Source organism: Streptomyces sp. NPDC104581 (assembly GCF_055583685.1).
On the sequence record NZ_JBVJNN010000036.1, the window covers coordinates 33,018 to 73,778 of the forward strand.

Consider the following 40,761-nt stretch of genomic DNA (forward strand, 5'->3'; position numbering starts at 1 on the left):
CACGGTTACTTTGCCCTCCGCCGAGACGGCCTACCCCTTCCGTCCCCCCCACCCCCACCCCCCCCCCCCCCCCCCCCCACCGGCATGTTCGTCAACCGCCGCGCGTCACTTCTTGCGGCCGCGCTTCTCCCGCACCCGCACCGAGATGTGGATCGGGGTGCCCTCGAAGCCGAACTCCTCACGGAGCCTGCGCTCCACGAACCGCCGGTAGCCCGCCTCGATGAAGCCGGACGCGAAGAGGACGAACCGGGGCGGCCGGGTGCCCGCCTGTGTACCGAACAGGATGCGCGGCTGCTTGCCGCCGCGGATCGGGTGCGGGTGCCCGGCGACGAGTTCGCCGAGGAAGGCGTTGAGCCTGCCGGTGGGCACGCGGGTCTCCCAGCCTTCGAGAGCCGTCTCGATCGCCGGGACCAGCCGCTCCATGTGGCGTCCGGTGCGCGCGGACACGTTGACGCGGGGCGCCCACGCGATCTGTCCCAGCTCGGTCTCGATCTCGCGTTCCAGGTAGTAGCGGCGCTCCTCGTCGAGGGTGTCCCACTTGTTGAACGCGACGACGAGGGCGCGGCCCGCGTCGACGGCCATCGTGATGATGCGCTGGTCCTGGACGCTGATGGACTCGCTGGTGTCGATCAGGACGACGGCGACCTCGGCCTTCTCCACGGCCGCCGCCGTGCGGAGCGAGGCGTAGTAGTCGGCGCCCTCCTGGAGGTGGACACGGCGCCGGATGCCGGCCGTGTCCACGAACTTCCAGACCTTGCCGCCGAGTTCGATCAGTTCGTCGACCGGGTCACGGGTGGTGCCCGCGATCTCGTTGACGACGACGCGCTCCTCGCCCGCGACCTTGTTCAGCAGCGACGACTTGCCGACGTTCGGGCGGCCGATCAGCGCGATCCGGCGCGGGCCGCCGACGGCCGTGCCGAAGGTCTGCTCCGGGGCCTCGGGGAGCGCCTCCAGGACGGCGTCGAGCATGTCGCCCGTACCGCGGCCGTGCAGCGAGGACACCGGGTGCGGTTCGCCGAGACCCAGCGACCACAGCGCCGTCGCGTCGGCCTCGCCGCTCTGGCCGTCGACCTTGTTGGCGCACAGCACGACGGGCTTGCCCGCGCGGCGCAGGAGTTTGACGACGGCCTCGTCGGTGTCGGTGGCGCCGACGGTGGAGTCCACGACGAACACGACCGCGTCGGCGGCCTCGATCGCGTACTCGGCCTGGGCGGCGACGGCCGCGTCGAGACCGAGGACGTCCTGCTCCCAGCCGCCGGTGTCGACGACCTTGAAGCGGCGTCCGGCCCATTCGGCCTCGTATGTCACGCGGTCGCGCGTGACGCCGGGCTTGTCCTGGACGACTGCCTCACGGCGGCCGATGATGCGGTTCACCAGGGTCGACTTGCCGACATTGGGGCGGCCGACGACCGCGAGGACGGGCAGCGGGCCGTGACCGGCCTCGTCGATCGCGCCCTCGATCTCCTCGGGATCGAAGCCCTCGTGGGTGGCGAGCTCCATGAACTCCGAGTACTCGGCGTCGCCGAGCTCTCCGTGCTCGTCGCCGGAGGAGGAGTCGATGTGGTCGTTCATGAAGTCCGTACCTCGTTCATCGTGATCGGTGCGCCGCGACTGCGCGACGCACTACTCAAAGTCCTGCCCGGCGCCCGGTGAGGCGCCTGGCGTTGTCCAGATGGGCGGTCAGCCGCTTCTGGATCCGCAGCGTGGCGTCGTCCATCGCCCGCCGCGTGCGCCTGCCGCCGCCCTCACCCGCCTCGAACGGGTCCCCGAAGACGACGTCGACACGGCTGCGCAGCGGTGGCAGCGCGGATATCAGCCGTCCGCGGCGTTCCGTGCTCCCCAGCACCGCGACCGGGACGATCGGCGCCCCGGTCCGTACGGCGAAGTACGCGAGCCCGGACCGCAGCGAGGCGAAGTCGCCCTCGCCCCTGCTGCCCTCGGGGAAGATCCCGAGGACGCCGCCGCACCGGAGCACCCCGAGCGCGTCGGTGACGGCGGCGCGGTCGGTGGTTTCACGGTCCACCTTCAGCTGTCCGATGGCCAGCAGGAAGGGATCGAGCGGACCGATGAAGGCTTCCTTCTTGATCAGGAAGTGGACGGGCCTGGGCGCGGTGCCCATGAGCATCGGCCCGTCGATGTTGTGCGAGTGGTTGACGGCGAGGATCACCGGACCGGCGGCGGGGACCCGCCAGGCGCCGAGCACCCGCGGCTTCCACAGGCCGTACATGAGGCCGATGCCGATGCCGCGGCCGACCGCCGCGCCCTTCGGGGAGGGTCCGTTCACCGGGCCGCCCGCTTCTCCTCGACAAGGGTGACGACGCACTCGATGACCTGCTGGAGCGTGAGGTCGGTGGTGTCCACCTCGACCGCGTCGGCCGCCTTGGCCAGCGGCGACGTCTTGCGGCCGGAGTCGATCGCGTCCCGCTTGATCAGCGCTTCCCTGGTGGCGGCGAGGTCCGTCGCCTCCTTGCCCTTCAGTTCGCCGCTGCGGCGCGCGGCGCGCGCCTCCGGCGAGGCGGTGAGGAAGACCTTCAGATCGGCGTCGGGCAGCACGGTCGTGCCGATGTCGCGGCCCTCGACGACGATGCCGTTGACGGCGCCGGCGGCGATGGAGCGCTGGAGTTCGGTGATGACGGCCCGCACCTCGGGGACGGCGCTGACCGCGCTGACCCTGCCCGTGACCTCCTGGGTGCGGATGGGGCCGGAGGCGTCCACGCCGTCGACGGTGATCGTCGGGTTCGACGCGTCGGTGCCGGAGACGATCACCGGCTTGTCGGCGGCCGTGGCGACGGCCGAGGGGTCCTCGGTGTCGACGCCGTTGCTGATCATCCACCAGGTGATCGCCCGGTACTGCGCGCCGGTGTCCAGGTAGCTCAGCCCGAGCTGGGTGGCCACGGACCGGGACGTGCTCGACTTGCCGGTGCCCGCGGGCCCGTCGATGGCGACGATCACGGCGGCCGGAGCGGTCCTGGCGGCGGTTGCAGCGGTTTCCACGGGGGCGGACACCTTCCTGGTTCACGGGGCGCGGAGTCGTACGCGAAGTGGTTCGCGGATGGGTCTCGTGACGTTCGGGGGGTCGCCTCCGGACGCCCAGACGTCAGTACGCCCCCGCACAAGGTTACCGAGTGCTGGGACCGCGCCTCACACCCCCGTGAAAGCCCGCCCGCGCACCCGCCGGAGGCGTGGCCCGGGCACCCCGGTCACCGCCCGGCCGTACCGCCGTCACCAGCGGATCGACCAGCCGCGATCGCGCAGTGCGGCGCTCAGGACGGGGGCCGACGGGGGATCCACCATCAGCTGCACCAGACCCGCCTCCTGCCCGGTCGCGTGCTCGATCCGCACGTCCTCGACGTTGACCCCGGCGCTCCCGGCGTCCGCGAAGATACGGGCCAGCTCGCCCGGCCGGTCGCTGATCAGGACGGCCACGGTCTCGTACGACGCCGGTGCCGCGCCGTGCTTGCCCGGCACCCGCACCCGGCCGGCGTTGCCGCGCCGCAGGACGTCCTCGATGCCCCGGGTGCCGTCGCGCCGCTCGGTCTCGTCGGCGGACTGGAGCGCCCGCAGCGCCTCGACGGTCTCGCCGAGGTCGGTGGCCACGCCCGCGAGGACGTCGGCGACCGGGCCCGGGTTCGCGGCGAGGATGTCGACCCACATGAGGGGGTCGGAGGCGGCGATGCGCGTCACGTCGCGGATGCCCTGGCCGCAGAGGCGTACGGCGGTCTCGTCGGCCTCCTCCAGTCGGGCGGCGACCATCGAGGAGATCAGCTGCGGTGTGTGGGAGACGAGGGCGACGGCCCGGTCGTGCGCGTCGGCGTCCATGACCACCGGCACCGCCCGGCAGAGCGCGACGAGTTCGAGGGCGAGGTTCAGCACCTCGGTGTCGGTGGCGGAGGTGGGGGTCAGCACCCAGGGGCGGCCCTCGAAGAGGTCGGCGGATGCCGCGAGGGGGCCCGAGCTCTCCTTGCCGGCCATCGGATGCGTACCGATGTACGTGCTCAGGTCGAGGCCCATCCCTTCCAGCTCGCGCCGGGGGCCGCCCTTGACGCTGGCGACGTCCAGGTAGCCGCGGGCGCTGTCCGCGCGCATCGCGGCGGCGACGGCCGTGGCGGTGTGGGCGGGCGGTACGGCGACGATGGCGAGGTCGACGGGGCCCTTCCGGGGCTCCTCGGTGCCGGCGCCGAGCGCCGCCGCCGTCCGCGCCCTGTCGGGGTCGTGGTCCACGAGGTGGACGGTGACTCCGCGGCCGGCGAGGGTCAGGGCGGCCGAGGTGCCGATCAGGCCGGTTCCGATGACGAGCGCGGTTCTCACTGGGCGATGTCCTTGCGGAGTGCGGCCGCGGCGCCGAGGTAGACGTGCGCGATCTCGGAACGGGACCGTTCGGACTCGATGTGGGCGAGTATGCGGACCACGCGGGGCATGGCGCCCGCTATGTCGAGCTCCTGCGCGCAGATCAGCGGGACGTCGGTGATGCCGATGCCGCGCGCGGCGGCGGCCGGGAAGTCGCTGTGCAGGTCGGGGGTGGCGGTGAACCAGATGCTGATCAGGTCGTCGGCGCCGAGGCCGTTGCGCTCCAGGATGGCGGAGAGCAGCAGGGCGACCTGCTCGTCCATGTGTCCCGGCTCGTCGCGCTCCAGCTGGACGGCCCCTCGGACAGCTCGTACCGGCACGTCGTACTCCTCGTCCCGCTCAGTGATCGTGTTCCGCTGCCAGGTTAGACAGATGATCGACGGTACGGACCGGACGACCGTTGCGCGAGACGGCCCGGAGCGGCGGGCGGGGTCCGGGGTCCCAGCCGATAACCGGATAGGGCCCGGGGCGGGGCTCCCCGTAATCTGCGTGCGTATGAGACCCGAGGACCTGGTACGTGACCACACCGTCTACGCGTGCGTCATGGGCTCCCGCGCCTTCGGGCTGGCGACCGAGGGCAGCGACACCGACCGCCGGGGCGTGTTCCTGGCTCCCACGCCGCTGTACTGGCGCTTCGACAAGCCCCCCACGCATGTCGACGGACCGGCCGACGAGCAGTTCTCCTGGGAGCTGGAGCGGTTCTGCCTGCTCGCGCTGCGCAGCAACCCCAACGTGCTCGAATGTCTGCACTCGCCGCTGGTCGAGCACGTGGACGACACGGGCCGTGAACTGCTCGCCCTGCGCGGCGCGTTCCTCTCCCGGCAGGCGCACGAGACGTTCGTCCGTTACGCGATCGGCCAGCGCAGGAAGCTGGAGGCGGACATCCGGCGGCACGGCGAGCCCCGCTGGAAGCACGCCATGCACCTGCTGCGGCTGCTCGGCTGCTGCCGCGACCTGCTGCGCACGGGCCGGCTGGTCATCGACGCGGGCGAGGAGCGGGAGCCGCTGCTGGCGGTCAAGCGCGGTGAGGTCCCGTGGCCCGAGGTGGAGCGGCGGATGAACCGTCTCGCTGCGGAGGCCGACGCCGCGCTCGCCGGCTCGGCGCTGCCCGCCGAGCCCGACCGGGCGCGGGTCGAGGACTTCGTGATCCGCGCGAGGCGGGCGTCAGCGCTGAAGGCGGGTGCGCACGACGAGGTCGTGGAGGGCTTCGTAACCGGCCGGTGAGTCCGGCAGCCGGGTCCGGTCCCTGGCGTCCGCCAGGACCTCGTGGAGCGCGTCCACGTCGCTCTGGAGCCGGGTCGGGACGAGGCCGGTCGCCGCGCCGTGCTCCGCCTCGGCCTTCGCCTCGATCAGCTCGGGCAGATAGCCGGGCGCGCTCACCTCGCCCAGCAGGGTGGGCAGATGGGCCTGCACCTCGCCGCTGCGCATCAGATGGATTCCGGTGAGCAGCGCGCGGAAGGTGTAGAGCAGCGGCTTGAGTTCGCCGGTCTTCTCGAACAGCCGCCACTGGGTGGCGGCGAATCCCCGGTAGTGGTGCGCGTGGTGGCCGGTCAGCACCCCCGGTGCCAGCGACAGCAGTTCCCGGTGCGCATCCGTCGAGTGGACGACCAGCGGCGAGTGGAGCTGTTCCAGGACGTAGCCGTTGCGCCGCATCATCATGCGGACGAACTTCCGCAGGTCATGGCTGACCAGGTCCATCTCCACACCGTCGCTGTCCCACATCCGCGACCGGGTCTCGTCCGGCTCGTGGAGTCCGATGAGTTCGGCCACCGGCAGCAGGTGCGCCCCGCGCAGGTCGACGTCCGAGTCGGTGGAGGGGAAGCCGTAGAGGTGGGCGCCGGAGACGGTGGCGAACAGCAGCGGATCCGTCTCGCCGGCGAGGGCCGGGGCGAGATCGGTCGCCGGCAGCCCCGCCCGCAGAAGACGCCGGGCGCGTGCGGCCGGGGATTCGTCGAGCGGGTCACCGAAGGGCGCGCCGTCCGCCAGGTGTTCGTTATCCATACGCATGGATCAAGCGTCCCAGAGTGCTCCGAGTTCCATCAGCTCCTCGCGGTACTCGATCCGGTCCGCCCACTCCCCGGGCCAGGCGCCCGCCCCGAGGTGGGCGCCGGCGAACGCGCCCGTCAGACAGGCGATCGAGTCGGAGTCGCCCTTGGTGCAGGCGGCCCGGCGCAGCGCCGTGACCGGCTCCTCGGGGAAGAGCAGGAAGCACAGCAGCCCGGTGGCGAACGCCTCCTCGGCGATCCAGCCGTCACCGGTGGCCAGGCACGGGTCGGTCTCGGGGGACGGTGAGCGCAGCGCCTGCCGGAGCCGTTCGAGCACGGCCAGGCAGTCGTCCCAGCCCCGCTCGATGAAGTGCTCGGGTGTCGGGTCCTGGCTGTGGGTCCACAGGTCGCCGAGCCACTCGTGGTGGTAGCGGGACCGGTTCTCGTAGGCGTACGAGCGCAGCAGGCCGACCAGGCCCAGCGGTTCGGTCCCCCGCGCCAGGAGGTGGACCGCGTGGGCCGTGAGGTCGGACGCGGCCAGCGCCGTCGGGTGGCCGTGGGTGAGCCCGGACTGCAACTGCGCGGCGCCGGAGCGCTGTGCGGCGCTGAGGCCGGGGGCGAGGCCGATCGGCGCGACCCGCATGTTGGCGCCGCAGCCCTTGGAGTCGATGCGGCTGGCGCGCTGCCAGGGCCGGTCGCTGTCGAGGAGCTGGCAGGCCGTCATGCAGGTGCGGCCGGGCGCCCGGTTGTTCTGCGGGTCGTGGAACCAGTTCACGAACTCCTCGCGTACCGGCCGGGCCAGACGCAGCGGCCCGAGGGACCCCCGGTCCATGGCCGTGCGCAGACCGCGGCCGAGCGCGAGTGTCATCTGCGTGTCGTCGCTGACGATCGCCGGTTCCATCAGCGGTATCCCGCGCCAGGGGCCGAACTTGGCGAGGATCGAGGGCACGTCGTTGAACTCGGTGGGGAAGCCGAGGGCGTCACCGAGCGCGAGCCCCGTCATGGCGCCCGTGGCGGCTCTCTTGTCGGCGGTCTTCGATGAGGTCATGAGGTGGGACGTCCTTCCGGTCGAAGCAGCGGCGGGTGGAGTGCGGTGGCGGTGCCCGCGCGGTAGAGGGCGGCCGGTTTGCCCCGGCCGCCGGTGCGGCGCGGCGGGCCCTCCACCGGTTCGACGAAGCCGGGTGAGGTCAGCACCTTGCGGCGGAAGTTGGGGCGGTCGAGCGCCACGCCCCAGACCGTCTCGTACACCTGCTGGAGCTCGCCGAGGGTGAACCGGGGCGGGCAGAACTCCGTGGCGAGGCAGGTGTATTCGAGCTTGGCGCCGATACGGCGCCGGCCGTCGGCCAGGATCCGGCCGTGGTCGAAGGCCAGCCCGCCGGGTTCACCGTCCTCGTACCGGGTCCAGCGGGCCCGGGCGGCGTCGCCCCCGCCGCGCGGTTCGGGCAGGTCGGGCACGAGCGCGGTGTACGCGACGGAGACGACCCGCATCCGGGGGTCGCGGTCCGGGTCGCTGTAGGTGCGCAGCTGCTCGGGCCGCAGTCCGGCGACGGTGTCCGGTGACAGGCCGGTCTCCTCGGCGAGTTCGCGCCTCGCCGCCTGCCCGGCGGACTCGCGGGGCCGTACGAAGCCCCCGGGCAGCGCCCAGTGGCCCAGATACGGTTCCTCGCCGCGTTCGACGAGCAGTACGTGCAGGCTGTTCTCGCGGACGGTGAAGACGGCGAGGTCGACGGTGACGGCGAAGGGCACGAAGTCGGTGGGATCGTAGTTCTCGGGGGCGCGGGGCGGCTGCTGCCGGTCCGGCCGTGAGCCGGGCTGTGGGGATGTCATCTGTTCTCCGGCAGGGGCGCGGCGAAGTGCCAGCCCTGGTCCAGCAGGGCGTCCACGGCGGCGACCGCGTCGGCGAGCCGCTTCTCGCGCGGCCCGTCGAGCGCGACGAACGGCCTTCCTGTGCGGGTCAGTTCGTCCCTGAACCGGCCCGTCATCCAGGGCCGCAGCTCCTCGCCGTCCCGCAGTCCGTCGTCCTCGAAGGCGACGCCCTCGTGGCCGGTGAGAAGCCAGAGATGGTGCGGGACGCGGTCGGCGACCTCCTCGACGAGCGGGTTGCGTCCGCCGACGTACCGCTCGTGCCAGACGGTGGTGGCGAAGGAGTCGGTGTCGCAGAACAGGACGGGTGAGCCGGCGCGGGCCGCCGCCTCCTCCCACTCGTTCTGCCGCTCGGCGATCAACGGGAAGTCGTCGGTGGTGAATTCGACGTCCTCCCACTGCGCACCGGGCCACCGGGCGCGCAGGGCGGTGAGTCTGCGTTCGCTGAACTCCCGTCCGTACTCGTCGACGCAGCGGGTTCGGGCCCATACACCGCCGCGCGCCCGGAAGTGCCCGGTGAGGGCCCGCGCCAGGGTCGTGGTGCCGGTGGACTCGGCGCCGAGCACCACGACGCGACGGGTGAGCGCGGCCCGCACGGGCGGGGCGAGGAACTCCCAGCAGCCCACCGGGTCCTTGCGGACGGCGGTCCCGGAGACGGGGTGGCGGGTGCGTTCCGGGTCGACGAGGACGGACTCGGCGCCGAAGCGGCGGGCGAGTTCCTCCCCGTACGGTTCGGAGGTGAAGACGGCGTCCACGGGCTCGGGGACGGCGCCCCGGAAGACCGCCATGTGCGCGTCCCAGATCGCCGGGTCGTGCAGATCCATGCGGGTGTCGTCGACGGCGCCGACGACCTCGACGTCCGGGTGGACCTCGCGCATCCAGGCGACGCGGTCGGCGAGCGGGACCGACTCGACGGAGGCGGCGCAGACGAGGACCGTGAGCCGCTCGCATCGCTCCCGCGCGGTCCGTACGAGGTGGTGGTGGCCGGCGTGGGGAGGGTAGAACTTGCCGAGGACCAGGCCGTGTCCGTATCCGGCGCCCCTGCCGTGTCCGTCGCCCGCTCCGGTGCCGCGCCCGTCTCCCGCGCTCATGCCGTGACCTCCACGGGGCCGGACGTGCGCCGCTCCAGATCGCGCGACCAGTTGCGCAGTCCGATGACGCACAGGGTCATGAAGCCGATGTAGAGGATCGACGTCAGATAGAGGTCCTTGTGCGCGTAGAGCGGGATGTAGACGACGTCGGCCGCGATCCAGAGCCACCAGGACTCCAGGCGCTTGCGGCACTGCCCGTAGGTCGCCATCAGCGACAGCGCGGTGGTGACGGCGTCCCAGAACGGCACCGTGGAGGAGGTCTGGTGGTCCAGGAGCAGCGTCAGGGCGAGGGTGCCCACCGCCCCCGCCGCGAGCAGCCAGCCCCACTCGGTGCGCGAGGTGCGCCGCACCGGGAGGTACGCGGAGCCTGGTCCACCCCCGTGGGTCCAGGTCCACCAGCCGTACGTGGCGAGGGCGATGAAGACAACCTGCAGCCCGGCGTCGGCGTAGAGGCCGGCCTGGGTGAACAGCAGGATGAAGAACAGGTTGTTGGCGATGCCGATCGGCCAGTTGGCGATGTGCTGCCGGGCGACGAGCCAGACGCAGAGCGCTCCGCTGCCGAAGCCGAGCACCTCGGTCCAGCTCACCGGGGTGTCGAGAACGGTCACGAGCGGCTGCTGCAACGCGTCGAGGATTTCCGCGAGACTCACGCCCGCCTCCTTAATGGTCACTATGACTATAAAGGTGAACGGGCGCGCGCCACAAGCGGAAAAGCCCGCGGCCTCGGGCCACGGGCTTTCGTCACTCGGTGCGGGTCGGGAGCGGCTACAGACCGACTTCCTTCATCAGCATGCCGACCTCCGTGTTGGTGAGACGGCGCAGCCAGCCGGACTTCTGGTCACCCAGCGGGATCGGGCCGAACGACGTCCGGACCAGCCGCTCGACGGGGAATCCCGCCTCGGAGAGCATGCGCCGCACGATGTGCTTGCGGCCCTCGTGGAGCGTGACCTCGACCAGGTAGTTCTTCCCGGTGTTCTCCACCACGCGGAAGTGGTCGGCGCGCGCGTAGCCGTCCTCCAGCGGGATGCCGTCCTTGAGGCGCTTGCCCAGCTCACGCGGCAACGGGCCCTGGACCGCGGCGAGATACGTCTTCTTCACGCCGTACCGGGGGTGCGTGAGACGGTGGGCCAGCTCACCGTGGTTGGTGAGCAGGATGATGCCCTCGGTCTCGGTGTCCAGCCGGCCCACGTGGAACAGCCGCGTCTCGCGGTTGGTGACGTAGTCGCCCAGGTTCTGCCTGCCGTCCGGGTCGCCCATCGTGGAGACCACACCGGCGGGCTTGTTCAGCGCGAAGAAGAGATACGACTGGGTGGCGACGGTCAGCCCGTCGACCTTGATCTCGTCGTGCTGCGGATCGACCCGCATGCCCTGCTCTACGACGATCTCGCCGTTGACCTCCACCCGGGCCTGCTCGATCAGCTCCTCGCAGGCCCGGCGTGATCCCATGCCGGCGCGCGCCAGCACCTTCTGGAGCCGCTCGCCCTCCTGCTCGGCGCCCGGGTTGGTCCTGGGGGTCCTGATCTCCGGCTTGTCCGCGTACCGGTCGCGGTTGCGCTGCTCGATCTTGGCGTCCAGCTCGCGCGGGCGGGCGGGCTTGCCCTGCGCCCGGCGCTTGGCCGCGGCGCTCGGGGCCTTCGGGCCGCCCTTGGCACCGCCGCGCGCCGATGCGCCACGGCCGCCGCCACCCTGGCCGCCGCCGGGACCACCGGGGCGCCCGACGTCGTAACGGCGCTCCTCGGGACGCGGGGTGCCCTCACGCTTCGGCTGCTTGTCGCCGCGCGCACCGCCGCCGCCACCGCTCCCCCGGCCCGCGCCGCTGCCGCCGCGACCGCCGCCGGCCCTCGACTGGGGCTTGCCGCCCGCGGCTCCCCGGCCGCCGCCGCTCCGGTTTCCGCTGCCGCTGCCGCTTCCGCTGTTCCTGCCGTTGCTTCGCATCAAATGTCCGTCTTGTCGTCTGCGTGAGTTTCCGGGGCGTACGGTGCGTCCGGATCGAACGACGGAACGCCTTCCAGGGTGTCGGCCTCGATCGCGTCCGCCTCCGGAAGGAAGGGCGCGAGTTCCGGAAGCTCGTCCAGACCGCGCAGGCCCATCCGCTCCAGGAAATAGTTCGTCGTCCTGTACAGGATCGCACCTGTTTCGGGTTCCGCTCCCGCCTCCTCCACCAGACCGCGCTGGAGGAGGGTCCGCATGACCCCGTCGCAGTTCACTCCGCGTACGGCCGAGACCCGGGACCGGCTGACCGGCTGGCGGTACGCGACGACCGCCAGGGTCTCCAGGGCGGCCTGGGTGAGCCGGGCCTGCTGGCCGTCGAGCACGAAGCCCTCCACGGCCGCCGCGTACTCGGGCCGCGAGTAGAAGCGCCAGCCGCCCGCGACGAGCCGCAGCTCGAATCCGCGCCGCTGGACGGTGTACTCGTCGGCCAGCTCGCGCAGCGCGTCGGCGACGGCACGGCGCGGCCGGTCCAGCACCTTGGCCAGGTGGTCCTCGGTCGCGGGCTCGTCGACGACCATGAGGACCGCCTCCAGGGCGGGCTTGATCTCGAGGTCGGCGACCGTACGGTCCTCGCTCACGCCTTCTCCTCGCTCGCGTCCTTCGGTGCCCCGGTGCCGGTCGGGCTGTCGGGCGGTCGGTCGAACTCGTCCGTCACCCGCGGCGACGCGTCGTCGTCCCCGCCCGTCCAGCGCACCATGAGCGGGCCCAGGGCCTCGTCCTGGTCCAGGGCGACGGCCTTCTCCCGGTAGAGCTCCAGCAGCGCCAGGAAGCGCGCCACCACGGTGAGCGTGTCCGGGGCGTCCTCGGCGAGTGTCAGGAAACTCACCTCGCCGGCCGCCCGCAGCAGCGCCACGACGATGCCCGCCTGTTCCTGGACGGAGACGAGCGGCGCGTGGATGTGGTCGACGTACACCTGCGGTCGGGGCTTGGGCTGCATGGCCTTGACCGCGAGCCGGGCGAACCCCTCGGCGCCGATGCTGATGACGACCTCGGGGAGCAGCGCGGCGTGGTGCGGCTCCAGGCCGACGGTACGGGGGTAGCGCCGGGACTCGGCGTCCAGGCGGGCGCTGAGGATGTCGGCGATGCGCTTGTACGCGCGGTACTGGAGCAGCCGGGCGAAGAGCAGGTCCCTGGCCTCCAGCAGCGCCAGGTCGCCCTCGTCCTCCACCTCGGCGGACGGCAGCAGGCGCGCGGCCTTGAGGTCGAGGAGCGTGGCGGCGACGACCAGGAACTCGGTGGTCTGGTCGAGGTCCCAGTCGGGGCCCATGGCGCGGATGTGCACCATGAACTCGTCGGTGACCTTGGAGAGGGCGACCTCGGTGACGTCCATCTTGTGCTTGGAGATGAGCTGGAGGAGCAGGTCGAAGGGCCCCTCGAAGTTGGCGAGCCGTACGGTGAACCGCCCGTCGTCGGACTCGGGTTCGGACTCGGGTTCGGTTTCCGCGTCGCGCCCGTCGTCGGCGCCGGGCGCGGACTCCGCCACGGCCACGGGCTCCGGCTCCGGTACGGGCTCGTCGTCCGGCCCGTCGTACGCGTTCGGCGCGGGTACGGGACCGGGCACCGGCTCGGGGCGGGGCTCCGGCTCAGCGGCGGGTGCCGGTACGGGCACCGGCACCGCCTCGCGTACGACCGCGGGCTCGGGCTCGGGCTCCGGCCCGGTTACGGGCTCCGGCGCCACCGGCCTCGCCGCCCCCGGCCCGCGTCCCAGCGCACGGCGGGACGAGCGGGCTGTGGAGTCGTCGGTCGGCGGCATGGCGGTCCAGGAGGCGGAAGGAGGGGGTTCGGTCCGCCGAGGCTACCTTCAGCGCCCGCGCAGGCGCCGGACGAGGATGCTCGCGTCGCCGCGCGACTCCAGGTCGGCGAGGACCACGGCGACCGCCTCGCGGACGATCCGCCCCCGGTCCACGGCGAGTCCGTGCTCGCCCCGCAGCACCAGGCGCGCGTGCTCCAGGTCCATCAGCTCCTCGGCGGAGACGTAGACCGTGATCTTCTCGTCGTGCCGTTCCCGGCCGCTGGGGCGGCGGTTGGCCCCGCGGCCCCCTCTGCGGCGCGGAGCGCCCTGGGGACCGCCCTGCTGGCCCACCGTGGGCGTCGTGCCCGCGCCGTCCTGCGCTCCCTGCGGCCGCCGCTGCTTCTCCTGCTCGGGGACGCGGCTGCGTGACGTCGCCGACGAGTCCGCGTCGGTCGCCGAGTGCTCCTGGGCCGGCGCCGGTGCCGGTGACGCCGGCTGCGCGGCCCCCGACTGGTCGGCGCCCTGGTCGCTCTCCCCTGCCGGTGCCGGGACCCGGGCTTCACCGTTCGCGGTACGCCGCCGGTCCCCCGGTGAGGAAGCCTGGAGCGCCATGCCCCCGGTCGTACGGAACAGCTCGTCGGCCCCGGGCAGACTCACTCGGCGTGACACCGGGCGAGCACCTCCCTGGCGAGCTGGCGATAGGCGGCGGCGCCGACGGAGTTGGAGGCGTAGGTGGTGATGGGCTCACCGGCGACCGTGGTCTCCGGGAAGCGCACGGTCCGGCCGATCACCGTGTGGTACACGTGGTCGTCGAACGCCTCGACGACCCGCGCCAGGACCTCGCGGCTGTGCACCGTGCGGGAGTCGTACATCGTGGCGAGGATGCCGTCGAGCTCCAGCTCCGGGTTCAGCCGCTCCTGGACCTTCTCGATGGTCTCGGTGAGCAGGGCCACGCCGCGCAGCGCGAAGAACTCGCACTCCAGCGGGACGATCACCTTGTGCGCGGCGGTCAGCGCGTTCACGGTCAGCAGACCGAGCGAGGGCTGACAGTCGATCACGATGTAGTCGTAGTCCTGCATCAGCGGCTTGAGCGCCCGCTGGAGCGTGGACTCCCGGGCGACCTCGCTCACCAGCTGCACCTCGGCGGCCGAGAGGTCGATGTTGCTCGGGAGCAGGTCCATGTTGGGCACGGCGGTCTTCAGGAGCACCTCGTCGGCCGACATGCCCCGCTCCATGAGCAGGTTGTAGACCGTGAGGTCGAGCTCCATCGGGTTGACGCCGAGACCGACGGACAGGGCGCCCTGCGGGTCGAAGTCGACGAGCAGCACGCGCCGGCCGTACTCCGCGAGCGCGGCGCCCAGGTTGATGGTCGACGTGGTCTTGCCGACGCCGCCCTTCTGGTTGCACATCGCGATGATCTTCGCGGGGCCGTGGTCGGTGACCGGGCCCGGGATGGGGAAGTACGGCAGGGGACGACCGGTCGGGCCGATTCGCTCACGGCGCTGGCGTGCGGCGTCGGGCGCGAGGGTGGCCGCGTACTCGGGGTCGGGCTCGTACTCTGCGTCGGGGTCGTAGAAGTGCCCCTGGGGCACCTCGTCGAAGTCGGCGAAGTGGGTGGACTCTCGGCCACTCTCGTTGCCGGCCATGGCGTTCACGTGTTGGCCGTCCATCGTCTGGTGGGCTGTCGTCATGTGCTGATGAGTGGTGAAGGTGCGGACAGCGACGGAGCCGACGGCCTCTAGCCCGGACGACGGGCTCTGGTGGCTCATCGCAGGCATTCCTGGTTGACCACCCCCGGGAGTAAATGTCGACTCATTCACAAGTCGTCTTACCTCCTTGGACGTGACCAGGAAACTTATCGATAGGTCAGCGTGGCACCATGCCGACGGTTGGCGACTCTATGGCGTGTCACCACTCCGCAGCAACACAATCCGCCGGACCCGGCCCGATGTGTCGGCAACCGAACACCCTTGTGTCAAGGGCGCACACCCCCCCGCCGACGCGATTCACACGGGTGCGAAAGGGTTAAAGGGTTACGTTCGAGGCGAGTTGAACGATGGCCGGGAAGTGGCGGGACACACAGCCGGCCGGACCTTGCCGAGCAAGATCCGGCCGGGGGCGCGAGGTTGACGGACGCCGTTGACGGGTCAGGCCAGAACGGTGGCCAGTTCGGTGTACGGAAGGCCGTGCGCCTCGGCCACGGAACCGTAAGTGACCTGCCCGTCATGGGTGTTGAGGCCCTTGGCGAGCGCCGGGTCACGGCGCAGCGCCTCGGTCCAGCCGAGGTTGGCCAGCGCCACGATGTAGGGAAGCGTGGCGTTGGTCAGCGCGTAGGTGGAGGTGTTGGGTACGGCGCCCGGCATGTTGGCCACGCAGTAGAACACCGAGTCGTGGATCCGGAAGATCGGCTCGGCGTGGGTGGTGGGGCGTGAATCCTCGAAGCAGCCACCCTGATCGATTGCAATGTCGACAAGTACACTTCCGGGCTTCATCTTGGCGACGAGCGCGTTCGTGACGAGCTTCGGCGCCTTCGCCCCGGGGATGAGAACGGCGCCGATGACGAGATCGGCCTCGACGACCGCGCGCTCCAGTTCGTACGCGTTGGAGACGATGGTCTGCACCTTCGTGCCGAAGATCTTGTCGGCCTCGCGCAGCTTGTCGATGTCCCGGTCGAGCAGCGTCACGTGGAAGCCCATGCCGACCGCGATCTGGGTCGCGTTCCAGCCGGAGACACCGCCGCCGATGACGACGGCGCGGCCCGGAGCCGTACCCGGGACACCGCCGGGCAGCACACCTCGGCCGCCGACCGAGCGCATCAGGTGGTACGCGCCGACCTGCGGGGCCAGCCGCCCGGCCACCTCGGACATCGGGGCGAGCAGCGGCAGCCGCCGGTTCGCGGTCTCGACGGTCTCGTACGCGATGGCGGTGGTGCGGGACTTCAGGAGAGCGTCGGTGCACTCGCGGGAGGCGGCGAGATGCAGATACGTGAAGAGGGTCTGGTCCTTGCGGAGGCGGTGGTACTCCTCGGCGATGGGCTCCTTGACCTTCAGCACGAGGTCGGCCGCGGCCCAGACCTCGTCGGCGGTGGGCAGGATCCGGGCGCCGGCCGCGGTGAACTCGGCGTCGGCGATCGAGGAGCCGGCGCCGGCGTCCCGCTCGATGACGACCTGGTGACCGTGGCGCACCAGCTCGTGCACTCCGGCCGGGGTGATGGCCACCCGGAACTCGTTGTTCTTGACCTCGCGAGGGATGCCGACGAGCACGATGATCACGGTCCTTGGCTCAGGGGTTTTCGGGCAATGCCCTACAAACCCATACGCCGAGGGGCGCATCGGAAGGCATCGCTGACTTACGACAGAGCCAGTCTAATTAAGGACTTCCCGCTGTCTAGCCTTGCAAAGCATCAATCTTCTGCCGAGGTGCCACGGATTTCGTAGGCTGAGGCGGTGGTGGCGAGCAGTCGTTCGGAGGCCCTGCGATGCAGCCGGGCCGCCGTCGGGTCGCCCAGGCGCTCCAGCGTGTCAGCGAGCCCGAGCTCCAACTCGGCCTGGAGACGGGTGTCACCGGCCAACCGGGCCCACTCCACGGCCTCCTGACAGGTGTGCAGCGAATCCTCGGGGCGGCCCGCGTACTCCTGGACCCTGGCCGCCTCGCTGAGCGCGCGGGCCTGGCCGCTGTGGTCCTGGAGCCTGCGGAATCCCGCGGCGGCGGCCCGCCAGTTGCGCAGCGACTCCGTGTAGCGGCCCGCGCAGCTGTGGACGGTGCCGAGCCGTCCGTACAGCCGGGCCTCGTCGGCCCGCTCGTCGCGGCTGAGCCGCTGGGCGAGGGCGCGGCCGTACCAGTCGGCGGCGCGGTGCCAGTCCTGGAGTTCCTCGTAGGCGCTTCCCACGGATTCCATCGCGCGGCCGGTGGCGTAGTGGTCGTTCGCGGCCTTTCCGGCGTCCAGAGCGGCCCGGTAGCGGCCCAGCGCGTCGTGTGTACGGCCCGTCCGGGCGTCCAGATCGCCGATGTTCAGCAGCGCGGCTGCCTCCTCGCGGTGCAGGCCCTGGCGTTCGGCGACACCGAGGACGAGCTGGTGCAGCCCGTACAGGTCCGGCGCCGCGGCGTCCGTGCCCTGGTGCGCGGCGAGCGCCCTGACCAGCGCGGAGACCAGTCGGCGGGCCAGGGTGTCCAGTCCGCCGTCGGCCACCGCGAGCCGGGCGGACGCCAGCAGCGCGGGCCTTCGGGAGGAGAGCCAGTCGGCGGCGGCGCGGGCGGTCGGGAAGCGCACGGCGCGGGGCAGCGCGGCGAGCTTCGCCCGCGCCGGTGAGCCCTCGGGCTCGGTGACGGCGCGGCAGGACTGGAGCAGCCGCACGGTCCGCTCCAGCATCCGGGCCGTGGCGAGCTGCACCTCGGCGGGGCGGTCGTGCTCCTCCATCAGCGCGCGCATCAGCGGGGCGAGGGAGCCGGGGATCTCGAACTGGTCCCCCGCCGGGCGCAGCAGGCTCAGCGCGGCGAGGTCGTCCAGCGCCGCCGTGGCGGTGGGGACGGAGCAGCCCGCCAGCGCGGACGCGGTGTGGACGTCGGCGAATCCGGCCGGTGCGAGTGCGAGCAGGCGCAGCATCGCGGCGGCGGAGGGCGGCAGTCCCTCGTACACGAACCGGAAGGCTCGGGCCAGCGGGCGGGCGCCGCGCGGCAGTGCGGTGTCCTCGGGGACGGCCCGCAGCCGCTTGGTGGCGTCGGCGACGGAGACCCTGGGGTGGGTGGCGAGCCAGCCGCCGACGAGGGAGAGCGCGACGGGCTGGCCGGCGCACTCCTCCGCCAGGGTCTCGGCGGCCTGGGGGTCGACGGTGATCCGTACGGATCCGGTGAAGGTGCCGAGGAGTTCGATCGCGGACTTGGCGTCCAGGCCGCCGATGGTGCACGGCCGGATGTCCGGGATACCGGTGAGCGGACCGCGCGCGACGGCGACGACGAGGCAGTCCGGGTTCTCGGGGAGCAGGAGGTCGACCTGCTCGGCGTCGTGGGCGTCGTCGAGGAGCAGCAGGACACGGCGTTCGGCCAGCGCGGCGCGCACCATCCCGGACAGCTCGTCCTCGCCGGCGCCGGGCGGCACGGGGATGCCGAACCCGCCGAGGAGGTCGCGGGCGGTGCGTTCGACGGGGACGGGGTCGCCGCCGGGCTCGGTGAGCCGGATGTGCAGCACCCCGTCCGGATACCGCCGTCCCACCTGCCGTGCCAGCTCCCGTGCGAGGGCGGTCCGTCCGGATCCGCGCTGCCCGGAGATGAGCAGCACCCGGGTGTGGGCGGCCCGCCGCCCGGCGATGGTGTTGAGCCCGGCCCGCTCGATGTCGCCGTGCAGGGCCTTCAACTCCCGCTGCCTCCCGAAGAACCAGCGGGCGGGGGTGGGGGCCGTGGGGCGGTGCATGGAGCGGGCGCCCGGTGTGGTCGGCGGGGCGGGGACAGCGTGCGGAGCCCGGTCGGACGGCTCGGCCTCCAGCACCGGCACACGCCCGGTGGGAGCCGACGGACCGACCGCCTCACGGTCGCCGGAAGCCGGCTCACCCGGGCCGCGAGCGCCGCCCTCGGCCGCCGCCCCGGCGATGCCGGACGCGCCGGCCCGCCCGGGTCCGCCGTCGCCCGCGTCCGGCCGGGCAGCCGCTTCGCGGTCCGCAGGAACGTCGCCGCCCCGGCCGCGAGCACCACCGGGGACCGGCCCGGCACCGTCGCGCGGAGTCGCGTTCTCCTCCGGCGCGACCGGACCACTGCGCACCGGAGTGCGTCCGGAGCGCGGCGCGGGCGGCGGGCCCTGGTCCAGACCGCCACCACCGGGCGCCGCCCCGGCACCGTCGCCCGCGTCCGGCCGGGCAGCCGCTTCGCGGTCCGGGAGAACGTCGCCGCCCCGGCCGCGAGCACCACCGGAGGCCGACCTGGCGCCGGTCCCCGCGTCGACCCGGCCGGGTTCGTCGTCGGCGGTGGGGGCGGTCCCCGGCTCGGGGTCCTTCGGGGGTCGGCGGGTGCGGGGGGCGGGCTTCTTGCGGGCGCGGGGGGCTGGTGGCGGGTCGTCCGTGCGAGTGCTTCGGCGCCGGGCCGACGGCTTTGGTGACTTGTCGTCAGAGGCGACTGCCTCGGGGGGAGTTGAGGCCCCGCCGTCCAAGTCCACCGCTTGGTCCGTCACGGCCACCGTCCTTCCCCTGCCCGTTCGGCGGGGTGCGCGCGAGTCGAGCCCCGGCGGGTCCGCACGGGTGGTCCGAGCGTAGTTGACACCGTGGCACCGACCGTGCGGGCGCGGCGACAAATCCCCCAATCGGATCAGCAGTTCGTCCTACCGGACCAGGGTCCCGGCCCCGGCCCTCGCGAACCTCACGCCTCGAACGGGCGCGCCGGCCACTGCGCGTCCGCCGGACGCAGCGCCGCCACCCCGTCCCCCGCAAGCGCCGCGGTCAGCGCCAGCGTCCCCACCACGAGCGCGTTGTTGTGCAGCTCGCCCGCCAGTACGCCCCGTACCAGCTCCGGCAGCGGCACCCGCGCCTGCTCCATGTCCGCCTCCTCCTCGGAGACGTCGAAGCGCGCGCCCTCCGCCTCCGACAGATCGCGGGCCAGGAAGATCCGTACGGACTCGTCGCAGCCGCCCGGCGTCGTGTAGACGTCCGCCAGCACCCGCCAGTCCTCCGCCTTGACGTGCGCCTCCTCGTACAGCTCCCGCTGCGCCGCGTGCAGGGGGTTCTCGCCGGGGACGTCGAGCAGACCGGCCGGGATCTCCCACAGCTTCTGGCGCACGGGGTGCCGGTACTGACGCAGGACCAGCACGCGGTCCGAGTCGTCCAGGGCGAGGATCGCGACCGAGCCCGGGTGGACCTGGTAGTCACGGCGCGCCACCGAGCCGTCGGGCATGACCACGTCGTCCGTACGGACGCTGGTCTTGTTGCCCCGGAACGGCGTCGCCGTGGCCGTGATCGGCCACTCCTCGGGGGTGTCCTTGATCGCCATCGAAACTTACCTCCACACCCGGCGGCACACGGCCACACAGCGAAAACCGAGGTACGGGTCCCCCGTCCCCCGGGACGGGCCGTACCTCGGTCAACGTTATCCCCCGGACGGGGCCCCTACGCGCCCTGCCGGCGCTCCACCGCGGCCTTGACCAGGCCTGCGAACAGCGGGTGCGGCCGGGTGGGACGCGACCGCAGCTCCGGGTGCGCCTGGGTGGCGACCAGGTACGGGTGCACCGAGCGCGGGTACTCCACGTACTCGACGAGCTTGTTGTCGGGCGACGTGCCCGAGAAGACGATGCCCGCCTTCTTCTCCAGCTCGGCGCGGTACGCGTTGTTGACCTCGTAGCGGTGGCGGTGGCGCTCCTCCACGTACGGCAGGTCGTCGTAGACACCGCGCACGATCGAGCCGTCCGCGAGCTTCGCCGGGTAGAGGCCCAGGCGCATCGTGCCGCCGAGGTCACCGGCGCCCTCCACGTAGGCGAGCTGTTCCTCCATCGTGGAGATCACCGGATGCGCCGTCGCGGCGTCGAACTCCGTGGAGTTGGCGTCCGGGTTCTCCAGGAGGTTGCGCGCGGCCTCGATGACGATGCACTGGAGGCCGAGACAGATGCCCAGCAACGGGATCTTCTGCTCACGTGCGTACTGGATCGCGCCGACCTTGCCGGTCACACCGCGCTCGCCGAAGCCGCCGGGGATCAGGATGCCGTCGACGTCCCCGAGCTGCCGCGCCGCGCCCGCGGGCGTCTTGCAGTCGTCCGAGGTGACCCACTTGACCTTGACCCGCGCCTTGTTGGCGAAGCCGCCGGCCCGCAGCGCCTCCGTGACCGACAGATAGGCGTCGGGCAGGTCGATGTACTTGCCGACGAGGGCGACGGTGACCTCGTGGTCGGGGTTGTGGACCCGGTCCAGCAGGTCGTCCCAGACGGTCCAGTCGACGTCGCGGAACGGCAGGTCCAGCTTCCGTACGACGTACGCGTCCAGCCCCTCGGTGTGCAGCACCTTCGGGATGTCGTAGATGGACTTCGCGTCGATCGCCGCGACCACGGCGTCCTCGTCCACGTCGCACATCAGCGAGATCTTGCGCTTGATCGAGAGCGGCACCTCGCGGTCGGCGCGCAGCACGATCGCGTCCGGCTGGATACCGATGCTCCGCAGCGCCGCGACCGAGTGCTGCGTGGGCTTGGTCTTCAGCTCGCCGGAGGGGCCGATGTAGGGGAGCAGGGAGATGTGCACGACGAAGACGTTGTCGCGGCCCACCTCGTGGCGGACCTGGCGCACGGTCTCCAGGAAGGGCTGCGACTCGATGTCGCCGACCGTGCCGCCGACCTCCGTGATGACGACGTCCACGTCGTCGGTCGCCATGCGCCGGATGCGGTGCTTGATCTCGTTGGTGATGTGCGGGATGACCTGGACGGTGTCGCCGAGGTACTCGCCGCGCCGCTCCTTGGCGATGACCGTCGAGTAGACCTGGCCGGTCGTGACGTTGGCGGAGCCGTCGAGGTCGACGTCCAGGAAGCGCTCGTAGTGCCCGACGTCCAGGTCGGTCTCGGCGCCGTCGTTGGTGACGAACACCTCACCGTGCTGGAAGGGGTTCATCGTGCCGGGGTCGACGTTCAGGTACGGGTCGAGCTTCTGCATGGTGACCCGCAGGCCCCGCGCCTTGAGGAGTGCCCCCAGGCTGGAGGCGGTCAGGCCCTTGCCGAGGGAGGAAGCGACGCCCCCGGTGACGAAGATGTGCTTGGTCGTCGAGGAGGTCGAGGATCGGTTCGGCATGGCCAAGAGGGGGCTCCCGTGGTCGCGGTCTGGGGTGCGTACCGGCGCCCCCGCCCGGTGGATCACCAGAGGATCCGGAGGGGTGCCGTCGCTGCGGTCCGGGGCCCCTGAGAAGCGCTGGGGGGCCATCCGCCCACGGGCCACCAGGGTATCAGCGACGACCGGGGGAGATTCGCGAGGTCCATGCCCCGTACCCCTGGGACGGATGTGCGACGGACCGTCGGCGCGGGAGGCCACGTGGGCGGATGGGACGGATATGTCGGGGGCGGTTTCCGGCCACCTCTCCCCGGGCGCCGGACGCCCGTCCGGAACCGGCCAAGATCACAGGTTGATCACCGCGCAGGGCCCGTCACCGGCGGACGTTCACCGTTTGATCACTCCGTACACACGGATCCGTCGGCGCTCAGTCGTCACGCCGTCACCGCACGTCATCGAAGGTGCGGTGGCCGGGACTCCGTCACCCCTGGGCCACTCGTTCGGCTCACCCGTGTTGCCGGGACACCTGCGCGGATCCCCGATGTGCGTCGTATCCTGCTCGGACATTCGCTGCCGAGTCCGGCCGGCAAACGGCACCACCCCCGCCCGTGTTCCCGGAAAAAGAGCTCGTCAACGACCCTTGACCGCAGTAAGCGCCCCCTGGGGGGCGAACGTGGCCGTTCGACTGGAGATGCACGTGGCCGGGCGCATCGAGGATTACGCACTCATCGGAGACATGCAGACCGCCGCCCTGGTCTGCCGGGACGGCACAGTCGACTGGCTGTGCCTGCCCCGCTTCGATTCGCACGCCGTGTTCGCGGCGCTGCTGGGAACCGACGAACACGGTTTCTGGCGGCTCGGACCGGCCTCGCCCGCGGGAGCCGAGCCCCCGCGGGCCGACCGGCGCCGCTACGTGGGCGACTCCCTGATCCTGGAATCGGAGTGGGACACGCCGCGCGGCACGGTCAGAGTGACCGATTTCATGCCCCCGCGTGACGGCGCGCCGCAGTTGATCCGGATCGTGGAGGGGGTCAGCGGCCGGGTGCCCATGCGCTCCGCGCTGCGGATGCGTTTCAGCTACGGCCGGGTGGTGCCCTGGGTGCACCAGGTCGACAACCGCACCGTCGCCGTCGCCGGGCCGGACTCGATCTGGCTCGACACCGAGGCGGACACGTACGGCAAGAACCTGACGACGTACTCCGACTTCACCGTGGCGCCCGGCGACCGCGTCGCCTTCACCATCAGCTGGCAGCCCTCGCACCGGCAGCCGCCCGCGCTGCCGGACCCCGAGGGATCGCTGGAGGCGACGTCGGACTTCTGGCGCGAGTGGGTCGAGCACTGTACGTACCACGGCCCCTACCGCGAGGCGGTCGTCCGCTCGCTGATCACCCTCAAGGCCCTGACGTACGCGCCGACCGGCGGCATCGTCGCCGCGCCGACGACATCGCTGCCCGAGGACATCGGCGGCTCACGCAACTGGGACTACCGCTACACCTGGCTGCGCGACGCCGCCATCACCCTCTCCTCCCTGCTGCGCACCGGCTACCGCGAGGAGGCCCGCGCCTGGCGCGAGTGGCTGCTGCGGGCCGTCGCGGGCGACCCCGAGAACCTCCAGATCATGTACGGGATCGCGGGCGAGCGTGAGCTGGGCGAGGCGGAGCTGGACTGGCTGCCGGGGTACGAGGGGTCGGGCCCGGTCCGGGTCGGCAACGGCGCGGCGCACCAGCTCCAGCTCGACGTGTACGGCGAGGTCACCGAGGCGCTGCACCTGGCGCACATGACGGGTCTGGCGCGCAACGACTACGCCTCGCTGCTCCAGCTGAAGCTGATCGAGTATCTGGAACGCCACTGGGACCAGCCGGACGAGGGCATCTGGGAGGTGCGCGGACCGCGCCGCCACTTCGTGCACTCGAAGGTGATGGCGTGGGTCGCCGTCGACCGGACGATCAAGCTGATCGAGTCGGGCGACGCGGACGGACCGCTGGAGCGCTGGCGCGAACTGCGCGACGACATCCACCACGACGTCTGCGAGAAGGGTTACGACAAGGAGCGCAACACCTTCACGCAGTCGTACGGCTCCAAGGAGCTGGACGCGTCGCTCCTGCTGATCCCGCAGATGGGCTTCCTGCCGCCGGACGACAAGCGCGTCATCGGCACGATCGAGGCGATCCAGCGCGAGCTGTCCACGGAGGACGGCTTCGTCCTGCGCTACCCGACATCGGGCGACGACGCCGGTGTGGACGGGCTGGAGGGCGACGAGGGCGCCTTCCTGGCCTGCTCGTTCTGGCTGGCGGACGACCTCGCGATGATCGGACGGGTCGACGAGGCCCGGAAGCTCTTCGAGAAGCTGCTGGCGCTCCGCAACGACCTGGGGCTGCTGGCCGAGGAGTGGGACCCGCGGCTCCAGCGGCAGGTCGGCAACTTCCCGCAGGCGTTCAGCCATGTGCCGCTGATCGACACGGCGCTGCGCCTGACGGCCTCGGGCGCGTACGGCGGCTGAGGGCCCGGAGGGACACGGGCGCGTGGGCCGGGTAGCGTCCGGCCCCATGGACGATCAGGCCGGAATCACCGTGCGGCGGGCCCTGGACCTGCCGGGGCTCCGTGGCGGGCTCCCGGAGGTCGTCGCCGGGGCCGACCGGCTGCACCGCACCGTGCGCTGGGTGCACGCGGGCGAGGTGCCGAACATCGCCTCCCTCCTCAAGGGCGGCGAGCTGCTGCTCACCACCGGCATCGGCCTCGGCACCCGCCCCGCCGAACAGCGCGCCTTCGTGCGCAGGCTCGCCGACCGCGGGATCGCGGCGCTGGTGGTGGAGCTGGGGCCGCGATTCGCGCGGCTGCCCGCCGCCGTCGTCGAGACGGCGCGGGCGACCGGGCTGCCGCTGGTCCAGCTCCACCGCGAGGTGCCGTTCGTCTCGGTGACGGAGGAGATCCACACCGAGATCGTCAACGGGCACTACGCGCTGCTCCGGCAGGCGGAGGAGGTCCATCTGCGGTGCACGGACGCTCTGCTCAACGGTGGCGGCGTTCCCCAAGTGCTGCGCATCCTCGCCGACTTCGCCGGCAATCCGGTCTTCCTGGAGACCGCCGACGGACAGCTCCTGTACGCGGCGGCGGGTGCGTCGGGGCCGCCGGCGAGCGCGGAACCGCTCCAGGTCTGGGAGGGGCTGCGCGCGCAGCGGGCGGACCGTGAGGCGGGTCCGCCGGCGGGCACGGTGCTGGTGGACGTACCCGGGGGCGGGCACGGTGCGGGTTCGGTACGGGCCCGGCTCGTACTGCCTCCGGTGGCGGCCCCGCTGCTCCCGGTGCACCGGATGGCGGCCGAGCGGGCGGCGGGCATCCTCGCGGTCGTCCTGATGCAGGCCCGGCAGGAGGACGAACTCGCGGCGCGCGGCCGGGGCGACTTCCTCACCGATCTCGCCGAGGGCAGGATCCCGGCGGACGACGCGCCCGCGCAGGCCGCGGTGCTGGGCTTCAAACCGGGCGAGGGACCGCTGCTTCCGGTGGTGATGCGGCTGGGGCCCGAGCCGGCCCCGCCGGGCAACTGGGCGCCGCTGGCCAGGGCCGTGCTGGAGGAGCTGTCGTCCGTGGGCGTGCCGGTGCTCCTCGGCGTACGTCCCGTGGAGGGCCGGATCCCGCTGCTGCTCGCGCTGCGCGCCGAGTCCGAACGCACGGCGGTGGCCGACCGGGTCGCGGCGGCGCTGCGGACGGGTGTGGAACGGTCGGGCCTCGAACGTCCCGGCGGTCCGCGGCCCGTGGTGGTCGTCGGGGTCCCGGGCGGCTGGGCGGCGGCGAGCGCGGGCCTGCGGCACGCCTCGGAGACCGCGGCGGCGGCGCGGGGCCTGCCGGAGCGGCCGTGGCACGACGCCCGGCGTCTGGACACCGACCTGCTGCTGTGGCGGCTGCGGGACCACCCCGACCTGTCGGCGTTCGTGGACCGCGCGATCGGCCCGCTGCTCGTCCACGACCGCGCGTCGCGTGCTCCGCTGCTGCCGACGCTGACGACGTACCTGGACCACGCGGGCCGCAAGGCGGAGACGGCGCGCGAACTGCATCTCAACAGGCAGACGCTCTACAACCGGCTGGCCCGTATCTCCGAGTTGCTGGGCACGGACCTTGACGACCCCCAGACGGTGCTGGCCCTGAGCCTGGCCCTCCGCGCCCGCCGCCACACCCGCTGACACCCGGCACCCGGCAAATGGCGCCCGCCGGCCCGCCCCGGGCCCGGCGCCTCAGCGGGGCGGCGGCTGGGTCAGTTCGTCGTAGACGCTCAGGACGTGCGCGATCGTGTCGTCCTCCGTCGGCCACGTCGCCGCCCGCGCCCGCCCCGCCGACGCGAGTTCCGCCCGGCGGTCGGGGTCGTCCAGCAGCCGGGTCACCGTCTCCGCGAGTGCGGTGGCGTCACCGTAAGGGATCAACTCCGCCGCTTCGCCCACCAGTTCGGGGACGGCGCCGACCGCCGTCGCGACCAGGGGGACTCCGAGCCGCAGCGCCTCCTGGGCCAGCGGCGACCTGGCCTCCCAGCGGCTGGGCAGCAGCGCGACGTCCGCGGCGGCGAGGAGTTCGGTCACGTCGTCACGGCGCCCGACGAGACTGACCGGCAGGTCTTCTTCGTCGATCCGCCCCTGGAGCGCGCCCCGTTCACGGCCCTCGCCCGCGATGACCAGGAGCGGTGCGGGGTCGAGGGCCCGCCACGACCTCGCGGCGTCCAGCAGTGTGCCGTACCCGCGGTCCGGCACGAGGCTGCCGACGGCCATCAGTAACGGGCGCCCCGTGGCGCCCAGTTCGGCGCGCGCCTTGCCGCGGCTCTCGTCCTCGGCGTCGTCCCCGGGCGGCGGGACCCGTCGCGCGGCCGGCACCGCGACCGGTGCGAGCCGGGCGTCGCGGGCCCCGCGCCTGCGGGCCCGGTCGACCAGTTCGGACGAGGCGCCCAGCACAACGGCCGCCGCCCTGACGGCCCTTCGCTCCAGCAGACGCAGCAGCTGACCCCGGGGCCCGTCCGCGTCCACCCGGGTGTGCCAGGTGACGACGAGCGGCACCCGCCGCCCGCCGAGGGCGACGGCCGAGCGCACGGCGGCGTGCAGCCCGTGCGCGTGCACCACGTCGGCGGTGGCACAGGCGGCACGCAGCGCCCCGAGGGACATCGGATCGCCGCGCCGGGCCACCGGCACATGGTCGGCGCCGCAGCCCCGGAAGTCGTAGATCCGCTCCAGCGAGTCCGGCGCGCAGACACTGACCCGCACACCCCGGGCGACGAGCCCCGCCGCCAGCGACCGGACGTGCGCGCTGCTTGTCGCGCTGCCACCGCCGAGCACTTGGACCGTACGCAGCTGTGTCACGTGGCCAAGGCTCCTGTTCAGGTGGGGTGTGCTGCGCCAAGGATGCCAGCCGGTACGGACCTTCCGGCACCGAGGGTGCGTCGCGGGTGTGTCGATCGTGCGACTCCCCGCCTCAACATCACCCACACGAGTGATCCCTCACGGCGCACCATGTACGGTACCGCCGCGAGAGGGTCCCTCGTGCGACGCCCCGGCCCGGCCGACGGCAGCCGCCTACGCGTCCGCGCGGGCCGCCGCCAGCAGTTCCTCGGCGTGGGCACGGGCCGTCTCGGAGTCCTCCTGGCCCGCCAGCATCCGGGACAACTCCCGTACCCGGTCCTCGCCTTCGAGGACCGTGACCCCGGACCGGGTCACCGAGCCGTCGTGTCTCTTCTCCACCAGCAGCTGCCGGTCCGCGAAGGCCGCGACCTGCGGCAGATGCGTCACGACCACGACCTGCGCGGATCGGGCGAGCTTCGCGAGCCGCCGGCCGACCTCGACCGCGGCCTTGCCGCCGACGCCCGCGTCGACCTCGTCGAAGAGATACGTCGGCACCGGATCGGACCCGGCGAAGACCACCTCGACCGCGAGCATCACGCGCGAGAGTTCACCGCCGGAGGCGCCCTTGGCGATCGGCCGCGGCTGCGCGCCGGGGTGCGGGGCCAGCAGCAGTTCGATCTCGTCGGCGCCGGACGGACCGTACGCCACGGGACGGCCGTCCACCTCGACGCCGTCCGGGGCCTCGGCCTGGCTCACGGCGAACGTGACACGCGCGTGCGGCATGGCGAGGGAGGCGAGTTCGGCGGTGACGGCCTCCGCGAAGCGTGCCGCCGCCTCCGTACGGGCGTCGGTCAACGCCTGCGCCAGACCCGACAGTTCACCCAACAGGGTGGCGTGTTCGGCGGTCAGCTCGCCGATCCGGTCGTCGTCGCCTTCGAGTTCGGTCAGCCGCGCCGCGTTCTCCTCGGCCCAGGCCAGCACGCCGGCGATGTCCTCGCCGTACTTGCGCGTCAGCCCGGTGAGCGCGGCCCGCCGCTCCTCGACCACCGCGAGCCGCAGCGGGTCGGAGTCCAGATTGTCCGCGTAACCGGCGAGTTCACCGGCCACGTCCGCCAGCAGGATCGCGATCTCACCCATCCGATCGGCGAGCGCGCCCAGGGCGGGGTCGTGGGACCGTACGGCCTCCAGGGCCCGTCCCGCGCCGCCGACCAGCGTCGTCGCGTCGCCGCCCTCCACGGGGTCCTCCGGGCGGCCGACGAGGGCCGCGTGCGCGACGGACGCCGCGGACGCCAACGCCTCCGCGTGGCCGAGCCGTTCGGCCTCGGCGGACAGCTCGGTGTCCTCCCCGGGGAAGGGCTCGACGCCGGCGATCTCGTTGAGGCCGAAACGCAGCAGATCGGCCTCTTGCGCGCGCTCACGGGCGCGGGTGGTCAGTTCGGCCAGTTCGGAGGCGACGGCTCTCAGCCGGCGGTAGGCGTCCGTGTACTTGGCGAGCGGCGCGGCGACCGCGTCCCCCGCGTACCGGTCGAGCGCCTGGCGCTGCCGGGCGGGCCGCAGCAGACCCTGCTGGTCGGTCTGGCCGTGTACGGCGACGAGGTCGTCCGCCAGCTCGGCCAGCACCCCCACGGGCACGGAACGCCCGCCGATGTGGGCGCGCGAGCGCCCCTCGGCCGAGACGGTCCTGCTGACCAGCAGCGCGCCGTCGTCGAGCTCCGCACCCGCCTCCTCGGCGCGCAGGGCCGCCGGGGCGTCGGCGGACATGGTGAGCCGCCCCTCCACCACCGCGGCCTTGGCACCGATCCGCACCAGGGCGGCGTCGGCGCGACCGCCGAGCAGCAGCCCCAGGCTGGTGACGACCATGGTCTTGCCCGCGCCTGTCTCGCCGGTCACCGCGGTGAAGCCCGGTGACAGCTCGACCACCGCGTCGTCGATGACCCCGAGCGACCGTATCCGCATCTCCTCCAACACGGACACGACCTTACGAGGTCCGGGACCCGATGTGCGACGGCCCCCCGCACTCCGATTCGCTCCGGGACCCCCGCGGGGTGTATCGGGGCCGCCCGGAAAAGATCACCGAGGGACCTGGTCCGCGGACACCCCCTGGGTCGTGTCTGCACAGTCCCGCCCGGCCCGCGGCGCCTGGCGCGGCACCTCGCCGCGTTGTCGGAGTCGGAGTCGGCCGGGTACGCCCCGTACGAGACCGGTCCTCCGCCTCGCGAGGCACCGCACCGGCCGCCGGGGGTGCCCCGCCCTGCGGGCGGACGGCGCTCCTGTGAAGACAGGCGTCAACACCCCTGCGGGTCAATACACCTAGTGCGGCGCCCCGCGCCACCCCGCCACCGGGAGGGCGAACTTCGCGACCAGCCGGTCCGTGAAGGACGCCTGGTGCAGGCGTGCCAGCCGTACGGGCACCGCACCGCGCCTGACCTCCACCCGGGCGCCCGCCGGCAGCTCGACCGTCCTGCGGCCGTCGCACCAGAGGACACCGTGCGGGGTGTGCGGCTGCACCTCCACCGCCAGCACCGACTTCGGCGACGTGACCAGCGGCTTCGCGAACAGCGCGTGCGCGCTGATCGGCACCATCAGCAGCGCCTCGACCTCCGGCCACACCACGGGGCCGCCCGCCGAGAAGGCGTACGCGGTGGACCCGGTCGGAGTGGCGCACACGATGCCGTCGCAGCCGAAGCCGGTCACCGGCCGCCCGTCGATCTCCAGGACGACCTCCAGCATCCGCTCGGGCGACACCTTCTGCACGGCCGCCTCGTTGAGCGCCCAGTCCTGGTGCACGACGGTGCCGTTGCTGTGCACGAGGACGTCGATGGTCATCCGTTCCTCGACCTCGTACGCACGGGTCACCACCCGGTCGACGACCTTGTCCAGATCGTCGCGCTCCGCCTCCGCGAGGAAGCCGACCCGGCCCAGGTTGACGCCGAGCATCGGCACACCCGACGCGCGGGCGAACGCGGCTCCGCGCAGCAGTGTGCCGTCGCCGCCGAGCACGATGAGCAGCTCGCAGCCGTTCAGCGCGCCGGACGCGGCGTCCGGGATGGTCTCGACGGCGGCCGGGAGCGGCAGATCCGCCGCCTCAGCGGCCAGCACCCGTACACCGAGGCCGTTGCGCAGCAGCCCCTGCACCACCAGTTCCGCGCTGCGGATCGCGGCGGGTCTGCCGGTGTGGGCCAGCAGGAAGACGGTGCGGTGCTCCGCGCCGGCCTCCGGCGCCTGTTCCGAGTTCGTCGTCAACGGGGTCCCTCCGCCACAGCACGGTCGACATCGGCCGGGTCGACATCGGGCGCCCCGGCGGTGAGCCACAGGAAGTACTCGACGTTCCCGGCGGGTCCGGGCAGCGGGCTCGCGGTCACGCCGCGTGTCCCGAGACCGAACTCCGCCGCCTTGCGCGCCACCGACCGTACGGCGTCGGCCCGCAGCTCCGGGCTGCGCACGACTCCGCCGCTGCCGAGGCGTTCCCTGCCGACCTCGAACTGCGGCTTGACCATGAGCACCAGGTCCGCGTCGGGCGCCGCGCACCGCACGAGCGCCGGCAGCACCAGGCCGAGGGGGATGAACGACAGGTCACCCACGATCAGGTCCACCGGCTCCCCCTCGATGATCTCCGGCGTCAACTCACGTACGTTCGTACGGTCCTTGACGGTGACGCGTTCATCGCTCCGGAGGGACCAGGCCAGTTGTCCGTAACCGACGTCCACGGCGACGACCTGCCGCGCGCCGGACCGCAGCAGTACGTCCGTGAAGCCGCCGGTCGACGCGCCCGCGTCCAGCGCCCTGCGCCCCGCCACCCGCAGGCCCAGGGGTACGAAGGCGGCGAGCGCGCCCGCGAGTTTGTGGCCGCCGCGCGAGACGTAGTCGGGGTCGCCGCCGTCCTCCGCGACGACGACCGCGGCGCTGGTCTCGACCTGGGTGGCCGGCTTGGTCGCGGTGGCGCCGCCGACGGTGACCCGTCCCGCGGCGATGAGTTGGGTCGCGTGCTCGCGTGAGCGTGCGAGGTTGCGGCGTACCAGCTCGGCGTCGAGACGGCGGCGTGCCACTCCTGCCACGTTCGGTTCAGCTCCTGTGGTCGTACGGCGACGGGCCGGGCCGGGGGTCGGACCGGTCGGGTCCGGGGCGTACGTCGAGCGCGGTGAGCGCGTCGCGCAGGCCCCGGTGCACATCCTCGTACACGTCGAGGTGACCGTCGGCGGGAAGGTGGTCGGCGTCACCGAGTCTGGCCAGTTTCTCGTCCACGCCGGGGTCGCCGGTGGGCACGCGTTCGATGCCGAGGGGCGCGGGGGCGGCGGGGTCGTGGGCCGGGGGTGGGGGCTCGGGGGGAGGGGAGGCGTGCTCCTGGTCGGCCGGGCCCGCCGTCTCGTCGCTCATGCCCCGACGCTACCCCGAAGCCCTGGGGTACCGTCGATCACGATGGCGACGAAGGAGGAGTGCCGCAGCGCACTCGACAAGCTCTCGGACAACATGGCGCGGGCGGACGACGGGATCCGCGGGGCGGCCGGTTTCGACCGCTCGCTGAGCTGCCACATAACGGACCTCGACACGACCTTCACCGGCCGCTTCGACGACGGCCGGATCGAGGTGCTGGACACGCACGAGGGCCCGCCGCGTGAGAAGGCTCAGATCAGGCTGGCCATGACGGGCGACGATCTGGTGTCCATGGTCGACGGCGAGCTGCACTTCGCCAAGGCGTGGGGTTCGGGGCGGGTCAAGCTCGAAGCGGGCTTCCGCGATCTGCTGCGGCTGCGCTCGCTGCTCTGAACCGGCCCCCGCTCGGCCGCCGCGGCCCACCGCTCGGGCGGCATGTCCGCGGCTCGGCGGACGCGCGGTCCGGACGGCGCGCGGTCCGGACGGCGCGCGGCGTGGGCGCGCGGCCGGGCGCACGTACGGGTCACTCCGCCAGTCCCACGGGCACCGTGTGCCGCGCCCTGCGCGCCGCCGGGACGACCAGCGGGGTACCGGTCTCCGGGTCGTCGATGACCTGGCAGCGCAGCCCGAAGACGCGCTCGACCAGCTCCGCCGTGACGACCTCGGCCGGCGGACCCTCGGCGTGGATCTCGCCCTCGCGCATGGCGATGAGGTGCGTGGCGTAGCGGGCGGCGTGGTTGAGGTCGTGCAGCACGGCGACGAGGGTGCGGCCCTGGGTCTCGTGCAGATCGGCGCAGAGGTCGAGGACGTCGATCTGGTACTGGATGTCGAGGAACGTGGTGGGTTCGTCCAGGAGCAGCAGCGGTGTCTGCTGGGCGAGCGCCATGGCGATCCAGACCCGCTGGCGCTGCCCGCCCGACAATTCGTCGACATGGCGATCGGCCAGCTCGCCGACGCCGGTCGCCGCCATCGACTCCTCGACAATCCGCTCGTCCTCCCGGGACCACTGGCGCAGCAGCCCCTGGTGCGGGTAGCGGCCGCGTGCGACGAGGTCGGCGACCGTGATGCCGTCGGGCGCGACGGAGGACTGCGGCAGCAGTCCCAGCGTCCGGGCGACCTTCTTGGCGGGCATGGAGTGGATCGCGGCGCCGTCGAGCAGGACCCGCCCCAGGGTCGGCTTGAGCATCCGGGACAGCGCGCGCAACAGGGTCGACTTCCCGCAGGCGTTGGGGCCGACGATCACGGTGAACGAGTGGTCGGGTATCTCGACGGAGAGATCCCGGGCGATGACCCGCTGGTCGTAGCCGAGGGTCACGGATTCCGCCGTGAGGCGCTGCATGGTCGTGCTCCTGGGGGTGCGGAGGGAGGAGTCGGGGGCCGGGACCGGGGGCGGGGCGGGGGTGCCGGTCTCCCGGAGCGGGGAGTCGGTGCTCATATGCGGCCCGCCTTGCGTTCGGTGACCAGCAGCCAGAGCAGATAGCAGCCGCCGAGCATTCCGGTGACCACACCGGCGGGCAGTTGGCGGTCGCCGAAGGCCGATGTCGCGGTCCAGTCGGCGATGAGCAGGAGCAGGGCTCCCATGGCCGCGGCCGGGCCGACGTTGGGGCCGGGTGAGCGGGTGAGCCGGCGTGCCAGCTGGGGCGCGCTGAGGGCGACGAAGGTGATCGGCCCGGCGGCGGCGGTGGCCGCGGAGACGAGCAGCACGGCGGCGCCCATCAGCACGAGCCGGGTGTGTTCGACGCGTACACCGAGCGCGTAGGCCGCGTCGTCGCCCATCTCCAGCATGCGCAACGGCCGCCCGTACACGAGCGCCGTGGGGATCAGTACGGCGCAGACGGCGAGCAGCGGCCAGACCTGCGCCCAGTCCCGGCCGTCGAGCGATCCCGTCATCCACAGCACGGCGCGCGTGGCGTCGATGATGCTGGCCTTGGTGATCAGGTAGTGGTTGACGGCCGTGAGGACGGCGGCGACGCCGATGCCGATGAGGACCAGCCGGTAGCCGTGCACGCCGCGCTTCCAGGCCAGCAGGTATATCCCCGTGCCCGTCAGCAGACCGCCGACGACGGCGCCGCCCGCGACGGCCGCCGAGCCCGCCTGGAAGACGACGATCGCGCTCAGCGCGCCGACGGTCGCTCCCTGGCCGAAGCCGATGACGTCCGGACTGCCCAGCGGATTGCAGGAGATGGACTGGAAGACCGCGCCGCCGACGCCGAGGGCGGCACCGGCGAGCAGGCCCACGAGGACCCTCGGCAGCCGGAGCTCCCGGACGATGAACTCCTGCGCCGTCGTGCCGTTTCCGAGCAGGGTCGCGACGACGTCGCCGGGCGCCATCGGGAAGTCGCCCCGGCCGATGAGGACGACGGACGTCGCGCACACGCCGAGGAGGAGCAGCAGGACGACGAGGGCGGACCGGACGTCCCACCGGACGGAGAGGCCGGCGGGCGTACGGATCGCGCGACGCGGCCGCGCCCGGGCGCCCCTCCCCACGGCGGTGGCGGTGGCCCGGGCGGTGGTGGTGACGGTGACGCGCGTGGTGGTCGGGTCTTCCTTCACAGCTGGGCCATCCTCTTGCGCCGTACGAGCTGGATGAAGACGGGCCCGCCGATGATCGCGGTGACGATACCGACCTGCACCTCCGCCGGCCGCGCGACGACGCGGCCGATCACGTCGGCGCCCAGCAGCAGGACGGGCGAGAGTACCGCGGCGTACGGCAGGATCCACCGCATGTCCGGCCCGGTGACGGCCCGTACGAGATGCGGCACCATCAGCCCGACGAAGACGATCGGCCCGCAGGCCGCGGTCGCCCCGCCGCACAGCAGTGTCACGCAGAGCATGGCGAGGACCCGGGTCCGGGTCAGACGGGCGCCGAGGGACCTGGCGGTGTCGTCGCCCATCTCCAGCGCGTTCAGCGGCCTGGCGATCAGCAGCGCGAGGACGATGCCGGCGGCGATGAACGGCCACACCTTGCCGACTGTCGACATGTCTGCCGACGCGAGGGATCCCACGGTCCAGAAGCGCAGCCGGTCGAGGGCCGCCGAGTCCAGCAGTTGTACGGCGTTGACGTAGCCGTAGAGCGCCGCCGTGGCCGCGGTGCCGGCCAGCGCGAGCCGTACGGGGGTCGCGCCGCGGCTGCCGCCGAGCGCGTACACGAGTACGGAGACGGTCGCCGCGCCCGCGAACGCGAACCACACGTATCCGCTGAGGGAGGTGACGCCGAAGAAGCTGATGGCCGAGACCACCGCGGCGGCGGCGCCGGCGTTGACGCCCAACAGTCCGGGTTCGGCGAGGGGGTTGCGCGTCAGCGCCTGCATCACGGCGCCGGCCAGCCCGAGCGCGGCGCCGACGAGCAGCCCGAGCACCGTGCGGGGCAGCCGGACGTCGACGACGATCACGTCGTTGCCGGTGCCGGAGTTGTGGAACAGGCCGTGCCACACGTCGCCGAGCGGTATCGACTTCGCGCCGACGGCGATACCGGCGGCGCAGACGAGCAGCAGGAGACCGACGGACACCAGCAGCCCGGCGGCGCGCAGCGTACGGCGCCCGCGGCTCGCGGTGGGCGGTATCGGCTCCGCGCTCTGTTCGGATTCGGGGGGACTGTCGACCAACACTCGGTTAGGTTAGCCTACCCTGACAGTTGATCCCCACGTGGGCAGCCATGCGGGAAACACCTCAGTGAACAGCCATCTTCCGGTCCCGGCCGGTCTCTCCCCCACCCGGCGCCGACCACTGTCGGCCGCCACCAAGCCGAGGAGGTCGACCCGATGTCCGACGACCCGTTCCAGTGCTTCACCCTGCGCGTACTGCGCACGACGCGCCCCACCCCCTCATTCGTCCGCGTCACCCTGGGCGGCGACGACATCGCGCGCTTCTCGTCGGCCGGGCGGGACCAGCGCGTGAAGCTGTTCCTGCCGAGGCCGGGACAGGACGCCCCCGTCATGCCGGGCCCGGACGACGGCCACTGGTGGCCCGCGTGGCGCGCCATGGATCCGGACGTACGCGGCGTCATGCGCACCTACACGGTGCGCGAACTGCGCCGTGAACCGGAGGAGTTGGACGTCGACTTCGCCATCCACGATCTCCTGCCCGCGTCCGGCGAGGGCCCGGCCACCCGGTGGGCGCTGAAGGCCACGCCCGGCGACCCGATCGGCATCCTCGCCCCGCTCCACGAGGAGAACGGCGGATACGACTTCCGGCCGCCGGACGGCACCAACTGGATCCTGCTGACCGGCGACGAGTCCGCGCTCCCGGCGCTCGCCGGCATCCTGGAGTCCCTGCCGCCCGGTATCCCCGCCCGGGTCTGGATCTCCCTCCACCACGCCGCCGACCGGTGCGAACTGCCCACCGAGGCCGACGCGCACATCACCTGGCTGGTCCGGGACGAGTCGGCGCCCACCACGGCGGACGCGATCCGCGCCGCCGACGACCTGCCGGACGGCACACCGTACGCCTGGATCGCGGGCGAGTCGGCGAACGTCAGAGCCGTCCGCAGACACCTCGTCGGCGAACGCGGCATCGACCGCCGGGCGGTGAAGTTCAGCGGCTACTGGCGGCGCGGCACCTCGGAGGACGATCTGCTGCGCACGGGCGAGGACGCGTAGCGCCCGCCGGCGGATCCACGGGGGCGGGGGCCTGACCCACTCCCCCGCCCCCGTGCCGCCGGGCGCCGGACACGCCCGTCGGGCGGTCCGGGCGCCCGTGCCTCAGAGCCCCAGCCTCGCCAGCACCTTGCCCGGGTCCAGGGCGCACGCGCCGTCCCCCGCGTGCGTCCAGGCCGCGGCGCACAGCGCCCGCAGTCCGTCGAGCGCGCCGCCGTCCCCGTCGAGGACCAGCGCGTCGTCCCGTACCGAGGCGGTCCAGCCCCCGCACCCGAACCCGCCGTCCCTGACGTCGACTTCGGGCTGCCCGGTGAGCAACCCCCGCAGATCCGCGTCCACATACGTCGGCCGGTGCCTCGGCGCGGCCGCCAGCAACTGCGCCCCGTCGGTCACCCCGGTCAGCACCAGCAGCGAGTCCACGTCACCGTTGAACGCGCCCTCGATGTCGGTGTCCAGCCGGTCCCCCACGACGATCGGCCGCTTCGCCCCCGTCCGCAGCACCGTCTCCCGGTGCATCGGCGGCAGCGGCTTGCCCGCGACCCTCGGATCGGCGCCCGTGGCGATCCGTACGACCTCGACGGCCGCCCCGTTGCCCGGCGCGATGCCGCGAGCGCTCGGGATCGTCAGATCGGTGTTGGACGCGAACCACGGCACACCCCGCGCGATCGCGTACCCGGCCTCGGCGAACCGGCCCCACGGCAGGTCCGGCCCCCCGTAGCCCTGTGCCACGGCCGCCGGGTCGTCGTCGGCCGAATCCACCGGCTCCAGTCCGCGCTCCCGCAGGGCGACCCGCAGCCCCTCACCACCGATCACCAGGACCCGCGCACCGGCCGGCACGTGCTCGGCGATCAGCCGCGCCACCGCCTGCGCCGACGTGATCACCTCGGCCGGCTCTGCGGGCACACCCAGCTCCGTCAGATGCGCGGCGACGGCGTCCGGCGTCCGCAGCGCGTTGTTGGTGACATACGCGAGACGCATCCCGCCGTCGCGCGCCGCGACCAGCGATTCGACGGCGTGCCCGATGGCCTCGCCGCCCGCGTACACCACTCCGTCGAGATCCAGCAGAGCCGTGTCGTACGCCTTGTCGAGCGCCGTCGCACTGCCGTCGGGCCTGGTCCTGCTCCGCTGACTCATCAGTCTCTTGCTCCCTCGTCCGCCCGTCTGCCGGGCTCTCCTCCCCCGATCATCGCTCATGGCCCGGCCCGCATACGATGCGGAGATGAACACCACAGGGCCGGCTCCGAAGGGTCTCCGCCTGATCCCGTTCCGCGGACTGCGCTACGTCCCCGAGCGGGTCGGCAGCCTCGCCGCCGTGACCTCGCCGCCCTACGACGTGGTCGTACGGCCCGACGGACTGCACCACCTGGAGTCGGCCGACCCGCACAACATCGTCCGGCTGATCCTGCCCCAGGCCGCGACGGCCGCCGACCGGCACCGCCAGGCGGCGAGCACGCTCCGCCGCTGGCTCGCGGAGGGCGTCCTGGCAGCGGACCCCGAACCGGCGCTGTACGTCTACGAGCAGCGCCGCGGGGACCTGCTCCAGCGCGGAGTCATCGGAGCCCTGGCTCTGTCCGCACCCGACGAAGGGGTCGTGCTGCCCCACGAGGACGTGATGCCGGACATCGTGGAGGACCGCGCGGCGCTGATGCGGGCGACGGCGACCAATCTGGAACCGCTGCTTCTCACCTACCGCGGGGAGGACGGCCCGGGTGCCGGGGCGCAGGTCACAACCGGCGGGCGCGGCACGACCGTTGGAACGGGCACGCCTGCGGGGACGGGCACGACCGCCGGGACCGGCACGACGGCGGTCGTCGAACGCACCGCCCTGCGCGAGCCCCTGCTGTCGACCACGACGGAGGACGGCTTCTGCCACCGGCTCTGGTCGGTGACCGACCCCGCCGAACTGGCCGAGATCGAGAACGATCTCGCCGGCCGCCAGGCCCTCATCGCCGACGGCCACCACCGGTGGGCGACCTATCTGCGGCTGCGCGAGGAACACCCGGCGTCCACCGCCGGACCGTGGGCCTACGGCCTGGTCCTGCTGGTCGACACCGCGCGCCATCCGCTCCAGGTCCGCGCGATCCACCGGCTGCTGCACGAACTGCCGGTCCCGGACGCGCTGGCCGCGCTGGAGGCGGTGCCGGGCTCCTTCCGGATCCGCACACTCGACGGCACGCTGCCGGACGCGATCGAAGCACTGGCCGCTGCGGCGAACGCGACGGGCACCCCCGACACCTCGAACACCTCGGACACGGGCAGCGAAGCCGATGGAACGGCCGGTGCCAACAACGCGTTCCTGCTCGCCGGCGACGGCCGCTTCCATCTGATCGACCGCCCCGACCCGGCGCTCATCTCCCGTACGGTGCCGGGCGACCGCCCGGCGCAGTGGCGCGCCCTCGACGCGACCGTGCTCCACTCCACGCTGCTCGACCACATCTGGAAGATCCCGGACTCGCCCGAACACATCTCGTACATCCACGACACGGAGGCCGTGGTCGAACAGGCGGAACGTCACGGCGGCACGGCGGTCCTGCTGCACCCGGTACGCGAAGAGGTCGTACGGGAGCTGGCACGCCAGGCGGTCACGATGCCGCGCAAGTCGACGTCGTTCGGCCCGAAACCGGCCACGGGCCTGGTGCTGCGGAACCTCGCGGACGGCTGAGAAACGGAAAGAGGGCGGCACCCCCGGTTGGGGATGCCGCCCTCGCCCCTCTCAAGGTGCGGTCGCCGGATCAGGACCTGTCGTCACCCGGCTCGGACTCGGACTCCGGCGCCGACTCCGGCCCGTGCTCCGGCTGTCCGTCCGTGACCTGGCCGGCTTCGTCGCCATCCTCGTCCTCGTCCACATCGACGAACTGCACGCCGTCCAGGGCCGCGAGACGGTCCGACGCGTCCGTGGCGCCGTCCTTGTCGGCCTCAAGCGCCTTGGCGAACCACTCGCGCGCCTCGTCCTCGCGACCGGCCGACAGCAGTGCGTCGGCGTAGGCGTAACGCAGCCGCACCGTCCACGGCTGCACGGAGTTGGAGCCCAGCTCCGGCCCCTGCAAGGTCACGATGGCGGCGTCGATCTGCCCCATGTCCCGGCGGGCACCGGCGGCGACCAGCCGCATCTCGACCTGGCCCGCCTTGTCGAGCTTCTGCACCTCGGGCTCACCGGCCATGGTCATGGCCCGCTCGGGACGCCCGAGTCCGCGCTCGCAGTCGGCCATCACGGGCCACAGGTCGACATTGCCCGTCATACGCCGGGCGGCCCTGAACTCGGCGAGCGCCTCGCCGTACTTCTGCGTCGCGTACGCGGCGAAGCCGGCCGCCTCCCGCACGGCGGCGACCCTGGAGGCGAGCCGCAGCGCCACGCGCGAGTAGGCGTATGCCTGGTCGGGGTCCTCGTCGATGAGGTTGGCGACCATGACGAGGTTCTTGGCGACGTCCTCGGCGAGCGTCTTGGGCAGACTCATCAGCTCCTGCCGGACGGCCTGGTCGATCTCCTCACCGGTGACGTCCTCGGGGATCGGCAGCCGCCTGATGGGCTCACGGTCACGGTCGCGGTCGTCGCGCCGCCCGAACCCACCACGGTCGTCGCGGTCATCACGGCTACGGAACCCACCGCGCTCACGGTCGTCACGCCCTCGGAATCCGCCGCGCTCCCGGTCGTCACGACGGCCGTAACCGCCGCCTCCGGAGGGACGTCCACCGCCGGTGGGGCGACCACCACGGTCGTCGCTACGGCGCGGACCGCTCGGCCGGTCGTCACGGCGCGGACCGCCGGAACGCTCATCACGCCCACGGAACCCACCACCGCCACCACTGCTCGGGCGCCCACCACCGGTGGGACGCCCACCACTTGAGGGCCGGCCGCCACGGTCGTCGTCCCGGTCCCGACGCGGACCACCGGGCCGCTCATCACGACGGAACGACGGACGCTCATCACGCCTGTCGTCACGGCGGTCGTCGCGCCGGTCGTCACGGCGGGGCCCGCCCCCGGTGCTCGGTCGCCCACCACTCACAGGACGTCCACCGCCGGTGGGGCGACCACCACGGTCGTCGCTGCGGCGCGGACCGCTCGGCCGGTCGTCACGGCGCGGACCGCCGGAACGCTCATCACGCCCACGGAACCCACCACCGCCACCACTGCTCGGGCGCCCACCACTGCTCGGGCGCCCACCACCGGTGGGACGCCCACCACTTGAGGGCCGGCCACCGCGGTCGTCGTCCCGGTCCCGACGCGGACCACCGGGCCGCTCATCACGACGGAAGGACGGACGCTCATCACGCCCACGGAACCCACCGCCGCTCGGCCTGCCGCCACCGGTAGGGCGACCACCGCCGGAGGAGGGACGGGCGCTTCCGCGGTTGTCGTTGCGGGCGACGTAGTCACCGACACCACCGCCCCGGTCGGCGTTACCGGCGGGCCGGCCACCACCACGGTCGTCACGACCGCCACGGGAACCGCTCCGGTCACCACCACCGTCCCTACGACGTGATTCGCGCTCCGGACGGTCGTCGGGAGAGTTGGGGGACATCGGCACGGCTCCTGTCTTCGGGTACCACAGTCATTCTCACGCAGCCGGCGATCGGACGCGCATCGTACAAAAAGCAGAGAAAAACAAAAGGACCCCTGGTCCAGCGTGAACGCTGGACCAGGGGTCCTTGAAAGGTTGTTCGGCGGCGTCCTACTCTCCCACAGGGTCCCCCCTGCAGTACCATCGGCGCTGAAAGGCTTAGCTTCCGGGTTCGGAATGTAACCGGGCGT

The 40,761-nt window shown here is 72.7% G+C and carries 36 protein-coding genes and 1 rRNA gene; 6 read left to right on the top strand and 31 right to left on the bottom strand.

Annotated features, from left to right (window positions below; genetic code table 11):
* Nucleotides 1–105: 105 nt before the first annotated feature.
* From der to aroH, 5 genes are all read right to left on the bottom strand, one after another.
* Nucleotides 106–1,572, bottom strand: a complete 1,467-nt coding sequence (gene der / locus ACZ61E_RS25135; RefSeq protein WP_469702119.1) for a ribosome biogenesis GTPase Der — start codon at nucleotides 1,570–1,572, stop codon at nucleotides 106–108.
* Nucleotides 1,573–1,627: 55 nt separating this feature from the next.
* On the bottom strand, nucleotides 1,628–2,227 hold the full coding sequence (locus tag ACZ61E_RS25140) for a lysophospholipid acyltransferase family protein (RefSeq protein ID WP_469702147.1): 600 nt from the start codon (nucleotides 2,225–2,227) through the stop codon (nucleotides 1,628–1,630).
* A gap of 53 nt (nucleotides 2,228–2,280) precedes the next feature.
* A complete protein-coding gene (gene cmk, locus ACZ61E_RS25145; RefSeq protein ID WP_469702120.1) occupies nucleotides 2,281–3,006 on the bottom strand; it encodes a (d)CMP kinase in 726 nt (241 codons plus the stop codon).
* A 216-nt stretch (nucleotides 3,007–3,222) separates the two neighbouring features.
* Nucleotides 3,223–4,308 (bottom strand): prephenate dehydrogenase, encoded by a 1,086-nt coding sequence (locus tag ACZ61E_RS25150; RefSeq protein WP_469702121.1) that lies wholly within the window; start codon nucleotides 4,306–4,308, stop codon nucleotides 3,223–3,225.
* Nucleotides 4,305–4,667, bottom strand: coding sequence for a chorismate mutase (gene aroH / locus ACZ61E_RS25155; protein ID WP_469702122.1), 363 nt, complete (start codon nucleotides 4,665–4,667; stop codon nucleotides 4,305–4,307). Before aroH ends, ACZ61E_RS25150 begins: the two co-directional genes overlap by 4 nt.
* Nucleotides 4,668–4,842: 175 nt before the next feature.
* Here aroH and ACZ61E_RS25160 point away from each other — a divergent pair, with 175 nt between their 5' ends.
* Entirely contained in the window at nucleotides 4,843–5,571 is a 729-nt protein-coding gene (locus tag ACZ61E_RS25160) for a nucleotidyltransferase domain-containing protein (RefSeq protein WP_469702123.1), read from the top strand.
* Here ACZ61E_RS25160 and ACZ61E_RS25165 read toward each other — a convergent pair.
* From ACZ61E_RS25165 to ACZ61E_RS25230, 14 genes are all read right to left on the bottom strand, one after another.
* On the bottom strand, nucleotides 5,512–6,354 hold the full coding sequence (locus ACZ61E_RS25165) for a nucleotidyltransferase domain-containing protein (RefSeq protein ID WP_469702124.1): 843 nt from the start codon (nucleotides 6,352–6,354) through the stop codon (nucleotides 5,512–5,514). The two genes, ACZ61E_RS25160 and ACZ61E_RS25165, sit on opposite strands and share 60 nt — an antisense overlap.
* A 3-nt stretch (nucleotides 6,355–6,357) precedes the next feature.
* The gene (locus tag ACZ61E_RS25170; protein ID WP_469702125.1) at nucleotides 6,358–7,380 is read right to left on the bottom strand and encodes an ADP-ribosylglycohydrolase family protein; all 1,023 of its coding nucleotides are present in this window, start codon (nucleotides 7,378–7,380) and stop codon (nucleotides 6,358–6,360) included.
* Entirely contained in the window at nucleotides 7,377–8,159 is a 783-nt protein-coding gene (locus ACZ61E_RS25175; protein WP_469702126.1) for an NUDIX hydrolase, read from the bottom strand. The genes ACZ61E_RS25170 and ACZ61E_RS25175 overlap by 4 nt, the downstream gene beginning before the upstream one ends.
* Nucleotides 8,156–9,286, bottom strand: a complete 1,131-nt coding sequence (locus tag ACZ61E_RS25180) for an AAA family ATPase (protein ID WP_469702127.1) — start codon at nucleotides 9,284–9,286, stop codon at nucleotides 8,156–8,158. The genes ACZ61E_RS25175 and ACZ61E_RS25180 overlap by 4 nt, the downstream gene beginning before the upstream one ends.
* Nucleotides 9,283–9,936 carry a nicotinamide riboside transporter PnuC gene (gene pnuC / locus ACZ61E_RS25185; protein WP_469702128.1) on the bottom strand — a complete coding sequence of 218 codons (654 nt, stop codon included), beginning with the start codon at nucleotides 9,934–9,936 and terminating at the stop codon, nucleotides 9,283–9,285. The genes ACZ61E_RS25180 and pnuC overlap by 4 nt, the downstream gene beginning before the upstream one ends.
* Before the next feature lie 115 nt (nucleotides 9,937–10,051).
* On the bottom strand, nucleotides 10,052–11,221 hold the full coding sequence (locus ACZ61E_RS25190) for a pseudouridine synthase (protein ID WP_469702129.1): 1,170 nt from the start codon (nucleotides 11,219–11,221) through the stop codon (nucleotides 10,052–10,054).
* A complete protein-coding gene (scpB, locus tag ACZ61E_RS25195) occupies nucleotides 11,221–11,856 on the bottom strand; it encodes an SMC-Scp complex subunit ScpB (RefSeq protein ID WP_469702130.1) in 636 nt (211 codons plus the stop codon). Before scpB ends, ACZ61E_RS25190 begins: the two co-directional genes overlap by 1 nt.
* Nucleotides 11,853–13,031, bottom strand: a complete 1,179-nt coding sequence (locus tag ACZ61E_RS25200) for a segregation and condensation protein A (protein WP_469702131.1) — start codon at nucleotides 13,029–13,031, stop codon at nucleotides 11,853–11,855. Before ACZ61E_RS25200 ends, scpB begins: the two co-directional genes overlap by 4 nt.
* A 48-nt stretch (nucleotides 13,032–13,079) precedes the next feature.
* Complete coding sequence (locus tag ACZ61E_RS25205) at nucleotides 13,080–13,679, bottom strand: hypothetical protein (protein WP_469702132.1); 600 nt, start codon at nucleotides 13,677–13,679, stop codon at nucleotides 13,080–13,082.
* Nucleotides 13,664–14,779, bottom strand: a complete 1,116-nt coding sequence (locus ACZ61E_RS25210) for a ParA family protein (RefSeq protein ID WP_469702133.1) — start codon at nucleotides 14,777–14,779, stop codon at nucleotides 13,664–13,666. The genes ACZ61E_RS25205 and ACZ61E_RS25210 overlap by 16 nt, the downstream gene beginning before the upstream one ends.
* Before the next feature lie 378 nt (nucleotides 14,780–15,157).
* Complete coding sequence (gene ald, locus ACZ61E_RS25215) at nucleotides 15,158–16,273, bottom strand: alanine dehydrogenase (protein ID WP_469702148.1); 1,116 nt, start codon at nucleotides 16,271–16,273, stop codon at nucleotides 15,158–15,160.
* A 140-nt stretch (nucleotides 16,274–16,413) separates the two neighbouring features.
* Nucleotides 16,414–18,417 (bottom strand): tetratricopeptide repeat protein, encoded by a 2,004-nt coding sequence (locus ACZ61E_RS25220; RefSeq protein WP_469702149.1) that lies wholly within the window; start codon nucleotides 18,415–18,417, stop codon nucleotides 16,414–16,416.
* Between the two features lie 935 nt (nucleotides 18,418–19,352).
* Nucleotides 19,353–19,979 carry an NUDIX domain-containing protein gene (locus ACZ61E_RS25225; protein WP_469702134.1) on the bottom strand — a complete coding sequence of 209 codons (627 nt, stop codon included), beginning with the start codon at nucleotides 19,977–19,979 and terminating at the stop codon, nucleotides 19,353–19,355.
* Between the two features lie 116 nt (nucleotides 19,980–20,095).
* Nucleotides 20,096–21,754, bottom strand: coding sequence for a CTP synthase (locus tag ACZ61E_RS25230; protein WP_469702135.1), 1,659 nt, complete (start codon nucleotides 21,752–21,754; stop codon nucleotides 20,096–20,098).
* A gap of 673 nt (nucleotides 21,755–22,427) precedes the next feature.
* On the opposite strand from ACZ61E_RS25230, the gene ACZ61E_RS25235 reads away from it, so the two are divergent.
* The gene (locus ACZ61E_RS25235) at nucleotides 22,428–24,230 is read left to right on the top strand and encodes a glycoside hydrolase family 15 protein (RefSeq protein WP_469702150.1); all 1,803 of its coding nucleotides are present in this window, start codon (nucleotides 22,428–22,430) and stop codon (nucleotides 24,228–24,230) included.
* A gap of 46 nt (nucleotides 24,231–24,276) precedes the next feature.
* The gene (locus ACZ61E_RS25240) at nucleotides 24,277–25,908 is read left to right on the top strand and encodes a PucR family transcriptional regulator (protein ID WP_469702136.1); all 1,632 of its coding nucleotides are present in this window, start codon (nucleotides 24,277–24,279) and stop codon (nucleotides 25,906–25,908) included.
* 51 nt (nucleotides 25,909–25,959) lie between these two features.
* Here ACZ61E_RS25240 and ACZ61E_RS25245 read toward each other — a convergent pair whose 3' ends face one another.
* From ACZ61E_RS25245 to ACZ61E_RS25265, 5 genes are all read right to left on the bottom strand, one after another.
* Entirely contained in the window at nucleotides 25,960–27,066 is a 1,107-nt protein-coding gene (locus ACZ61E_RS25245) for a glycosyltransferase family 4 protein (RefSeq protein WP_469702137.1), read from the bottom strand.
* 213 nt (nucleotides 27,067–27,279) lie between these two features.
* On the bottom strand, nucleotides 27,280–29,001 hold the full coding sequence (gene recN / locus ACZ61E_RS25250) for a DNA repair protein RecN (protein WP_469702151.1): 1,722 nt from the start codon (nucleotides 28,999–29,001) through the stop codon (nucleotides 27,280–27,282).
* 354 nt (nucleotides 29,002–29,355) lie between these two features.
* A complete protein-coding gene (locus tag ACZ61E_RS25255; protein WP_469702138.1) occupies nucleotides 29,356–30,288 on the bottom strand; it encodes an NAD kinase in 933 nt (310 codons plus the stop codon).
* Nucleotides 30,285–31,100 (bottom strand): TlyA family RNA methyltransferase, encoded by an 816-nt coding sequence (locus tag ACZ61E_RS25260; protein ID WP_469702139.1) that lies wholly within the window; start codon nucleotides 31,098–31,100, stop codon nucleotides 30,285–30,287. The genes ACZ61E_RS25255 and ACZ61E_RS25260 overlap by 4 nt, the downstream gene beginning before the upstream one ends.
* Nucleotides 31,101–31,107: 7 nt before the next feature.
* Nucleotides 31,108–31,419 (bottom strand): hypothetical protein, encoded by a 312-nt coding sequence (locus tag ACZ61E_RS25265; protein WP_469702140.1) that lies wholly within the window; start codon nucleotides 31,417–31,419, stop codon nucleotides 31,108–31,110.
* Between the two features lie 42 nt (nucleotides 31,420–31,461).
* On the opposite strand from ACZ61E_RS25265, the gene ACZ61E_RS25270 reads away from it, so the two are divergent.
* Nucleotides 31,462–31,809, top strand: coding sequence for an SCP2 sterol-binding domain-containing protein (locus tag ACZ61E_RS25270; protein ID WP_078078033.1), 348 nt, complete (start codon nucleotides 31,462–31,464; stop codon nucleotides 31,807–31,809).
* A 130-nt stretch (nucleotides 31,810–31,939) separates the two neighbouring features.
* On the opposite strand, the gene ACZ61E_RS25275 is transcribed toward ACZ61E_RS25270, so the two are convergent.
* From ACZ61E_RS25275 to ACZ61E_RS25285, 3 genes are all read right to left on the bottom strand, one after another.
* The gene (locus ACZ61E_RS25275) at nucleotides 31,940–32,755 is read right to left on the bottom strand and encodes an ABC transporter ATP-binding protein (RefSeq protein WP_469702152.1); all 816 of its coding nucleotides are present in this window, start codon (nucleotides 32,753–32,755) and stop codon (nucleotides 31,940–31,942) included.
* A gap of 92 nt (nucleotides 32,756–32,847) precedes the next feature.
* Nucleotides 32,848–33,903, bottom strand: coding sequence for a FecCD family ABC transporter permease (locus tag ACZ61E_RS25280; RefSeq protein WP_469702153.1), 1,056 nt, complete (start codon nucleotides 33,901–33,903; stop codon nucleotides 32,848–32,850).
* 62 nt (nucleotides 33,904–33,965) lie between these two features.
* Nucleotides 33,966–34,979 carry a FecCD family ABC transporter permease gene (locus tag ACZ61E_RS25285; RefSeq protein ID WP_469702154.1) on the bottom strand — a complete coding sequence of 338 codons (1,014 nt, stop codon included), beginning with the start codon at nucleotides 34,977–34,979 and terminating at the stop codon, nucleotides 33,966–33,968.
* Nucleotides 34,980–35,177: 198 nt separating this feature from the next.
* Here ACZ61E_RS25285 and ACZ61E_RS25290 point away from each other — a divergent pair, with 198 nt between their 5' ends.
* Nucleotides 35,178–36,014: a siderophore-interacting protein gene (locus ACZ61E_RS25290; RefSeq protein ID WP_469702141.1), complete on the top strand. Its 837-nt coding sequence runs from the start codon at nucleotides 35,178–35,180 to the stop codon at nucleotides 36,012–36,014.
* Nucleotides 36,015–36,116: 102 nt separating this feature from the next.
* Here the strand turns inward: ACZ61E_RS25290 and ACZ61E_RS25295 are convergent, their stop codons facing one another.
* Complete coding sequence (locus ACZ61E_RS25295) at nucleotides 36,117–37,145, bottom strand: HAD hydrolase-like protein (RefSeq protein ID WP_469702142.1); 1,029 nt, start codon at nucleotides 37,143–37,145, stop codon at nucleotides 36,117–36,119.
* A gap of 85 nt (nucleotides 37,146–37,230) precedes the next feature.
* On the opposite strand from ACZ61E_RS25295, the gene ACZ61E_RS25300 reads away from it, so the two are divergent.
* Complete coding sequence (locus ACZ61E_RS25300) at nucleotides 37,231–38,673, top strand: DUF1015 family protein (RefSeq protein ID WP_469702143.1); 1,443 nt, start codon at nucleotides 37,231–37,233, stop codon at nucleotides 38,671–38,673.
* Between the two features lie 70 nt (nucleotides 38,674–38,743).
* Here the strand turns inward: ACZ61E_RS25300 and ACZ61E_RS25305 are convergent, their stop codons facing one another.
* The 3 genes from ACZ61E_RS25305 to rrf form a co-directional block, all read right to left on the bottom strand.
* On the bottom strand, nucleotides 38,744–39,466 hold the full coding sequence (locus tag ACZ61E_RS25305) for a tetratricopeptide repeat protein (RefSeq protein ID WP_469702144.1): 723 nt from the start codon (nucleotides 39,464–39,466) through the stop codon (nucleotides 38,744–38,746).
* Between the two features lie 545 nt (nucleotides 39,467–40,011).
* A complete protein-coding gene (locus ACZ61E_RS25310; RefSeq protein ID WP_469702145.1) occupies nucleotides 40,012–40,278 on the bottom strand; it encodes a hypothetical protein in 267 nt (88 codons plus the stop codon).
* A gap of 390 nt (nucleotides 40,279–40,668) precedes the next feature.
* Nucleotides 40,669–40,761, bottom strand: a 5S ribosomal RNA gene (rrf, locus tag ACZ61E_RS25315); the annotation flags it as partial.

Bases quoted from the DNA above. Each gene is read 5' to 3' on its own strand.
- der (WP_469702119.1), bottom strand. From the start codon at position 1,572: ATGAACGACCACATCGACTCCTCCTCCGGCGACGAGCACGGAGAGCTC.
- ACZ61E_RS25140 (WP_469702147.1), bottom strand. From the start codon at position 2,227: ATGTACGGCCTGTGGAAGCCGCGGGTGCTCGGCGCCTGGCGGGTCCCC.
- ACZ61E_RS25160 (WP_469702123.1), top strand. From the start codon at position 4,843: ATGAGACCCGAGGACCTGGTACGTGACCACACCGTCTACGCGTGCGTC.
- ACZ61E_RS25165 (WP_469702124.1), bottom strand. From the start codon at position 6,354: ATGCGTATGGATAACGAACACCTGGCGGACGGCGCGCCCTTCGGTGAC.
- ACZ61E_RS25170 (WP_469702125.1), bottom strand. From the start codon at position 7,380: ATGACCTCATCGAAGACCGCCGACAAGAGAGCCGCCACGGGCGCCATG.
- ACZ61E_RS25175 (WP_469702126.1), bottom strand. From the start codon at position 8,159: ATGACATCCCCACAGCCCGGCTCACGGCCGGACCGGCAGCAGCCGCCC.
- ACZ61E_RS25180 (WP_469702127.1), bottom strand. From the start codon at position 9,286: ATGAGCGCGGGAGACGGGCGCGGCACCGGAGCGGGCGACGGACACGGC.
- ACZ61E_RS25190 (WP_469702129.1), bottom strand. From the start codon at position 11,221: ATGCGAAGCAACGGCAGGAACAGCGGAAGCGGCAGCGGCAGCGGAAAC.
- ACZ61E_RS25200 (WP_469702131.1), bottom strand. From the start codon at position 13,031: ATGCCGCCGACCGACGACTCCACAGCCCGCTCGTCCCGCCGTGCGCTG.
- ACZ61E_RS25210 (WP_469702133.1), bottom strand. From the start codon at position 14,779: ATGAGCCACCAGAGCCCGTCGTCCGGGCTAGAGGCCGTCGGCTCCGTC.
- ACZ61E_RS25220 (WP_469702149.1), bottom strand. From the start codon at position 18,417: ATGCACCGCCCCACGGCCCCCACCCCCGCCCGCTGGTTCTTCGGGAGG.
- ACZ61E_RS25225 (WP_469702134.1), bottom strand. From the start codon at position 19,979: ATGGCGATCAAGGACACCCCCGAGGAGTGGCCGATCACGGCCACGGCG.
- ACZ61E_RS25230 (WP_469702135.1), bottom strand. From the start codon at position 21,754: ATGCCGAACCGATCCTCGACCTCCTCGACGACCAAGCACATCTTCGTC.
- ACZ61E_RS25240 (WP_469702136.1), top strand. From the start codon at position 24,277: ATGGACGATCAGGCCGGAATCACCGTGCGGCGGGCCCTGGACCTGCCG.
- recN (WP_469702151.1), bottom strand. From the start codon at position 29,001: ATGCGGATACGGTCGCTCGGGGTCATCGACGACGCGGTGGTCGAGCTG.
- ACZ61E_RS25265 (WP_469702140.1), bottom strand. From the start codon at position 31,419: ATGAGCGACGAGACGGCGGGCCCGGCCGACCAGGAGCACGCCTCCCCT.
- ACZ61E_RS25270 (WP_078078033.1), top strand. From the start codon at position 31,462: ATGGCGACGAAGGAGGAGTGCCGCAGCGCACTCGACAAGCTCTCGGAC.
- ACZ61E_RS25275 (WP_469702152.1), bottom strand. From the start codon at position 32,755: ATGCAGCGCCTCACGGCGGAATCCGTGACCCTCGGCTACGACCAGCGG.
- ACZ61E_RS25290 (WP_469702141.1), top strand. From the start codon at position 35,178: ATGTCCGACGACCCGTTCCAGTGCTTCACCCTGCGCGTACTGCGCACG.
- ACZ61E_RS25295 (WP_469702142.1), bottom strand. From the start codon at position 37,145: ATGAGTCAGCGGAGCAGGACCAGGCCCGACGGCAGTGCGACGGCGCTC.
- ACZ61E_RS25300 (WP_469702143.1), top strand. From the start codon at position 37,231: ATGAACACCACAGGGCCGGCTCCGAAGGGTCTCCGCCTGATCCCGTTC.
- ACZ61E_RS25305 (WP_469702144.1), bottom strand. From the start codon at position 39,466: ATGAGTCTGCCCAAGACGCTCGCCGAGGACGTCGCCAAGAACCTCGTC.
- ACZ61E_RS25310 (WP_469702145.1), bottom strand. From the start codon at position 40,278: ATGAGCGTCCGTCCTTCCGTCGTGATGAGCGGCCCGGTGGTCCGCGTC.